Source organism: Pseudomonas jinjuensis (assembly GCF_900103845.1).
GTDB lineage: Bacteria > Pseudomonadota > Gammaproteobacteria > Pseudomonadales > Pseudomonadaceae > Pseudomonas > Pseudomonas jinjuensis.
Genome location: NZ_FNIJ01000010.1, coordinates 1 through 55,690 on the forward strand (window position 1 = coordinate 1; position 55,690 = coordinate 55,690).

The 55,690-nt window shown below is 68.0% G+C and carries 50 protein-coding genes (1 of these 50 cut by a window edge); 24 read left to right on the plus strand and 26 right to left on the minus strand.

The genetic code is table 11. The features are described 5' to 3' along the window. Positions 1–175: 175 nt before the first annotated feature. Complete coding sequence (locus BLR75_RS15090; RefSeq protein WP_084313020.1) at positions 176–844, minus strand: TetR/AcrR family transcriptional regulator; 669 nt, start codon at positions 842–844, stop codon at positions 176–178. A 166-nt stretch (positions 845–1,010) separates the two neighbouring features. Between BLR75_RS15090 and BLR75_RS15095 the strand changes: the two genes are divergently transcribed. The 6 genes from BLR75_RS15095 to ggt all read left to right on the plus strand — a co-directional run bounded on the left by BLR75_RS15095 (position 1,011) and on the right by ggt (position 7,442). Then, complete coding sequence (locus BLR75_RS15095; protein WP_084313019.1) at positions 1,011–2,441, plus strand: coniferyl aldehyde dehydrogenase; 1,431 nt, start codon at positions 1,011–1,013, stop codon at positions 2,439–2,441. Positions 2,442–2,452: 11 nt separating this feature from the next. Next, positions 2,453–2,998 carry a twin-arginine translocation pathway signal protein gene (locus tag BLR75_RS15100; RefSeq protein ID WP_084313018.1) on the plus strand — a complete coding sequence of 182 codons (546 nt, stop codon included), beginning with the start codon at positions 2,453–2,455 and terminating at the stop codon, positions 2,996–2,998. Positions 2,999–3,051: 53 nt separating this feature from the next. Continuing rightward, positions 3,052–4,647 (plus strand): GMC family oxidoreductase, encoded by a 1,596-nt coding sequence (locus BLR75_RS15105; protein WP_084313017.1) that lies wholly within the window; start codon positions 3,052–3,054, stop codon positions 4,645–4,647. 132 nt (positions 4,648–4,779) lie between these two features. After that, positions 4,780–5,259 (plus strand): pantetheine-phosphate adenylyltransferase, encoded by a 480-nt coding sequence (coaD, locus tag BLR75_RS15110; protein ID WP_084313015.1) that lies wholly within the window; start codon positions 4,780–4,782, stop codon positions 5,257–5,259. Between the two features lie 122 nt (positions 5,260–5,381). Then, on the plus strand, positions 5,382–5,633 hold the full coding sequence (locus BLR75_RS15115; RefSeq protein ID WP_084313013.1) for a YfhL family 4Fe-4S dicluster ferredoxin: 252 nt from the start codon (positions 5,382–5,384) through the stop codon (positions 5,631–5,633). Between the two features lie 111 nt (positions 5,634–5,744). Continuing rightward, positions 5,745–7,442: a gamma-glutamyltransferase gene (ggt, locus tag BLR75_RS15120; protein WP_084313011.1), complete on the plus strand. Its 1,698-nt coding sequence runs from the start codon at positions 5,745–5,747 to the stop codon at positions 7,440–7,442. A 1-nt stretch (position 7,443) separates the two neighbouring features. Here the strand turns inward: ggt and BLR75_RS15125 are convergent, their stop codons facing one another. From BLR75_RS15125 to nudE, 5 genes are all read right to left on the minus strand, one after another. Continuing rightward, positions 7,444–9,318 (minus strand): Na/Pi cotransporter family protein, encoded by a 1,875-nt coding sequence (locus BLR75_RS15125; RefSeq protein WP_084313009.1) that lies wholly within the window; start codon positions 9,316–9,318, stop codon positions 7,444–7,446. A gap of 57 nt (positions 9,319–9,375) precedes the next feature. Further along, positions 9,376–9,711, minus strand: a complete 336-nt coding sequence (locus BLR75_RS15130; RefSeq protein ID WP_084313007.1) for a multidrug transporter — start codon at positions 9,709–9,711, stop codon at positions 9,376–9,378. A gap of 97 nt (positions 9,712–9,808) precedes the next feature. Next, positions 9,809–10,621: a bifunctional DNA-formamidopyrimidine glycosylase/DNA-(apurinic or apyrimidinic site) lyase gene (mutM, locus tag BLR75_RS15135; RefSeq protein ID WP_084313005.1), complete on the minus strand. Its 813-nt coding sequence runs from the start codon at positions 10,619–10,621 to the stop codon at positions 9,809–9,811. Between the two features lie 170 nt (positions 10,622–10,791). Further along, entirely contained in the window at positions 10,792–11,613 is an 822-nt protein-coding gene (gene cysQ / locus BLR75_RS15140) for a 3'(2'),5'-bisphosphate nucleotidase CysQ (protein WP_084313003.1), read from the minus strand. Next, a complete protein-coding gene (nudE, locus tag BLR75_RS15145; protein WP_084313001.1) occupies positions 11,610–12,176 on the minus strand; it encodes an ADP compounds hydrolase NudE in 567 nt (188 codons plus the stop codon). The genes cysQ and nudE overlap by 4 nt, the downstream gene beginning before the upstream one ends. 123 nt (positions 12,177–12,299) lie before the next feature. On the opposite strand from nudE, the gene yrfG reads away from it, so the two are divergent. After that, positions 12,300–12,962 carry a GMP/IMP nucleotidase gene (gene yrfG / locus BLR75_RS15150; RefSeq protein ID WP_084312999.1) on the plus strand — a complete coding sequence of 221 codons (663 nt, stop codon included), beginning with the start codon at positions 12,300–12,302 and terminating at the stop codon, positions 12,960–12,962. 107 nt (positions 12,963–13,069) lie between these two features. On the opposite strand, the gene lysM is transcribed toward yrfG, so the two are convergent. Beyond that, complete coding sequence (gene lysM, locus BLR75_RS15155; protein ID WP_084312997.1) at positions 13,070–13,507, minus strand: peptidoglycan-binding protein LysM; 438 nt, start codon at positions 13,505–13,507, stop codon at positions 13,070–13,072. A gap of 142 nt (positions 13,508–13,649) precedes the next feature. Between lysM and BLR75_RS15160 the strand changes: the two genes are divergently transcribed. The 3 genes from BLR75_RS15160 (at position 13,650) to BLR75_RS15170 (ending at position 17,802) form a co-directional block, all read left to right on the plus strand. Then, positions 13,650–14,549 (plus strand): LysR family transcriptional regulator, encoded by a 900-nt coding sequence (locus tag BLR75_RS15160; protein ID WP_084312995.1) that lies wholly within the window; start codon positions 13,650–13,652, stop codon positions 14,547–14,549. A gap of 94 nt (positions 14,550–14,643) precedes the next feature. Further along, positions 14,644–15,480, plus strand: coding sequence for a formate dehydrogenase accessory sulfurtransferase FdhD (fdhD, locus tag BLR75_RS15165; protein ID WP_084312993.1), 837 nt, complete (start codon positions 14,644–14,646; stop codon positions 15,478–15,480). Further along, entirely contained in the window at positions 15,481–17,802 is a 2,322-nt protein-coding gene (locus tag BLR75_RS15170) for an FdhF/YdeP family oxidoreductase (protein ID WP_084312991.1), read from the plus strand. 147 nt (positions 17,803–17,949) lie between these two features. Here the strand turns inward: BLR75_RS15170 and hemW are convergent, their stop codons facing one another. The 10 genes from hemW to BLR75_RS15220 form a co-directional block, all read right to left on the minus strand. Then, the gene (gene hemW / locus BLR75_RS15175) at positions 17,950–19,158 is read right to left on the minus strand and encodes a radical SAM family heme chaperone HemW (RefSeq protein WP_084312989.1); all 1,209 of its coding nucleotides are present in this window, start codon (positions 19,156–19,158) and stop codon (positions 17,950–17,952) included. Continuing rightward, the gene (gene rdgB / locus BLR75_RS15180) at positions 19,155–19,748 is read right to left on the minus strand and encodes an RdgB/HAM1 family non-canonical purine NTP pyrophosphatase (RefSeq protein WP_084312987.1); all 594 of its coding nucleotides are present in this window, start codon (positions 19,746–19,748) and stop codon (positions 19,155–19,157) included. Before rdgB ends, hemW begins: the two co-directional genes overlap by 4 nt. Continuing rightward, positions 19,745–20,167, minus strand: coding sequence for a DUF4426 domain-containing protein (locus tag BLR75_RS15185; protein WP_084312985.1), 423 nt, complete (start codon positions 20,165–20,167; stop codon positions 19,745–19,747). Before BLR75_RS15185 ends, rdgB begins: the two co-directional genes overlap by 4 nt. A 30-nt stretch (positions 20,168–20,197) precedes the next feature. Next, the gene (metW, locus tag BLR75_RS15190; RefSeq protein WP_084312983.1) at positions 20,198–20,818 is read right to left on the minus strand and encodes a methionine biosynthesis protein MetW; all 621 of its coding nucleotides are present in this window, start codon (positions 20,816–20,818) and stop codon (positions 20,198–20,200) included. Between the two features lie 8 nt (positions 20,819–20,826). Then, the gene (metX, locus tag BLR75_RS15195; RefSeq protein WP_084312981.1) at positions 20,827–21,966 is read right to left on the minus strand and encodes a homoserine O-succinyltransferase MetX; all 1,140 of its coding nucleotides are present in this window, start codon (positions 21,964–21,966) and stop codon (positions 20,827–20,829) included. A 114-nt stretch (positions 21,967–22,080) separates the two neighbouring features. Continuing rightward, complete coding sequence (locus tag BLR75_RS15200; RefSeq protein ID WP_084312979.1) at positions 22,081–24,048, minus strand: dynamin-like GTPase family protein; 1,968 nt, start codon at positions 24,046–24,048, stop codon at positions 22,081–22,083. A gap of 124 nt (positions 24,049–24,172) precedes the next feature. Next, complete coding sequence (locus tag BLR75_RS15205) at positions 24,173–24,463, minus strand: DUF167 domain-containing protein (RefSeq protein ID WP_084312977.1); 291 nt, start codon at positions 24,461–24,463, stop codon at positions 24,173–24,175. Positions 24,464–24,526: 63 nt separating this feature from the next. Next, the gene (locus BLR75_RS15210) at positions 24,527–25,120 is read right to left on the minus strand and encodes a YggT family protein (RefSeq protein WP_084312975.1); all 594 of its coding nucleotides are present in this window, start codon (positions 25,118–25,120) and stop codon (positions 24,527–24,529) included. 13 nt (positions 25,121–25,133) lie between these two features. Beyond that, a complete protein-coding gene (gene proC / locus BLR75_RS15215) occupies positions 25,134–25,952 on the minus strand; it encodes a pyrroline-5-carboxylate reductase (RefSeq protein WP_084312973.1) in 819 nt (272 codons plus the stop codon). A gap of 31 nt (positions 25,953–25,983) precedes the next feature. Continuing rightward, positions 25,984–26,676 carry a YggS family pyridoxal phosphate-dependent enzyme gene (locus BLR75_RS15220; RefSeq protein ID WP_084312971.1) on the minus strand — a complete coding sequence of 231 codons (693 nt, stop codon included), beginning with the start codon at positions 26,674–26,676 and terminating at the stop codon, positions 25,984–25,986. Positions 26,677–26,749: 73 nt separating this feature from the next. Here BLR75_RS15220 and BLR75_RS15225 point away from each other — a divergent pair, with 73 nt between their 5' ends. The 5 genes from BLR75_RS15225 (at position 26,750) to BLR75_RS15245 (ending at position 32,204) form a co-directional block, all read left to right on the plus strand. Beyond that, the gene (locus tag BLR75_RS15225) at positions 26,750–27,784 is read left to right on the plus strand and encodes a type IV pilus twitching motility protein PilT (RefSeq protein WP_084312969.1); all 1,035 of its coding nucleotides are present in this window, start codon (positions 26,750–26,752) and stop codon (positions 27,782–27,784) included. A gap of 103 nt (positions 27,785–27,887) precedes the next feature. Then, a complete protein-coding gene (locus BLR75_RS15230) occupies positions 27,888–29,033 on the plus strand; it encodes a PilT/PilU family type 4a pilus ATPase (protein WP_084312967.1) in 1,146 nt (381 codons plus the stop codon). A gap of 103 nt (positions 29,034–29,136) precedes the next feature. Continuing rightward, positions 29,137–29,541 carry an NINE protein gene (locus BLR75_RS15235; protein ID WP_084312965.1) on the plus strand — a complete coding sequence of 135 codons (405 nt, stop codon included), beginning with the start codon at positions 29,137–29,139 and terminating at the stop codon, positions 29,539–29,541. A gap of 114 nt (positions 29,542–29,655) precedes the next feature. Then, on the plus strand, positions 29,656–31,032 hold the full coding sequence (locus BLR75_RS15240) for a pyridoxal-phosphate dependent enzyme (RefSeq protein WP_084312963.1): 1,377 nt from the start codon (positions 29,656–29,658) through the stop codon (positions 31,030–31,032). Beyond that, a complete protein-coding gene (locus BLR75_RS15245) occupies positions 31,029–32,204 on the plus strand; it encodes a trans-sulfuration enzyme family protein (protein WP_084312961.1) in 1,176 nt (391 codons plus the stop codon). The genes BLR75_RS15240 and BLR75_RS15245 overlap by 4 nt, the downstream gene beginning before the upstream one ends. 208 nt (positions 32,205–32,412) lie before the next feature. On the opposite strand, the gene BLR75_RS15250 is transcribed toward BLR75_RS15245, so the two are convergent. From BLR75_RS15250 to gshB, 7 genes are all read right to left on the minus strand, one after another. After that, positions 32,413–33,684 (minus strand): dihydroorotase, encoded by a 1,272-nt coding sequence (locus tag BLR75_RS15250; RefSeq protein ID WP_084312959.1) that lies wholly within the window; start codon positions 33,682–33,684, stop codon positions 32,413–32,415. Next, positions 33,681–34,688, minus strand: a complete 1,008-nt coding sequence (locus BLR75_RS15255; protein ID WP_084312957.1) for an aspartate carbamoyltransferase catalytic subunit — start codon at positions 34,686–34,688, stop codon at positions 33,681–33,683. The genes BLR75_RS15250 and BLR75_RS15255 overlap by 4 nt, the downstream gene beginning before the upstream one ends. A 41-nt stretch (positions 34,689–34,729) precedes the next feature. Then, a complete protein-coding gene (gene pyrR / locus BLR75_RS15260) occupies positions 34,730–35,239 on the minus strand; it encodes a bifunctional pyr operon transcriptional regulator/uracil phosphoribosyltransferase PyrR (RefSeq protein WP_084312955.1) in 510 nt (169 codons plus the stop codon). 98 nt (positions 35,240–35,337) lie between these two features. Further along, positions 35,338–35,763: a Holliday junction resolvase RuvX gene (gene ruvX / locus BLR75_RS15265; protein ID WP_084312953.1), complete on the minus strand. Its 426-nt coding sequence runs from the start codon at positions 35,761–35,763 to the stop codon at positions 35,338–35,340. Beyond that, positions 35,763–36,329 carry a YqgE/AlgH family protein gene (locus BLR75_RS15270; RefSeq protein ID WP_084312951.1) on the minus strand — a complete coding sequence of 189 codons (567 nt, stop codon included), beginning with the start codon at positions 36,327–36,329 and terminating at the stop codon, positions 35,763–35,765. Before BLR75_RS15270 ends, ruvX begins: the two co-directional genes overlap by 1 nt. Positions 36,330–36,439: 110 nt before the next feature. Then, positions 36,440–37,333, minus strand: coding sequence for an energy transducer TonB (locus tag BLR75_RS15275; RefSeq protein WP_084312949.1), 894 nt, complete (start codon positions 37,331–37,333; stop codon positions 36,440–36,442). A 57-nt stretch (positions 37,334–37,390) separates the two neighbouring features. Continuing rightward, positions 37,391–38,353, minus strand: a complete 963-nt coding sequence (gene gshB / locus BLR75_RS15280) for a glutathione synthase (RefSeq protein WP_084312947.1) — start codon at positions 38,351–38,353, stop codon at positions 37,391–37,393. Positions 38,354–38,597: 244 nt separating this feature from the next. Between gshB and pilG the strand changes: the two genes are divergently transcribed. The 8 genes from pilG to BLR75_RS15320 all read left to right on the plus strand — a co-directional run bounded on the left by pilG (position 38,598) and on the right by BLR75_RS15320 (position 51,658). Next, positions 38,598–39,005 (plus strand): twitching motility response regulator PilG, encoded by a 408-nt coding sequence (gene pilG, locus BLR75_RS15285; protein WP_084312945.1) that lies wholly within the window; start codon positions 38,598–38,600, stop codon positions 39,003–39,005. A 43-nt stretch (positions 39,006–39,048) separates the two neighbouring features. After that, positions 39,049–39,414, plus strand: coding sequence for a twitching motility response regulator PilH (gene pilH / locus BLR75_RS15290; RefSeq protein ID WP_084312943.1), 366 nt, complete (start codon positions 39,049–39,051; stop codon positions 39,412–39,414). Positions 39,415–39,458: 44 nt separating this feature from the next. Beyond that, a complete protein-coding gene (locus BLR75_RS15295) occupies positions 39,459–39,995 on the plus strand; it encodes a chemotaxis protein CheW (RefSeq protein WP_084312941.1) in 537 nt (178 codons plus the stop codon). 84 nt (positions 39,996–40,079) lie between these two features. Further along, positions 40,080–42,128 carry a methyl-accepting chemotaxis protein gene (locus BLR75_RS15300; protein ID WP_084312939.1) on the plus strand — a complete coding sequence of 683 codons (2,049 nt, stop codon included), beginning with the start codon at positions 40,080–40,082 and terminating at the stop codon, positions 42,126–42,128. Between the two features lie 62 nt (positions 42,129–42,190). Then, positions 42,191–43,048, plus strand: a complete 858-nt coding sequence (locus tag BLR75_RS15305; protein WP_084312937.1) for a CheR family methyltransferase — start codon at positions 42,191–42,193, stop codon at positions 43,046–43,048. Between the two features lie 24 nt (positions 43,049–43,072). Continuing rightward, entirely contained in the window at positions 43,073–50,140 is a 7,068-nt protein-coding gene (locus tag BLR75_RS15310; protein ID WP_084312935.1) for an Hpt domain-containing protein, read from the plus strand. Continuing rightward, positions 50,133–51,170: a chemotaxis protein CheB gene (locus BLR75_RS15315; RefSeq protein ID WP_084312933.1), complete on the plus strand. Its 1,038-nt coding sequence runs from the start codon at positions 50,133–50,135 to the stop codon at positions 51,168–51,170. Before BLR75_RS15310 ends, BLR75_RS15315 begins: the two co-directional genes overlap by 8 nt. After that, positions 51,167–51,658 (plus strand): chemotaxis protein CheW, encoded by a 492-nt coding sequence (locus BLR75_RS15320; protein ID WP_084312931.1) that lies wholly within the window; start codon positions 51,167–51,169, stop codon positions 51,656–51,658. The genes BLR75_RS15315 and BLR75_RS15320 overlap by 4 nt, the downstream gene beginning before the upstream one ends. Positions 51,659–51,897: 239 nt before the next feature. On the opposite strand, the gene BLR75_RS15325 is transcribed toward BLR75_RS15320, so the two are convergent. Together BLR75_RS15325 and BLR75_RS15330 are read right to left on the minus strand one after the other, a co-directional pair. Further along, entirely contained in the window at positions 51,898–52,617 is a 720-nt protein-coding gene (locus BLR75_RS15325; protein WP_084312929.1) for a 16S rRNA (uracil(1498)-N(3))-methyltransferase, read from the minus strand. Positions 52,618–52,702: 85 nt separating this feature from the next. Then, positions 52,703–54,106 (minus strand): adenosylmethionine--8-amino-7-oxononanoate transaminase, encoded by a 1,404-nt coding sequence (locus BLR75_RS15330; RefSeq protein ID WP_084312927.1) that lies wholly within the window; start codon positions 54,104–54,106, stop codon positions 52,703–52,705. Between the two features lie 173 nt (positions 54,107–54,279). Here BLR75_RS15330 and BLR75_RS15335 point away from each other — a divergent pair, with 173 nt between their 5' ends. Beyond that, positions 54,280–55,690, plus strand: the 5' portion of a protein-coding gene (locus BLR75_RS15335; protein WP_084312925.1) for a flavin monoamine oxidase family protein. 68 nt of this gene lie beyond the right edge of the window; the window shows 1,411 of its 1,479 coding nt (coding positions 1–1,411); it begins with the start codon at positions 54,280–54,282; the stop codon falls past the right edge of the window.

Consider the following 55,690-nt stretch of genomic DNA (forward strand, 5'->3'; position numbering starts at 1 on the left):
CTGGCGATCAATTGGTTTCCCTGTGCACAGCGTTGCCGGCTGGTACCTCGGATCGCCAGCAAGCTGGCTCCTACAGGTTCGGTGTGCTGCGGGGAGGGGAGGGTGGATGGCGCTTTTCATCCACTATTCCTGGGCCGCATGCGCGGCCATGGTGGATCGATGGAGCCGATCCACCCTACGTATTGCCCGCCCACTCTTCCAGCGGCACGTACAGCCGCTCGAACACCTCCGCCACCGCCGTCTCGTACTCAGGCTCGATATGTCCGCCCTCCAGCGCCAGAACCTGGTAGATGCCGCGGCGCAGCAGCGCCTCGCTGAGGTCGCCGGCGACTTCGTGGGTGGTGCAGAGGAAGCGCACCCAGGAGGTGAGGATGATCCAGGCGTTCAGCGTCAGGGCTTCCACCTGCTGCGGGCTCATGCGCAGGATGCCGGCGTCGACGAAGCCCTGGTAGACCGCCTTGGCGCTGGCCAGCGCGCGGGTGGCGAAGCTGCGGTAGGTGGCGGCCAGTTGCGGGTCGCTGTCCAGCAGGTGTTCCAGGTCGCGGTGGAGGAAGCGGTAGCGCCACATCGCGTCGAGCAGCGCTTCCAGGTAGAAGGTCTTGTCCGCCACCGTCAGCCCGCGGCCCTCCGGCGGGCGCAGGAAGCCGTCGACGTGGGCGGCGTACTCGGCGAACAGCTCGGCGATGATCGCCTGCTTGTTGGGGAAGTGGTAGTACAGGTTCCCCGGCGAAATGCCCAGGTGCGCGGCGATGTGGTTGGTGCTGACGTTGCGCTCGCCCTGGGCGTTGAACAGTTCCAGGCTGCTCTGGACGATGCGGTCGCGGGTCTTGATGCGTGGTGCCATGCGCGGGCTCTGAGGAATCGGAAGTGGCAAAGGGTACAGGGTTCCGCGGCATCGCCGCGATGTTCTGTTTGACACTTTAGAGCAATTGCTCTAAAAAATCAGCGACTACAAACAAGGGAGCGCCCATCCGGAAAGCTTCCAATTCTCCGCGCCGAGGAAATTCGCCATGCTCGCCGATGTCGCCCGCCCGCAGGAAACGCTCCCGCAGATCAGCCAGCTCGACGAGCTGTTCCAGCTCCAGCGCCAGGCCTTCCGTGCCAACCCCATGCCCGCCGCCGGGCAGCGCCTGCAATGGCTGAAAAGCCTGGCCGGCCTGCTGCGCGACGAGCGCCAGGCCATCGTCGAGGCGATCAGCGCCGACTTCGGCAACCGTTCCGCCGACGAAACCCTGATCGCCGAGATCATGCCTGCGCTGCACGGCATCCAGTACGCCAGCCGGAACCTGCGCAAGTGGATGAAACCCTCGCGGCGCAAGGTCGGCGTGCAGTTCATGCCGGGCAGCGCGAAGGTGGTCTACCAGCCGCTGGGCGTGGTGGGGATCATCGTGCCGTGGAACTACCCGCTGTTCCTCGCCATCAGCCCGCTGGTCGCCGCGCTGGCCGCCGGCAACCGGGTGATGATCAAGATGAGCGAATCGACCCCGGCCACCGCCCGCGTGCTCAGGGACATCCTCGCCAGGACCTTCCCCGAGGACCTGGTGGCGGTGGTGGAGGGCGAGGTGGAGGTCGGCGTGGCCTTCTCCCGGCTGCCGTTCGACCACCTGCTGTTCACCGGCGCCACCGGCGTCGGCAAGCACGTGATGCGCGCCGCGGCGGACAACCTCACCCCGGTCACCCTGGAGCTGGGCGGCAAGTCGCCGGCGCTGATCTCCGCCGAGGTGCCGATGAAGGACGCCGCCGAGCGCATCGCCTTCGGCAAGTCGCTGAACGCCGGGCAGACCTGCGTCGCGCCGGACTACGTACTGGTGCCGCGGCAGCGCGTCGACGAGTTCGTCAGCGCCTACCGCGAGGTGGTGCAGCGCTTCTATCCACAGGTGGAGAACAACCCGGACTACACCAGCATCATCAACGAACGCCAGCACGCCCGCCTGAATGGCTACCTGAGCGACGCCGAGGCGCGCGGCGCGCGGATCGTCCCGCTGCTGCCGACCGCCGGCGGGCGGCGCATGCCCCAGGCGCTGCTGCTGGACGTGAACGACGAGATGAAGGTGATGCAGGACGAAATCTTCGGCCCGCTGCTGCCGGTGGTTCCCTACGCCACGCTGGACGAGGCGCTCACCTACATCAACGACCGTCCGCGACCGCTGGCGCTGTACTACTTCGGCTATGACCGCGGCGAGCAGGAGCGCGTGCTGGCGCAGACCCACTCCGGCGGCGTGTGCCTGAACGACACGCTGCTGCACGTCGCCCAGGACGACATGCCGTTCGGCGGCATCGGTCCGTCCGGCATGGGCCACTACCACGGCCACGAAGGCTTCCTCACCTTCAGCAAGGCCAAGGGTGTGTTCAGCAAGCCGCGCTTCAACGCCGCGCGGGCGATCTATCCGCCCTACGGCAAGGCGATCCAGAAACTGGTCTACAAGCTGTTCATCCGCTGACGGGCGCCCGCATGAACGACACCACCCTGAATCCGCCGGGATTGTCCCGGCGCGGTCTGCTCAAGGTCGGCCTGCTCGGCGGCGCCTTCCTCGCCACCGCCGGCGTCACCGCCAGCCTGAGCGGCTGCTCGGCGAGCACGCCGGCCAGCGGCATGAGCACCCTGCGCGAATCCGACCTGCCGATGCTGATCGCCGTGATCCCGGTGCTGCTGGCCGGCGCGGTGCCGCCGGAGCGCATGGCCGCGGCGGTGGACGGCACCCTGCAGGGCCTTGACTACAGCCTCGCCCACCTGTCCCCGGAAATGCTCAAGCTCACCCGCCAGCTGTTCGACGTGCTGGCCCTGCCGCTCACCCGCGGGCCGCTGACCGGCATCTGGGGCAGCTGGGAAAAGGCCGGCGCCGATGACATCCGCGCCTTCCTCACGCGCTGGGAGAACAGCTCCCTCGATCTGCTGAAGATGGGCCACAGCTCGCTGCTGCAACTGGTGCTGATGTCCTGGTACGGCCGCCCGGAATCCTGGGCGCACTGCGGCTATCCCGGCCCGCCGAAGATCTGAGCCCCGTCATCCCCGCGAACGCGGGGACCCAATAAGAACGAAGAGAATTCGTGATGCCTGTACCCGATCCCTTTGCCGAAGGCCTGGCCCGCGGCTGGAAAGTCCACGATGGCTCGCGCCTGGAAAACGACCTGACCCTGGAAGCCGACGTGGTGGTGGTCGGCAGCGGCGCCGGTGGCGGCACCACGGCGGAAATCCTCAGCGCCGCCGGTTTCAAGGTGCTGCTGGTGGAAGAAGGCCCGCTGAAGACCAGCTCCGACTTCCGCATGCAGGAGCCGGAGGCCTACGCCAGCCTCTACCAGGAAGGCATCGGCCGGATGAGCAAGGACGGCGCCATCACCATCCTCCAGGGCCGCGCCGTCGGCGGCACCACCCTGGTCAACTGGACCTCCAGCTTCCGCACGCCCGCTGCGACCCTCGAACACTGGGCGAAGGAGCACGGCGTCAAGGGCCACAGCCCGGCGGAGATGGCGCCCTGGTTCGGGAAGATGGAACAGCGCCTGGGCGTCGCGCCCTGGGCTATCCCGCCGAACGCCAACAACGACGTGATCCGCACCGGCTGCGAGAAGCTCGGCTATCACTGGAAAGTCATCCCGCGCAACGTCCGCGGCTGCTGGAACATCGGCTACTGCGGGATGGGCTGCCCGACCAACGCCAAGCAGTCGATGCTGGTCACCACCATCCCGGCGACGCTGGAGAAAGGCGGGGAGCTGCTCTACCTGGCGCGGGCCAACCGCCTGCTGCTGGAGGGCGACAGGGTCGCCGGGCTGGAATGCCTGGGCATGGACGAACGCTGCGTGGCGCCCAACGGCCGCAAGGTCACGGTCCGCGCGCGGCACTACGTGCTGGCCGGCGGCGGCATCAATACCCCGGCGATCCTCATGCGCTCGAAGGCGCCGGACCCGCACCAGAGGGCCGGCAAGCGCACCTTCCTGCACGTGGTGAACTTCAGCGCCGCGCAGTTCGAGGAGGCGGTCAACCCGTTCTACGGCGCGCCGCAGTCGATCTACTGCGACCACTTCCAGTGGGACGACGGGGTCGCCGGGCGCATGTCCTACAAGCTGGAGGTGCCGCCGCTGCAACCCGCGCTGGCCACCACCCTGCTCGGCCGCTTCGGCATCGACAACGCCCTGCGCATGGAACAGCTGCCGCACACCAACATGATCCTCGCCCTGATGCGCGACGGCTTCCACCCGGACAGCGCGGAAGGCACGGTGAGCCTGCGCGGCGACGACACCCCGGTGCTCGACTACCGGATGACCGACTACACCTGGGACGGCATCCGTCGCGCCTTCCACAGCATGGCGGAGATTCAGTTCGCCGCCGGCGCGAAGGCCGTGCTGCCGCTGCATAACGACGCCGGTTACGTAAAGACGCTGCAGGAAGCCCGCGCGCTGATCGACGGCCTGCGCCTGGAGCTATACCGCACCCGCCTGGGCAGCGCCCACGTGATGGGCGGCTGCGCCATGGGCGAGGACCCGCGGCAGGCGGTCTGCGACAGCCTCGGCCGGCATCATCAGCTGCGGAACCTGTCGATCCACGACGGCTCGCTGTTCCCCACCAGCATCGGCGCCAACCCGCAGCTTTCGGTCTACGGCCTTGCCGCGCAGCTTTCCGGCGCCCTGGTCGAGCGCCTGGGCAAAGCCTGACGAACGGCACGGAACCGGCGCGGCGGGCGCCGGCAACCCGGCCATTGGCGGCTTGGCCCCGCCGCCCGCGCTGCGTTACCATCCAGCCCCCTGCTTGTTACAACGCCAATCAAGAGCTGACAGGACACCGCGATGAATCGAGTGCTGTACCCGGGTACATTCGACCCGATCACCAAGGGTCATTCCGACCTGGTCGAGCGCGCCTCGCGCCTTTTCGACCACGTGGTCATTGCCGTTGCCGCCAGCCCGAAGAAGAATCCGCTGTTCCCGCTGGAGCAGCGCGTCGAACTGGCCCGCCAGGTGACTGCGCACCTGCCCAACGTCAGCGTGGTCGGTTTCTCCTCGCTGCTGGCGCATTTCGTCAAGGAACAGAACGCCAACATCCTGCTCCGTGGCCTGCGCGCGGTTTCCGACTTCGAGTACGAATTCCAGCTCGCCAACATGAACCGCCAGCTGGCGCCGGACGTGGAAAGCATGTTCCTCACCCCGTCCGAGAAGTATTCCTTCATCTCCTCGACCCTGGTCCGCGAAATCGCCGCCCTCGGCGGTGACATCAGCAAGTTCGTCCATCCGCTGGTCGCCGAAGCCCTCACCGAGCGTTTCCGCAAGTAATTCCAGTGCCGCCACGGAAGGCGGCAGAACATCCCCGGCTGGTCCTGCAGGCCCCGATGCGGCACAATTCCATAGTTCTGTAAGCGAATCGCCGTGCTGCCGCGCATGGCCGGAGTCCCTCGATGTCCCTGAAAATCACCGACGATTGCATCAACTGCGACGTCTGCGAACCGGAGTGCCCGAACGGCGCCATCTCGCAAGGCGAGGAGATCTACGTGATCGACCCGAACCTGTGCACCGAGTGCGTCGGCCACTACGACGAACCCCAGTGCCAGCAGGTCTGCCCGGTGGACTGCATCCCCCTCGACGACGGCAATGTCGAGAGCAAGGAGCAGCTCATGGAGAAGTACCGGCGCATCACCGGCAAGGCCTGACCCACCGCCGCAATCCGGCCCGCGCCTGCGGGATTGGCTATCCTCCCTGTTCGTCCCAGCGATTTTTCCGTCAGGTCATTCGCCGGTCCGGCCGGCGATTCGTGAGATGCCATGTTCCTGTTGAACCGCGGTACCCGTAATCTTTTCGCCACCTGCTGTCTCCTGCTGCTGGCGGCGGTCCTGCAGGCCGCCGAACAGCCGGCGCGGGCCAGCGTCGCCAGCGCGCATCCGGCCGCCACCGTGGCCGGTCTGGAAACCCTCTATGCCGGCGGCAACGCCTTCGACGCGGCGGTGGCCGTCGCCGCCGCGCTGGCGGTGGCCGAACCCTACGGCTCGGGCCTCGGCGGAGGCGGGTTCTTCCTCCTGCGCCAGGCCGGCGATCCGCCGACCTACCGCTTCATCGACGCCCGCGAACGCGCGCCCCTGGCCGCCAGCGAGCGCATGTACCAGCGCGACGGCCAGGTGCGCCCGGAGCTCTCGCTGACCGGCGCGCTGGCCGCGGGCATTCCCGGCCTGCCGGCGGCGCTGGCGGACATCACCAGCCGCTACGGGCGCAAGCCGCTGCGCGACAACCTGGTGCCGGCGATCCGCCTGGCCACCGACGGCGTGTCCATCGACCGCGTCTACATCGACCGCGCCTACGGCCGCCTGGCCGCCATGCGCGACGACCCGGAAACCGCGCGCATCTTCCTCGACAAGGGCAACCTGCCGGAGGAGTGGGACCTGCTGCGCCAGCCGGAACTGGCGCGCACCCTGGACAAGCTGGCGCGCTACGGGCGGATCGGCTTCTACGAGGGCGAGGTCGCCGAGAAGCTGGTGGCCGGCGTGCAGGCGGCCGGCGGCATCTGGCGCCTGGAGGACCTGCGCGAATACCGCACGGTCGAGCGCGAACCGCTGCGCTACAAGCTGGAGGACGGCCGCGAGCTGGTCAGCGCGCCGCCGCCCTCGGCCGGCGGCGTCGCCCTGGCGCAGAGCCTCGGCATGCTCCGCGAACTGCCGTGGCAGAAGGCCGAGCCGGTGCAGCGCGCGCACTACGTGGTGGAAGCCCTGCGCCGTGCCTATCGCGACCGCGGCCTGCTCGGCGATCCGGATCGCGTCGCCAACCCGCTGCAGCAACTGCTCGCCCCGGACTATCTGAAAGGCCTGGCCAAGGGCATCGACGCGAAGTACGCCACCCCCAGCTCCCGCCTGCCGCCGGCGCCGGCCTGGCGCGAGGGCGACCACACCACGCATTTCGTGGTGATGGACGCCCAGGGCAACGCGGTGGCCGCGACCCTGTCGATCAACCTGCCGTTCGGCGCGGCCTTCACCGTGCCGGGCACCGGCGTGCTGCTCAACGACGAGATGGACGACTTCGCCAGCGATCCGGGCGGCGCCAACGCCTACGGCCTCGCCGGCAGCCGGGCCAACGCCATCGCCCCGGGCAAGCGCCCGCTGTCGAGCATGAGCCCGAGCTTCATCGAAAGCGCCGACGAGCTGGCCGCCTTCGGCACCCCCGGCGGCAGCCGGATTCCCAGCATGGTGCTGCTGGCGATGCTGCAGTACCTGGACGGCCAGCCGATCCAGCGCTGGGCCGCGGCGCCGCGCTACCACCACCAGTACCTGCCCGACGTGCTGGAACACGAGCCGCGCGCCTTCTCTCCCGGAGAGGCGGCGGAGCTGCAGCGCCGCGGCTACACGCTGAAGGATGTCGGCCGCTACTACGGCAACCAGCAGGTGCTGCGCTGGAACAAGAAGACCGGCGAGGTCGATGCGGTCAGCGATCCGCGCGGGGTAGGTTTCTCCGCGGGACTGCCGGACGCACGCTGAATCACTGCAGGACGATGGCGGCGGGGCGTTCCGCTTCCTGCGCCTGCTGCAGGTCGAGGAACAGCGCCTCGCCGACGCCCAGCTGCAGCACGTTGCGCAGGCTCTGGATGATGCGGCTGACGTAGCCGAGGTCGTTCATCAGCGAGCTGGTCTGCAGGCCGTCCAGCTCGTGGCGGCGCACGTCGGCGAACAGGCGGTTGCGGAATTCCGCGTCGAACTGCGAGGCCTGCTGGTCGAACAGCTCCAGGCGCGCCGCCCAGGCGCCTTCCGGCAGGCTGGCGATATCCAGGGTGCCCAGGGCGCGCACCTCGCGCAGGGCGACCAGCAGGTGGCGGCGCAGCTCCACATAGGCATCGCGCATCGCCGAGGGCTCCGCCTGCAGCCAGTATCCGAGGTTCTTCTGCAGGTGCTTGGCGTCCTTCACCGCGTCCACCAGCTGCAGCGCCACCACCTGGCAGGTCATCCAGAAGCGCTGGTGCCTGTCGTCCAGCGCCATGTCGAAGCGCCCCATGAAGCTCAGCAGGTCGCTGTAGACGCCCTTGATATGGCGCTGGTAGAGGGTTTCCGCATCCAGCGAATGGCGCTCCGGCGCCGCGCGCAGCAGGGCTTCGTCGGGCCTCGGCTGGGTCAGCTGGTCGACCGGCAGGTAGAGCGCGTGGCAGATCACCTCGATGCTCAGCCGGCGCAGGTGCTGCAGTTCGCGCAGCACCGCGCAGGCCGCGGCGTCCGCCGAGTCCAGCGCGCGTTCGCTGAGGTAGCGCGCGTGGATGCGTTCGGCCGGCGCCTGCTGCTGCGGCGCCAGCTCCATCTCGGTGATCAGCACCTGCGGTTCCTCGGCTTCCGGCAGCCAGCGGGTCAGCAGCTTCGCCAGGGTGCCCTGCCAGGGCCAGAACAGCAGCACGCCCATGGCGTTGAACAGGGTGTGGAACAGCGCCAGCTGGATCATGCCGTTGTCGCCCAGGCCGACCTGCCCGGTCAGCCACTGCACCAGCCAGGTCAGTGGCTGCAGCAGGACGAAGGCGGTGACCGCGGTGAGCACGTTGAACAGCACGTGCGCCAGGGCCAGCCGCTGGCCGCTGCGGTTGCCGCCCAGCGAGCCGACGAAGGCGGTGGTGACGCTGCTGCCGACGTTGGAGCCGATGGCGATCGCCAGGCTCTGGGCGACTTCCAGCTGGCCGCCGGCGAGGGCCGCGAGGGTCAGCATCAGGGTCGCATGGCTGGATTGCAGGACCACGGTGACCAGGGTACCGATGGCGACGAACAGCAGCGCGCCGAGGATGCCCTCGGCCTGGTGGGCGGTCATGTCCAGGGCGTGGCCGAAGCTCTGGAAGCCGTCCTTGATCTGGTCGATGCCGAGGAAGATGAAGGCGATGCCGAGGATGATCCGCCCGGCCGCCTTGCTCTTCTCGCCGTTGAAGCCGAGCAGCACGCCGAACACCAGCAGCGGCAGGGCCAGCGGGCTGAGGCTGAGGTTCTGCCCGGCCAGGGCGAGCAGCCAGATGCCGCTGGTGGCGCCGAGGTTGGCGCCGAAGAGGATGGCGATGCCGCTGGCCAGGCCGATCAGTCCGGCGCTGATGAAGGCGATGGTGAGCAGCGAGACCAGCGTGCTGGACTGCAGCAGCATGGTGCCGAGCAGGCCGAACAGCAGGCTCTTGCCGCGGGTCGAGGTGCTGCGTTCGAGCACGCTTTCCAGGCGGCTGCCGGCCAGGTCGCGCAGGCCTTCCTCCAGGCACTGCATGCCGAACAGGAACAGCCCGAGGCCGGCGCCGAGCTGCAGCAGGCCGGCGCTGTACCAGAAAGCCGCGGCCATGGAGATGGCGGCCAGCAGAAGCAGCAGTGAGCGCAGTCGATTGCCGCGGGATTCGGCTCGTCCCATGGAGGGTGCTCGCAAGACGAACCGGGCCCGCAGCGCGGGCCCGGTGAGGGGGTCGGGTCAGTCTTTCTTGTAGCCGGACTTGGTGCAGCCCAGGCAGCGGACGAAGGCTTCCTTGCCCGGATCGATAACCAGCGCCTGGCCGGCTTCCTTGACGTTGCCGCCCAGCGCGGAGAAGGGCAGGGTGACGACGAAGGCAGCGGTGCCGACTATGGTGGCAGCGATCAGCAGCGGGCGGGCGAAGATCAGGTCGCCCATCATGGAATAGGCGGGCGGGGCCTCGACGGTGTAGATCGGGTCACCGCTGTTGTACTTGTCCATCTGGGCCGCGGCCGGCATGGATGAAAGCCCGCAGGTCAATGCCAGGACGACGGCGGTCGTGCGAAACAGGTTCATGGCGCAAATCCCTTTTTATATGCGGTTGGGCAGACTGCCAGTAACTATAACAGCGCTTCCCTGGCTGTCAGTGTGACCGCCCTCAATCGCCGCCGATTCAGCGCTGGCAGCGCGGGCAGTAGACGCTGGCGCGCTGGCCCAGCCTGATTTCGCGCAGGGTCGAACCGCAGGCCTTGCAGAATTCGCCGCCGCGGCCGTAGACGAACAGCTCCTGCTGGAAATAGCCCGGCTTGCCGTCGCCGCCGACGAAGTCGCGCAGGGTGGTGCCGCCGCATTCGATGGCGATCGCCAGGATGCGCTTGATCTCCTCGGCCAGGCGCCCGTAGCGCGCCCGCGAGATGCTCCCGGCGGCGCGGCGCGGGTCGATGCCGGCGGCGAACAGCGCCTCGCTGGCGTAGATGTTGCCGACCCCGACCACCACCGCGTTGTCCATGATGAACGGCTTGACCGCCATGCTCCGCCCGCGGGACAGCTGGTACAGGCGCTCGCCCTCGAAGTCGTCGGTCAGCGGCTCCGGGCCGAGATGGCGCAGCAGTTCGTGCTCCAGCGGCGCCTGGCTCCAGAGCAGCGCGCCGAAGCGCCGGGGGTCGGTGTAGCGCAGCGCCAGTCCCGACTCCAGCTCGATATCCACATGCTCGTGCTTGACCGCCGGCAGGCCGCATTCCACCAGGCGCAGGCTGCCGGACATGCCGAGGTGGCTGATCAGCGTGCCGGCCTCGGCGTTCAGCAGCAGGTATTTCGCCCGCCGTTCCACCTGCAGGATGCGCTGCCCGGACAGGCGCACGTCGAGGTCCTCGGGAATCGGCCAGCGCAGGCGCCGGTCACGCACGATCACGCGGCTGACGCGCAGGCCTTCGATGTAGGGCGCGATGCCCCGGCGGGTGGTTTCGACTTCGGGTAGTTCGGGCATGGGCTGGTTCTGATGCTGGGTGATGGGTATCGCTGCGCTCAACGCCATCCTACGTCCACTTCGGGCATGGCGGGGCCAGGTGTGTAGGAGCGAGCTTGCTCGCGAATGGTCGTGTGCCAGCGCCATTCGCGAGCAAGCTCGCTCCTACGGGGTTCCGTGCATGGAGGGCTTCAGTCCAGCGCCCGCGCCAGCTGGATCAGTTCCTCGCGCCATTCCGCCGCCTGCGGCAGGGCGAGGAAGGAGGCGTTGAGGTAGCCTTCGCGGGCCTCGTAGGTGAAGGGCTCGCCGCGCAGGTTCAGCACCTCGCCGCCGGCGCCTTCCAGCACGCCCTGGGCGGCCGCGGTATCCCACTGCGAGGTCGGCGCCAGGCGCGGATAGCAGTCCGCCGAGCCTTCGGCGAGCAGGCAGAACTTCAGCGAGCTGCCGATGTTGGCCAGGGCCAGGTCGCCGAAGCGCTTGGCCAGGCCGTCGAGCAGGCGCTCCTGGGCCGGGCTGGAGTGGCGCTTGCTGGCGACCACGGTGAAGGCCTCGTCCGGCGCCACGCGCACGGCGATTTCCTGGGTCTCGCCGTCACGTTCCTGGCGCCATGCGCCGAGGCCGGCGCCGCCGAAGTAGCAGCGTCCGGAAGCCGGAATGCCGACCACGCCGAACACCACCTTGCCGTGCTCGATCAGGGCGACGTTGACGGTGAATTCCTCGCTGCCGGCGATGAATTCCTTGGTGCCGTCCAGCGGGTCCACCAGCCACCAGCGCGTCCAGCCGGCGCGCTGGGCGAGCGGAATCTCGCAATCTTCCTCGGAGAGCACCGGGATGCTGGCATCGAGGGCGCGCAGCCCTTCGCTGAGCAGGCGATGGGCGGCGAAGTCGGCGACGGTGACCGGCGAGGCGTCGGCCTTCTCGTCGACGGACAGGTCGCTGTGCCAGAACGGCAGGATCAGGTCGCCGGCCTTGCGGACCAGCTCGACGACGGCGGGAACAAGCGGATGGCTCATGCCTTGAATTCTCCACGCTGGGTCAGCAGGTCACGCACCAGGTAGAGTGCGGCCAGCGCCCGGCCTTCGCTGAATTGTGCGTTCTGCGCGAGGCTCGACAGCTCGCGCAGGTTGATCTTGTCGACCCGCATCGGCTCCGGCTCGTCGCCCGGCAGGCTTTCCGGATACAGGTCGCGCGCCAGCACCACCTGGATGCGCTGGCTCATGTAGCCCGGCGACAGCGACAGCTCGGAGATGTGCTCCAGGCGGTGCGCGCCGAAGCCGGCTTCTTCCTTCAGTTCGCGGTTGGCGGCCGCGAGTATGTCCTCGCCCGGTTCTACCAGCCCCTTGGGCAGGGACAGCTGGTATTCGTCAACGCCGGCGCAGTATTCCTCCACCAGCACCGCATGTTCGTCGTCCAGCATCGCCACGATCATCACCGCTCCGTAGCCCTGTGCCTTGCCCACCAGGCGCTCGTAGGTGCGCTCGACGCCATTGGCGAAGCGCAATTGCAGTTCCTCGACGCGGAACAGCCGGCTCTTGGCGACTATCTCGCGGGCGAGCACCGTGGGTTTCTGGCGCATGGACGACTCCTGGGCATGAGCGGGTCGGCTATGATAACCCGCCTTTTCCCATTGTCCCTGCGCGATTGCGTCCACGAGTCACTCCGACCCCGCCAATCGCGACATCCCGCCTGCGAGCCGCCCATGCCACGCCTGCCCTGGTCCGAGATCGATACCGTCCTGCTCGACATGGACGGCACCCTGCTCGACCTGCATTTCGACAACCACTTCTGGCTGGAACACCTGCCGCAGCGCTACGCCGAGCACCATGGCATCAGCCGCGCTCTGGCCGACGCCGAGCTGGAACCGCTGTTCCGCGACCATGCCGGCCAGCTCAGCTGGTACTGCCTGGACTTCTGGAGCCGCGAGCTGAAGCTGTCGGTGCGCGACCTCAAGCGCGAGGTGGCGCACCTGATCGCCCTGCGCCCGGACGCCGACCACTTCCTCGCCGCCCTGCGCCTGGCCGGCAAGCGCACCGTGCTGATCACCAACGCCCACCGCGACTCGCTGTCGCTGAAGCTGGAGCGGGTCGAACTGGCGCCGTTCTTCGAGCGCCTGATCAGCTCCCACGACTACGGCCATCCGAAGGAAGACCAGCAGTTCTGGCACGCCCTGCACGCGGACGTGGGTTTCGACCCGGCGCGCAGCCTGTTCATCGACGACAGCCTGCCGATCCTGCGCAGCGCCCGCCGGTACGGCATCGCCCACCTGCTCGCGGTACGCCAGCCGGACAGCCGGGGCGGGCCGAAGGATACGGCCGAGTTCCCGGCGCTGGAGGATTACCGGGCGTTGATCGATGGGTTGTAGGCCCGCGTAGAGCCGGTGGTCGCCGGGAGCGTAGGAGCGGGCCATGCCCGCGATATCGCGACTGGTCGCGGGCATGGCCCGCTCCTACAGGGGATCTCTGGCGCCGCTTATTCCGGAATCCGCAACACCTGCCCCGGGTAGATCTTGTCCGGATGGCTGAGCATCGGCTTGTTCGCCTCGAAGATCTTCATGTAGGCGTTGGCGTTGCCGTATTCGGCCTTGGCGATGGCGCTCAGGGTGTCGCCCTTCTTCACCGTCACGAAGCGCGCCGCCGGGGCCGGGGTCGCCACCGTGATGTTGTCCTCGACGCCGGATACGCCGGCGACGTTGCCCAGCGCCAGGAGGATCTTTTCCTTTTCCTCCTGGCTGGCCACTTCGCCGCTGGCGATCACCTTGTCGCCTTCGACGGTCACCTGGATGTTCGGATTGCCCAGCCCGACCTTGGCCACATGATCCTTGAGCGATTCGGCGGCCTGCGCCTCCTGTCCGACCAGGGTTTCCCAGAGTTTTTCACCTGCTTCTTTGACGAATGCCAGCAAGCCCATCTCGATCTCTCCTTCTCGCCGATGGCGATGGGCGGCGCCGGGGTGGCGCCGCGGTAACAAGCCAGTCTAGTCCGCAAGGGATGTACGAAGCGGCGGAGGATGAATCTGGACAATTTCCCCGACGACCGGGTTAATAGCGGCCATGGACATCAAGCAGCTCAAATTCCTCTGCGCCCTCGACGAAACCCGCCACTTCGGCCAGGCGGCCGCGCGCTGCCACGTCACCCAGCCGACCCTGTCGATGCGCCTGCGCAACCTGGAGGAGGAGCTCGGCCTCGAACTGGTGCGCCGCGGCCAGCGCTTCGAAGGCTTCACCGAGGCCGGCGAGCGCGTGCTGGCCTGGGCGCGCAGCCTGCTGGCGGCGCACGACGGCCTGTACGCCGAGGCCGCTGCCTGCCGCGGGCAACTGGTCGGCACCCTGCGCCTGGGCGTGGTGCCGCTGGCCGGCTTCGATCCGCTGCGCCTGGTCGAGCTGTTCGCCCAGCGCCATCCGGAACTGCGCTTCCAACTGCACTCGCTGAGCTCCGAGCAGATCCTCGAAGGGCTCGGCCGCAACCAGCTCGACCTCGGCCTGTCCTATCTCGATCGTCTCGACCGCGAGCACTTCGACAGCATCGAACTGGCCGAGACGCACATGGGCCTGCTCCACGACCGCCGGCATTTCCCCCTGGAGGTCGAGCGGCTGGGCTGGGAGCGGCTGGCCGACCTGCCGCTGGGCCTGCTCTCGGCCGGCATGCATTTCCGCCAGTCCATCGACCATGCCTTCCGCAGCCGCGGCCTGACGCCCACCCCGCGCCTGGAAACCGATGCCGTGCACCAGTTGCTGCAGGCGGTGGAACGCGGCATCTGCTGCGCCATCATGCCCCTCGGCAGCGGGCTGGACGGGCATGGCGGGCACATCGCGCTGACCCCCATCGAGGACGCCCAGACCCTCTCCCCGCTGGGCCTGATCCTGCGCCGCAGCGCGCCGCGATCGCCGCTGGCGGAGGCCTGTTTCGAGGAAATACGCGACGGCCTGGGCGATGCCCTGTTCAACCGATAGATGGGCTCGATCACGGTATCGGGAATAACGATTAGACTCCCCCTTCGCACAGGCCTAGGCTGAATAAAACACCCGAAAAAATAGGGCCCAGCCCATGTCTTGCCTGCATCCCCGCCCGGCGGCCGTCGCTGCCCGGACCATCGCCGCACCGCCCGGCGACTACAGCTACGCCGAACTGCAGCCGCAGCTGCACACCGGTCACGCCGCGCTGGCCGAGGAGGTCGCCCTGGCGATCGCCTACAACGGCCTGAACCAGGCGGTGATGATGGTTTCGCCGCGCGACCTGGAAGACTTCGTGCGTGGCTTCAGCCTGGGGGCGGGGCTGGTCGAGTCCATCGACGATATCTATGACGTCCGCCTGACCCAGCATGGCGAAGCCATCAGCGCCGAGGTGGAAATCAGCAGCCGCGCCTTCTGGGCGCTGAAGAAATATCGCCGCCAGTTGGCCGGCACCAGCGGCTGCGGCCTGTGCGGCGTGGAAGCGCTGGAGCAGGCCCTGCCACAGCTTCCGGCATTGGAACCCGCGCCGCTGCCGCCGGCGGAGCACCTGCACCACCTGCGCGAACGTATCCAGCGCTACCAGGACCTGGCGCGCCAGAGCGGCGCGCTGCACGCCGCGCTGTATGTCGACGGCAGCGGCGAGATCCGCCTGTGCCGCGAGGACATCGGCCGCCACAACGCCCTCGACAAGCTGGTCGGCGCCTTCAGACAGCGCGGGCTGGACGGCCGCAGCGGCTTCGCCGTGGTCACCAGCCGCTGCGGCCTGGAACTTGTCCACAAGGCCGTGCGCGCCGGCATCGCCAATCTGGTCAGCCTCTCCGCGCCGACCGCGCTCACTGTGCAGTGGGCGCGCGAGCACAACCTCAACCTGATCCATCTGCCCCATCGCAGCGCCCCCCGGGTCTACAGCCCGGCGCCGCACGCCGAGTGAATGTCCTTGCAACAACCGAATCCCCAATACCGCCCCTACAACGGCGCCGCCGCCGGCTGGGGCGCGCTGAAGAGCGTCACGCGCTTCTGGCTGGACAGCAGGCAGCCGTTCAAGAACCTGCGCGCACTGCTGAAGACCAACCAGAACGGCGGCTTCGACTGCCCCGGCTGTGCCTGGGGCGATTCGCCCGAGGACGGGCGCATCAAGTTCTGCGAGAACGGCGCCAAGGCGGTGAACTGGGAAGCCACCAAGCGCCGGGTGGACGCCCGGTTCTTCGCCCGCCACAGCGTCAGCGCCCTGCGCGAGCAGAGCGACTACTGGCTGGAGTACCAGGGCCGGCTGACCGAGCCGATGCGCTATGACGCGGAGACCGACCACTACCTGCCGGTCAGCTGGGATGACGCCTTCGCCCTGATCGCCGAACACCTGCACAAGCTGCAGAGCCCCGACCAGGCCGAGTTCTACACCTCCGGCCGGGCCAGCAACGAGGCGGCCTTCCTCTACCAGCTGTTCGTCCGCGCCTACGGCACCAACAACTTCCCGGACTGCTCGAACATGTGCCACGAGGCCAGCGGCGTGGCGCTCGGGAAGAGCGTCGGGGTCGGCAAGGGCACCGTCACCTTCGCCGATTTCGAGCACGCCGACGCCATCTTCGTGTTCGGCCAGAACCCCGGCACCAACCACCCGCGCATGCTCGAACCGCTGCGCGAGGCGGTGAAGCGCGGCGCCCAGGTGGTCTGCTTCAACCCGCTGAAGGAGCGCGGCCTGGAACGCTTCCAGCATCCGCAGCACGCGCTGGAAATGCTCACCAACGGCTCGGCGCCGCTGAACACCGCGTTCTTCCGCCCGGCGCTGGGCGGCGACCTGGCGGCCGTCCGCGGCATCGCCAAGTTCCTCCTGTTCTGGGAGCGCGAGGCCAGGGCCAGGGGCGAGCTGGCGGTGTTCGACCATGCCTTCATCGCCGCGCACACCGAGGGCGTCGATGCCTACCTCGCCGAGCTGGACGCCACGCCGTGGGAACTGATCGAGCGCCAGTCCGGCCTGCCGCGCCACGAGATCGCCCAGGCCGCGCGCATGTACCGCGACGCCGGGCGGGTGATCGTCTGCTGGGGAATGGGCGTCACCCAGCACCACCACTCGGTGGCGACCATCCAGGAAATCGTCAACCTGCAGCTGCTGCGCGGCAACGTCGGCCGTCCGGGTGCGGGACTCAGCCCGGTGCGCGGCCACAGCAACGTGCAGGGCGACCGCACCATGGGCATCAACGAGCGGCCGCCGGCGGCCTTCCTCGATGCCATGGAGACGCGCTTCCGGTTCAAGGTTCCGCGCCACGACGGCCACAACGTGGTCGAGGCGATCGGCGCCATGCTCGAAGGCCGGGCGAAAGTCTTCATCGGCCTCGGCGGCAACTTCGCCCAGGCCACCCCGGACAGTGCGCGCACTCACCAGGCGCTGGGCAACTGCGCGCTGACCGTGCAGATCAGCACCAAGCTCAACCGCAGCCACCTCACCCCCGGCCGCGACGCGCTGATCCTGCCGTGCCTCGGCCGCACCGACATCGACCGCCAGGCCGAAGGCCCGCAGGCGGTGACGGTGGAAGACTCGTTCAGCATGGTCCATGCCTCCTACGGGCAGCTGGAACCGCTTTCGCAGCAGATGCGCTCGGAACCGGCGATCATCGCCGGCATCGCCAAGGCCACGCTGGGCAGTCACCCGCTGGACTGGGACGCGCTGATCGCCAGCTACGACCGCATCCGCGACCTGATCGCCGACACCATCCCCGGTTTCGCCGACTTCAACGTGCGGGTGAAGAATCCGGGCGGCTTCTACCTCGGCAATGCCGCCGGCGAGCGACGCTGGAACACCGCCAATGGCAAGGCCGGCTTCACGGCCAACCCGTTGAAGGAAGACCTGCTGCCGCAGCAGGTGCGCGAGAGCGGCCAGCAGCCGGACCTGATCCTGCAGACCATGCGTTCCCACGACCAGTACAACACCACCATCTACGGCCTCGACGACCGCTACCGCGGGGTTCGCGGGCAGCGCGAGGTGGTCTTCGCCAGCGCGGAAGACATCCTCCGCCTGGGCTTCCAGCCGGGACAGAAGGTGGACATGGTTTCGCTGTGGAGCGATGGCATCGAGCGGCGGGTCAGCGGCTTCACCCTGCTGGCCTACGATATTCCCGCCGGCCAGGCGGCCGCCTACTACCCGGAAACCAACCCGCTGGTACCGCTGGACAGCCACGGCGCCGGCAGCCACACGCCGACCTCGAAGTTCATCGCCGTGCGCCTCGAAGCGGCGCAGGAGATCGGGCGGATTCTGTAGGGCGAATGACGCGCCAGCGTCATCCGCCGATGGAGCGTGCCGGGGTTGCGGTGGATAACGCCTGGGAATCCCCGCGCCATACCATCCAACTGCTCGTGATGGATTCGCCAGCAAGCTGGCTCCTACAAGGCCGGTGCAGAGTGGGGGTCAGGGCAGAAAATGCTGCAACAGGTCGTTGAGGAACAGCTGGCCACGCTCGGTGGGACGCAGGCGTTGTTCATCTTCGGCCAACAGCCCTTCACGGCGCGCCAGCTCGCAGGCGGCCCGGATGCTTTCCAGCGGCAACCCGGTGCGTTCGGTGAACATCGCAGTCGGCACGCCATCGGTCAGGCGCAGGGCGTTCATCATGAATTCGAAGGGCAGGTCGGCTGCTTCCAGCAGGCGTTCGCCGGCCTGGAAGTTCTTCGCCGGGTTCAGGTAGTCCTTCGGCAGGCGGGTCTTCCAGGTGCGGACGATGCGGCCGTCCGGGGCGCTCAGCTTGGCGTGGGCGCCGGCGCCGATGCCGAGGAAGTCGCCGAAGCTCCAGTAGTTCAGGTTGTGCCGCGCGCGGCGGCCGTCGCGGGCGTAGGCGGAGGTCTCGTACTGCAGGTATCCCGCTTCCGCCAGCCGCGCCTGGCCGGCTTCCTGGATTTCCCATAGCGCGTCGTCTTCCGGCAGCTCCGGTGGCTGGCTCCAGAACACCGTGTTCGGCTCCATGGTCAGCTGGTACCAGGAAATATGCGTCGGTGCCAGGGCGATGGCCTGGTCGAGGTCGGCGAGGGCGTCGGCGACGCTCTGCTCCGGCAGGCCGTGCATCAGGTCGAGATTGAAGTTGTCGAAGCCGGCCCTGCGCGCCATGTCCGCCGCGCGCACCGCCTCGTCGCCGTCATGGATGCGGCCGAGGGCCTTGAGCTTGTCGGCCTGGAAGCTCTGCACGCCGATGGACAGGCGGTTGATGCCGAGCCTGCGGTAGTCGGCGAACTTGGCCTGCTCGAAGGTGCCGGGGTTGGCTTCCAGGGTGATCTCGATGTCCGGCTCGAAGCCGACTTCCCGCTCCAGGCCTTCCAGAATGCGACCCAGCGCGGACGCGGAGAACAGGCTGGGGGTGCCGCCGCCGAAGAAGATCGAGGTCAGCCGGCGCCCGTGCACATGCGCCAGGTCTGCATGCAGGTCGGCGATCAGCGCGGCGACGTATTCGTCCTCCGGCAGCTCAGGCCCGGCGGCGTGGGAGTTGAAGTCGCAGTACGGGCATTTGCGCACGCACCACGGGATATGCACGTAGGCCGCCAGAGGCGGCAGTCGCAGGCTGCAGGCTGCAGGCTGCAGGTCGTGGCTTTTGCCTGTGGCCTGAAGCCTGCCGCCTGTCGCCCCGGTCATAACCCCAACCGCTGCTTCAGCAGCGCCATCGCCCGGGCGCGGTGGCTGATGCGGTTCTTGTCCGCCGGTTCCAGCTCGGCGCTGGAGCATTCGCGCTCCGGGACCCAGAACAGCGGGTCGTAGCCGAAGCCATTGGCGCCGCGTGCCGCGTGGAGGATGCGGCCTTCCCAGATGCCTTCGCAGAGGATCGGCAGCGGGTCTTCGGCGTGCCGCACCAGCGCCAGCACGCTGACGAACTGCGCGCCGCGCTCGGCGTCCGGCACGTCCTTCAGCACGTCGAGCAGCTTGGCGTTGTTCGCCGCGTCGCCCCTGCCGTCGGCGTAGCGCGCGGAATAGATGCCCGGCGCGCCGCCGAGGAAGTCGACAGCGAGGCCGGAGTCATCGGCCAGCGCCGGCAGGCCGGAGACCCGCGCGGCGTTGCGTGCCTTGAGGATGGCGTTCTCGACGAAGGACAGGCCGGTTTCCTCCGGCTCCACGTCGCTGAATTCGCCGATGGAGCGCACGCGCACATGCTCGCCGAGCATGGCCTGCAGTTCCTTGAGTTTGCCGGCGTTGTGACTGGCCAGCACCAGTTGGTCGAGCTTGATCATTCGTCTGGGAAGATTTCCTGGGAGAACTGGAAGCTTTGCGGCGCGTCCTGGCCGGATTGGACCTGGATGCTGAAGGTCAGCGTCTCGCGGCCCTCGATGGGGAACTGCGCGAGGTGGTAGACGGCGCCTTCCTCGACCACGCGCTTGAAGCTCAGCGGGGTTTCCTGGCCCATCAGGTTCTTCACGGCGCCGGAGACGCGGACTTCCGCCGGCTTGCCGCTGGCGTCCTGCGGCACGATGTTGACCACGCCCTGGGCCTTGCTGCGCACCACGCCAACGGCGGAGGCGACGTTCGGCTGCAGGAAGCTGGAGTTGAACACGCTGTAGTGGACCTTCAGGTCGCCGAGGCGCTGGACCTGTTCGGCGAAGGCCGGTACGGCGAGGAAGAGGCAGAGCAGCAGGGATGTCAGGCGGCGCATTGTGGTTCTCCTGGGCGCAAACGTTGCCGGTCAGACGGCGATACGGTGGTCCTGCATGCCGGGGCCGCTGACCCGATAAATGCCGATCTCACCCAACAGATTAGGCCAAACTCGGCACTGCCAGCGGTGCCGATGCTCGCGGTCCACCGCCATGTGGTCGAGTACGCGCAGCTGCTTCTCGCGGCACAGCGCCTCGAAGTCCTTGAAGGTGCAGAAGTGGATGTTCGGCGTGTTGTACCAGGTGTACGGCAGGAACTCGGATACCGGCATCCGGCCGTTGCGCAGCAGGTACCAGCGGCAGCGCCAGTGGCCGAAGTTGGGGAAGGTGATGACGCAGGTGCGGCCGACGCGGAGCATTTCTTCCAGGATTCGGTCCGGGTAGTGCACGGCCTGCAGCGCCTGGGTCATCACGACCACGTCGAAGCTGTTGCTGGCGAAGTTGCCGAGGCCCTTGTCGAGGTCCTGTTCGATGACGTTAACGCCCTTTTCGATGCATTTGGCGATGTTGTCCGCATCGATCTCCAGGCCGTAGCCGGTGACCTGCTTGTGCTCGCGCAGCCAGGCGAGCAGTTCGCCGTCGCCGCAGCCGAGGTCGAGTACCCGGCTGCCGGCGGGTATCCAGTCTTGGATGATGTCCAGATCGGCGCGCATGGTGGTCCTTATACGCTGATGCGCTTCATGTAAGCGCTGAATGCTTGCAGGTAGCGGGGAATCGGCATCAGGAAGGCGTCGTGGCCTTGCGGTGCATCGATGTCCAGGTAACAGACGTTCTTCTTCGCCGCCAGCAGGGCGTCGACCATCTCCCGCGAGCGCGCCGGGGAAAAGCGCCAGTCGGTGGTGAAGGACATCAGGCAGAAATCCGCCTTGACGTGGGCCAGCGCCCTCGCCAGGTCGCCGTCGCAGGTGGCGGCCGGGTCGAAGTAGTCCAGCGCCTTGGTCATCAGCAGGTAGGTGTTGGCGTCGAAGCGGGTGGAGAACTCCTCGCCCTGGTAGCGCAGGTAGCTCTCGACCTGGAATTCCACGTTGTGCATGTCGTAGTTGAGCTTGTCGGACTTCAGCTCGCGGCCGAACTTGGCGCCCATGGCGTCATCCGACAGGTAGGTGATGTGTCCGACCATGCGCGCCAGGATCAGCCCGCGCCGGGGGATCACGCCCAGTTCCTGGAAGTGTCCGCCGTGGAATTCCGGGTCGGAGAGGATCGACTGCCGCGCCACCTCGTTGAAGGCGATGTTCTGCGCCGACAGCTTGGGCGCGCTGGCGATGTTGATGCAGTGGCGCACGCGGTCCGGGTAGCTGATGGTCCACTGCAGCGCCTGCATGCCGCCGAGGCTGCCGCCGACCACCGCGGCCCACTGCTGGATGCCCAGGCGGTCGGCCAGGCGCGCCTGGCTGTTGACCCAGTCTTCCACCGTCACCACCGGGAAATCGGCGCCGTAGATCTTGCCGGTGGCCGGATTGACGCTGCTCGGGCCGGTCGAGCCGTTGCAGCCGCCCAGGTTGTTCAGCGCGACGACGAAGAACTTGCGGGTGTCGATGGGCTTGCCCGGGCCGATGGCGCTGTCCCACCAGCCCGGCTTGCGGTCGCTCTCGCTGTGGTAGCCGGCGGCATGATGGTGCCCGGAGAGGGCGTGGCAGATCAGCACGGCGTTGCTGCGCGCCGCGTTGAGTTCGCCGTAGGTCTCGATCACCAGCTGGTATTCGGGGAGCGTCTTGCCGCAGGTCAGGAGCAGCGGTTCGCTGAAATGCAAGGTCTGGGGGGAGACCAGACCGACGGAATCTTCGGGGAAGACTGTAGGCATCGACCCAGCTCTGGAATTTAAGGAGGGCGCCAGTCTAAAGAGCGCCGCACCCTGCGGCAAGCGCCCTGCAGGCGGCGCGAGGCCCGTGGCGCCGGCCTTGCGGATGCCTTTCGCTCAGGCGCGCTGCGAGCCGGGCAGCGGCACCACCTTGGCCTGGCGCTGCAGGGGCGAAGGCCGGCGCAGCAGGCGGTGGATGTCGGAGGCTTCCTCCAGCTGTTTCTCCAGCTCTTCCTGGTAGCGCTCCAGCTGCAGGCTGCGCTGGCGCGCCTGCTGGGTTTCCTGGGCCAGGGCCTTGAGGCGCAGCATGTGGGTTTCCAGCATCTGCTTGTGTTCGAGGCTGTATTGCATCAGCGGGATCAGCGCGTCGGCGGCCCATTGCGTGGCGTCCTCGCGCAGCTGCTGGTAGAGGCCGACGACTTCCTGGGCCAGGGTGGAAATGAAGCGCCGGGTCAGCAGGCGCTGCTCGGTGAGCAGGGTCTTCAGCTCCAGGCGGAAGCGGTCGGCCTTGTCCTGCAGCGCCGCCAGTTCGCGCGCGTAGCGGTCGATGCTGAAGCTGGGCGCGTCGAGGCCGTATTGCGGGTTTTCCTCGTTGTGCCGCTGGTAGATCGCCGCGACCATGCGGTTGGACAGGTCGGCCTCGTGCTGCAGGGCCATCAGGTCGCTTTCCACGGCGCGGAAGAATTCCGAGATGGCCTGGCCCATGCCCACCGTGGTCCAGCTGCCGCCGAGCTTTTCCCGCACTTCCGCCAGGTGATGGTCGAGGCGCTCGCTCTTCACCGTGTCGCGCAGCACGTCGCTCTGGTGGCGGAGCAGGCGCTGGTTGGTCTTCAGGTTGAGCAGGCTCTTGTGGTGGCGGCTGTGGTCGTCGCGGGTGCGGGCGGTCAGTTCGAGCAGCAGCTGGCCGCTGTCCTGCTGCCGGCCGTCGAGCTGGGTACGCTGTTCGCGGACCTTCTCCAGGCGCACGCGCAGGCTGTGCCGGCTGTTGTCGACCAGCCCCAGCACCTGGTTGAGCACGGAATCCTCCAGCAGCCGTTCCTTCTGCACGACGATGCGCTCGCAGAGCAGGTCCTCCAGGCTGCCCAACTGGCTGCGGACGAGCAGTTCCTGGTCGCCACGGATCTTCGCCAGCAGCCCCTGCTTGGCGGAAATCGGCAGCACGTCCTCGCGCGCCAGGCCGAGCTGGCGGGCGGCGGTTTCGCGCACGCGCTCGATCTCCCGCTGGACGAAATGCTCGCCGGCGAGGTCGTCCCAGAGCACGTCGATCTTGTTCAGCACGGCATACAGGCTGGTCTGGCCGTCGTCGGCGAGATTGCGCACGTGGTTGCGCCACATGTCCATGTCGGAGGCGGTGACGCCGGTGTCGGCGGCCAGCAGGAACAGCACCGACTGGGCGTTGGGCAGCATCGACAGGGTCAGCTCCGGCTCGCTGCCGAGGGCGTTCAGGCCGGGCGTGTCGAGGATGCGCAGGCCCTGGCGCAGCAGCGGGTGGTCGAAGTTGAGCAGGGCGTGGCGCCAGGCCGGGACCAGCACGCTGCCGGGCCGGCCGGCGCTTTCCAGCAGGTCCGGATGGAAGCCGAGCTGGATCGCCTGTTCCACCGGCAGGACCTTGGTGGTGGCCACCTGGCTGAACGCCTGGGCCATGTGGGTCGGGTCGGAGGAGTCCAGCGGGATGTTCACCCAGTGCCGCGGCGCGCGCTTGTACTGCGCGACGCTGGCGTCGGTCATGCGCGTCTCGATGGGCAGCAGGCGGATGTAGGGGTGTTCGGAGGCGGGGTCGTAGAACAGCTCGGTCGGGCACATGGTGGTGCGCCCGGCCTGGGATGGCAGCATGCGCTGGCCGAAGCTGGAGAAGAACAGGCTGTTGATCAGTTCGGTCTTGCCGCGCGAGAACTCGCCGACGAAGGCCAGGGTGATGTTGTCGAGGCGCAGCAGGCGCAGGGTGCGCTCCAGCCGGTCGTCGATGTCGGGGGTGTTCAGGCGGCAGCGTTCGAGCCAGCTGCGGTAGCGGGTGATCTCCCGGACGAGTTCCCGCTTCCAGCTGACGTAGGCGTCGATCTGCTGACTGAGTCGTTCCATGCCCATCCAGGCGTTCCTTTGGGGTGGCGCATCCTGTGCAGATATCTAGCGGGAATACCTGCAGTATGTTGGGACTGGCGATGGTGTCAATTCGCTGGCAGCCACTTCCGCTCCCTGCGGTCGGCCGGGGCTACCGAGCGGTGATCTCCAGTTCGGGCGGAAGGCGGGTGGGGCGGGGGATGCGCACGCGCTTCTGCCGGTTCAGCTCGCCGCTTTCGAGTACTACCGAACTTTTCGGCACGCCGAAGGCCTTGCCGAGGAAGGCCAGCAGGTGGGCATTGGCCTTGCCTTCCACCGGCGGCGCGGTGAGACGGATCTTCAGGCGCTCGCCGTGCAGGCCGGCGAACTCGTCGCGGCTGGCCTTGGGTTGCAGGTGGCAGTCGAGGATCAGGTCCTCGCCGTCCCAGCGGTGGAAGCTCATGGTCGGGAGTCCTGTGCAGGAGGCGCGCCGGCAGCGCGGAGCCGGCCGGCGCGGAATGGCTGGTTACATGAAGGGGCTGAGGATCTGCGGCATCCCTGTCATGGCCGCCAGATTGCCGATCACCAGCATGTCGATCAGCTTGATCGCGATGAACGCGAAGATCGGCGAGATGTCCAGCCCGCCGAGGTTCGGCAGCAGGCGGCGGAACGGCATCAGCATGGGTTCGCAGATCTGGTTGATCAGCTGTGCGCCGGGGTTGTAGCTGCCCGGGGCGACCCAGGAGAGGATCACGCTGATGATCAGGGCGAAGAAGAACACCTTGAGGAACAGCGAGGTGACGGCGATCACCGACCACACCAGCAGTTGCAGGATGTAGCCGCCGACGCCGTAGCCCATCAGGGTCAGGGTGACGATCATCAGTACCAGCTGCACCAGGATCGCCAGCACCAGCGAGGCCAGGTCGATGCCGCCGAAGCCGGGGATGATCTTGCGCAGCGGGTTGAGCAGCGGCCTGGTGGCGCGGACGATGAACTGGCTGAGCGGGTTGTAGAAGTCGGCGCGCACCAGTTGCAGGATGAAGCGCAGCAGGACGATCAGCAGGTAGAGGCTGCCGAGGGTCTGGATGACGTAGATCGCTGCGGTGGAAAGACCGGTCATTGAGGGCTCCTTGTCATTGACCCAGTTGTTCGGCCAGTTCGGCGGAACGATGGTCGGCGGCGCTCAGCGCCTGTTCCACCAGTCCTTCGAATCCATTGGCCTGGAACGACTTGATGGCGGCTTCGGTGGTGCCGTTGGGCGAGGTCACGCGGCGGCGCAGTTCGGCCGGGCCGACGTCGCTGTCCAGCGCCATCCTGGCCGCGCCGAGGGCGGTCTGCAGGGTCAGGCGGGCGGCCGCTTCCGGGCTCAGGCCGAGCTTCTCGCCGGCGGCGGTCATGGCTTCCATCAGCAGGAAGAAGTAGGCCGGGCCGCTGCCGGAAACCGCAGTCACCGCGTCGATCTGCTTCTCCTCGTCCAGCCACAGGGCGATGCCGACCGCGCTCAGCAGCTGTTCGGCCTGGCCGCGCTGCCCGGCGCTGACCCGGGCGTTGGCGTACAGGCCGCTGGCGCCGAGGCCGACCAGCGCCGGGGTGTTGGGCATGCAGCGGACGATGGGGCGGGCGCCGAGCCAGCGTTCCAGGCTGGCGCAGGGGATGCCGGCGGCGATGGAGACGATCAGCTGGTGGGCCGACAGGTGCGCGGCCAGCGGCTCGCAGACCTGCTTCATGACCTGCGGCTTGACCGCCAGGACCACCACATCGGCGTCCTTCACCGCGCTGGCGTTGTCCTCGAAGACTTCGATGCCGTGCTCGGCGGCGATCTTCGCGCGCTGCTCGGCGCCCGGGTCGCTGGCGCGCAGGCTGGTGGCCGGAACGCCCTGGGCGCGCAGGCCGCCGATCAGGCTGGCGGCCATGTTGCCGGCGCCGACGAATGCTATGCGGATGTTGCTCATGGGGATTCTGCTTCCTTATATGGAGGGGCCGTCAGGCCTGGCCAGCGCCGTAGTCGCGGGCGCCGAACAGGGCCGTGCCGATGCGCACCCAGGTGGCGCCTTCGGCGATGGCGGCTTCGAGATCATGGCTCATGCCCATGGACAGGGTGTCCAGGCCGAGGTCGAGGGAATCCATCAGTTCGCGCAGGCGGGCGAAGGCGGCGTGCTGCGCGGCGATGTCGTCGGTGGGTTCGGGGATCGCCATCAACCCGCGCAGCTTCAGGTTCGGCAGCTGCGCCACGGCCCGCGCCAGCTCCGGCAGTTCCGCCGGAGCGCAGCCGGACTTGCTGTCCTCGCCGCTGACGTTGACCTGCAGGCAGACCTGCAGCGGCGGCAGGCCGGCGGGGCGCTGCTCGGACAGGCGCTGGGCGATCTTCAGCCGGTCCACCGAGTGCACCCAGTGGAAATGCTCGGCGATGGGGCGGGTCTTGTTCGACTGGATCGGCCCGATGAAATGCCAGGTCAGCGCCAGGTCGGCCAGTTCGACCTGCTTGCCGAGGGCTTCCTGCAGGTAGTTCTCGCCGAAATCGGCGATGCCCGTGGCGAACGCCTCGCGGATGTCGGAAGCGGGCTTGGTCTTGCTCACCGCCAGCAGGCCGACGCCCGCCGCATCGCGCCCGCAGGCTTGCGCTGCCTCACGGATGCGCTCGCGAACCTTTGCAATATTCTTTGCTATCGTGGACATTACCTGCGCTCTACCGCCCGGCTGCTGCGAGTTCAGCGGCATTCTACCTGCTTGAATTGGATTGGGGAGTCCCATGGATATTACCGAGTTGCTCGCCTTCAGCGCCAAGCAAGGCGCCTCGGACCTGCATCTCTCGGCCGGCTTGCCGCCGATGATCCGCATCGACGGCGATGTGCGCCGGATCAACCTGCCCGCACTCGATCACAAGCAGGTCCATGCGCTGATCTACGACATCATGAACGACAAGCAGCGCAAGGATTTCGAGGAATTCCTCGAGACCGACTTCTCCTTCGAAGTGCCCGGCGTGGCGCGTTTCCGGGTCAACGCCTTCAACCAGAACCGTGGCGCCGGCGCGGTGTTCCGGACCATTCCGTCCAAGGTGCTGACCATGGAGGACCTCGGTCTCGGCGAGACCTTCAAGCGTATCGCCGACGTGCCGCGCGGGCTGGTGCTGGTCACCGGGCCGACCGGCTCGGGCAAGTCCACCTCGCTGGCGGCGCTGCTCGACTACCTGAACAACACCAAGTACAGCCACATCCTCACCGTGGAGGACCCGATCGAATTCGTCCACGAGTCGAAGAAGTGCCTAGTCAACCAGCGCGAGGTGCACCGCGACACCCTCGGCTTCAACGAGGCGCTGCGCTCGGCCCTGCGCGAGGACCCGGACATCATCCTGGTCGGCGAGATGCGCGACCTGGAGACCATCCGCCTGGCGCTGACCGCGGCGGAAACCGGGCACCTGGTGTTCGGCACCCTGCACACCACCTCGGCGGCCAAGACCATCGACCGGATCGTCGACGTGTTCCCCGCGGAGGAGAAGTCCATGGTCCGCTCCATGCTCTCCGAATCGCTGCAGGCGGTGATCTCGCAGACCCTGCTGAAGAAGATCGGCGGCGGCCGGGTGGCGGCCCACGAGATCATGATCGGCACCCCGGCGATCCGTAACCTGATCCGCGAGGACAAGGTCGCGCAGATGTACTCGGCGATCCAGACCGGCGGCGCGATCGGCATGCAGACCCTCGACATGAGCCTGAAGAGCCTGGTGGCGAAGGGGCTGGTGAGCCGCGATGCGGCAAGGGAAAAGGCCAAGATCCCGGAGAACTTCTGACTGACCGTCACAGGTCATTGAAGCGCTGCCCCGGCAGCGCCACACTCGCGCCGCATGGGCCTCGGGCCCGACCGCAGACCACGTGATCCGGCCAGGAGGGACCATGGAATTCGACAAACTGCTGCGACTCATGGTGGAAAAGGGCGCCTCCGACCTCTTCATCACCGCTGGCGTCGCCCCCTCGATGAAGATCAACGGCAAGATCCTGCCGGTCACCAAGAACGCCCTCTCGCCGGAACAGACCCGCGAGACCGTGCTCTCGGTGATGAGCGAGCAGCAACGCCGCGAGTTCGCCGAGAACCACGAGTGCAACTTCGCCATCAGCGCCCGCGGCGTCGGCCGCTTCCGGGTCAGCGCCTTCTACCAGCGCAACCTGGTGGGCATGGTGCTGCGCCGCATCGAGACCAACATCCCGACCATCGAAGAGCTGAAGCTGCCGGAAGTCCTCAAGAAGCTGGCGATGACCAAGCGCGGGCTGGTGATCTTCGTCGGCGCCACCGGCACCGGCAAGTCGACCTCGCTGGCGGCGATGATCGGCTACCGCAACAAGCACTCCACCGGCCACATCATCTCCATCGAGGACCCGATCGAGTTCATCCACCAGCACCAGGGCTGCATCGTCACCCAGCGCGAGGTGGGGCTGGACACCGACTCCTTCGAGACTGCCCTGAAGAACACCCTGCGCCAGGCGCCGGATGTCATCATGATCGGCGAAGTTCGCTCCCGCGAGACCATGGATCACGCCGTGGCCTTCGCCGAAACCGGCCACCTGTGCCTGGCCACCCTGCACGCCAACAACGCCAACCAGGCGCTGGAGCGGATCATCCACTTCTTCCCGGCCGACCGGCACGGCCAGGTGTGGATGGACCTGTCGCTGAACCTCAAGGCCATCGTCGCCCAGCAACTGGTGCCGACCCCGGACGGCAAGGGCCGCCGCGCGGTGATCGAGGTGCTGCTGAACACCCCGCTGGCCGCCGACCTGATCCGCAAGGGCGAGGTCCACGAACTCAAGCCGCTGATGAAGCGCTCCACCGAACAGGGCATGCAGACCTTCGACCAGGCGCTGTACCAGCTCTACGTCCAGGGCGAGATCACCTACGAGGACGCCCTGGCCTACGCCGACTCGGCCAACGACCTGCGCCTGATGATCAAGCTCGGCTCGGAAACCGACGCCGACCACCTGACCAGCATGACCCAGGGCCTGACCCTGGAGCTCAACGAGGACGACCAGAACCGACGGCGGCGCTGAGTCATCCCCGGAGCCCGCCAACCGGCGGGCTTTTTCTTCCATCCTGTGGAAAACCCTGGCGCGCTTGTGGTCGAATCCCCGGGTTCCGGCAAAGGAGACATGCATGAACGGCAATCACGACACCCACAGCAAGGCCATCGGCTACCTGCTCTGGCTCTTCGGCTTCACCGGCTCGCACCGCTTCTACTACGGCCGGCCTGTCACCGGCACCATCTGGTTCTTCACCCTTGGCCTGTTCTTCATCGGCTGGATCATCGACCTGTTCCTCATCCCCTCGATGGACGACGCGGCCGACCTGCGCTATCGCAGCGGCGGCGTGGACTACAACGTCGCCTGGATCCTGCTGACCTTCCTCGGCGTGTTCGGCGTGCACCGCATGTACATGGGCAAGTGGCTCACCGGGATCATCTATCTGTTCACCGGCGGGCTGTTCCTGGTCGGCGTGCTCTACGACTTCTGGACCCTCAACAGCCAGATATCCGAGCGCAACGTGCCGCAGCGGATCTGAGGGCGCCGGCCCGCTCCTGCGGGTTCGGCATACCTCGTTTCGTCGCGCCTTCCTGGCGGCATCGGCGGGGCCGGCCTATGGTGCAGACAGGCCTGCCTGCGCCGAGGTGACGAGATGACCAACGATTCCCGCCCCGCTGTACTCGACCTGATCGGCAACACTCCGCTGGTCCGGGTCACCCGCTTCGATACCGGTCCCTGCACCCTGTTCCTCAAGCTCGAATCGCAGAACCCCGGCGGCTCCATCAAGGACCGCATCGGCGTGGCGATGATCGAGGCCGCCGAGCGCGACGGCCGACTGAAGCCCGGCGGCACCATAGTCGAGGCCACCGCCGGCAACACCGGCCTCGGCCTGGCGCTGGTCGGCCGCGCCAAGGGCTACCGGGTGGTGCTGGTGGTGCCGGACAAGATGTCCACCGAGAAGGTCCTGCACCTGAAGGCAATGGGCGCCGAGGTGCATATCACCCGCTCCGACGTCGGCAAGGGCCACCCGGAGTACTACCAGGACGTCGCCGCGCGGCTGGCGCGGGACATTCCCGATGCGTTCTTCTCCGACCAGTTCAACAACCCGGCCAACCCGCTGGCCCACGAGTGCAGCACCGCGCCGGAAATCTGGGCGCAGACCGCTCACGACCTGGACGCCATCGTCTGCGGCGTCGGCTCCGGCGGTACCCTCACCGGGCTGACCCGCTTCTTCCAGCGCGTGCAGCCGGAGCTGGAGTTCGTCCTGGCCGACCCGGTCGGCTCGGTGGTCGCCGAATATTCCCGTTCCGGCACCCTGGGCACGCCGGGTTCCTGGGCGGTGGAGGGCATCGGCGAGGATTTCATCCCGACCATCACCGACCTCTCCAGCGTGCGCCACGCCTATTCCATCAGCGACGAGGAAAGCTTCGCCCATTCCCGCGCCCTGCTGCAGGCCGAGGGGATTCCCGGCGGCTCGTCCACCGGCACCCTGCTGGCCGCCGCGCTGCGCTTCTGCCGCGAGCAGACCGAGCCGAAGCGGGTGGTCAGCTTCGTCTGCGATACCGGCACGCGCTACCTGTCGAAGATCTACAACGACCAGTGGATGACCGACCAGGGCCTGCTGCAGCGCAAGACCTACGGCGACCTGCGCGACCTGATCGCGCGGCGCTTCGAGGACGGCCGGGTGGTCAGCGTCGGCCCCGACGACACCCTGCTCACCGCCTTCCAGCGCATGCGCCTGGCCGACGTCTCGCAGCTGCCGGTGCTGGAGGACGGCAAGCGGCTGGTCGGGGTGATCGACGAGTCCGACATCCTGCTCGGCGTGCACAAGGGCGAATCGCATTTCCGCATGCCGGTCGCCAGCGCCATGAGCAGCGACCTGGAAACCCTGCCGCCGGGCGCCAGCCTGGCCGAGCTGGAGTCGGAGCTGGATCGCGGACTGGTGGCGATCATCGCCGATCAGACGGGCTTCCACGGGCTGATCACCCGCTTCGACCTGCTCAACCATCTGCGGAGAACCCTTGCATGAGCCAGCACGATTCAACCGCCGGACGGGGCTTCGCCACCCGCGTGATCCATGCCGGGCAGTCGCCCGACCCGTCCACCGGCGCGCTGATGCCGCCGATCTACGCCAACTCCACCTACGCCCAGGAAAGCCCCGGCGTGCACAAGGGACTGGACTACGGCCGCTCGCACAACCCCACGCGCTGGGCGCTGGAGCGCTGCGTGGCGGACCTGGAAGGCGGCACCCAGGCGTTCGCCTTCGCCTCCGGGCTGGCGAGCATCGCCGCGGTGCTGGAGCTGCTCGACGCCGGCTCGCACATCGTCTCCGGCAACGACCTCTACGGCGGCACCTTCCGCCTGTTCGAGCGGGTGCGCCGGCGCAGCGCCGGGCACCGCTTCAGCTTCGTCGACCTGGCCGACCCCGCCGCGCTGGAGGCGGCGCTGCAGCCGGACACGCGGATGGTCTGGGTGGAAACGCCGAGCAACCCGCTGCTGCGCCTGACCGACCTGGAAGCCGTGGCGCGCACCTGCCGCCAGCGCGGGATCATCTGCGTGGCCGACAACACCTTCGCCAGCCCGTGGATCCAGCGCCCGCTGGAGCTGGGCTTCGACATCGTGGTGCACTCCACTACCAAGTACATCAACGGCCACTCCGACGTGATCGGCGGCATCGCCGTGGTCGGCCAGAATGCCGAGCTGCGCGAACGCCTGGGCTTCCTGCAGAACTCGGTAGGTTCCATCTCCGGCCCGTTCGATGCCTTCCTCACCCTGCGCGGGGTGAAGACCCTGGCGCTGCGCATGGAACGCCACTGCAGCAACGCCCTCGACCTGGCGCGCTGGCTGGAAGCCCAGCCGCAGGTGGCGCGGGTCCACTATCCGGGACTGGAGTCGCACCCGCAGCACGAGCTGGCCCGACGGCAGATGCATGGCTTCGGCGGGATGATCTCCCTGGAACTGCGCGGCGACCTGGACGGCACCCGGCGCTTCCTGGAAAGCGTGCGCATCTTCGCCCTGGCGGAAAGCCTGGGCGGGGTGGAAAGCCTGATCGAACACCCGGCGATCATGACCCACGCCAGCATCCCGGCCGAAACCCGCGCCGAGCTGGGCATCGGCGATACGCTGGTGCGACTGTCGGTGGGGGTGGAGGACGTCGAGGACCTGCGTGCCGATCTGGCGCAGGCGTTGGGGAATGTCTGAACAGGGCGCGAGAGGAAAACTGATGTAGGGCGAATGAAGCGGAACGCTTCATCCGCCGCTGGCGCCGCGCCGATGTGTCGGTGGATAACGCTGGCGCGTTATGCACCCTACGAAACTGTTCGCGAGCAAGCTCTTGTGTAGGGCCATGCCCGCGACCCCGATAATGAAGAAGCCCGCCAACCGGCGGGCTTCTTCATGGGGGCCGCGCTCAGCCCTCGTAGGTCACATGCCCATCCATCAGCGTGTAACGCACGCTGCCCGGCAGGCAGTGGCCGAGGAACGGGCAGTTCTGCCCGCGCGACAGCCAGCTTTCGCCGGCCAGGGTGGAGCCTTCGGGGTCGAACAGCACGATGTCCGCCGCCTGGCCGGCCGCCAGCTGGCCCGCGGGCAGGCGCAGGGCGCTGGCCGGGCCGTGGCTGAGCCGGGCGATCAGGGTCGGCAGGTCGAGCAGGCCGTCCTGCACCAGGGTCATGGCCAGCGGCAGCAGCAGTTCGACGCTGCTGATGCCTGGCTCGGTGGCGGCGAAGGGCGCGTTCTTGGCGTCCGCCTCGTGCGGCTGGTGGTGGCTGGCGATGGCCTGGATCACGCCGCTCTTCACCGCTTCGCGCAGCGCCTCGCGGTCGGCCAGGGTGCGCAGCGGCGGCTGCACGTGGTACAGGCTGGAGAAGTCGCGCAGCGCCTCGTCGGTGAGGATCAGCTGGTACAGCGCGACGTCGGCGGTCACCGGCAGGCCGCGTTGCTGGGCGCGGGCGATCAGCTCGACGCCACGGGCGCTGGTCAGCTGGCTGAAATGCGCGCGCACGCCGGCCTGTTCCACCAGCAGCAGGTTGCGCGTCAGGGCCACGGTCTCGGCGGTTTCCGGGATGCCGGCCAGGCCGCGGAAACTGGCGGTCGGGCCGTCGTGGGCGAGGCCGCCTTCGGCGAGTTCGGGGTCCTGGGAGGTGAACACCACGGTCAGGTCGAAGGTCGCCGCGTACTCCAGCGAGCGCAGCAGGACGCGGTTGCTGGCCATCGGCGCCAGGCCGTTGGTGAAGGCCACGCAGCCGGTGTCGCGCAGGGCGGCCAGCTCGGAGAGCTGCTCGCCGGCGAGGTTGCGGGTCAGCGCGCCGACCGGGAAGACCTTGGTGTTGCCGGCCTCGCGGGCGCGGTCGAGGATCAGCTCGGCCACCGCCGGGGTGTCCAGCACCGGTTTGGTCTGCGGCGGGCAGCACAGGCTGGTGACACCGCCGGCCGCGGCGGCCAGGGTTTCGCTGTCGATGTTGCCCTTGCGGCTGTAGCCCGGCTCGCGCAGGGCGACGTTCAGGTCGACCAGCCCGGGAGCGGCGACCAGCCCGGCGGCGTCGATCGTCCGTGCCGCAGTGAAGCCCGCGGGCGCGGCGCCGATGGCGGCGACCTTGCCGGCCTCGACATGGATGTCGGCGATCCGGTCCAGGCCGCTGGCCGGATCGATGATGCGGGCGCCTCGGATGCTGATGGTCATTCGGCGTCCTCCTGTTGTTCGATCTGGCGTTGCGCGTTCTGGCCGCTCATGGCCATGGACAGCACCGCCATGCGCACGGCGATGCCATAGGTCACCTGGTTGAGGATCACCGACTGGCTGCCGTCGGCGACCGCCGATTCGATTTCCACGCCGCGGTTGATCGGCCCCGGATGCATGACGATGGCGTCCGGTTTGGCCAGTTTCAGGCGTTTTTCGGTGAGGCCGTAGAGCTTGAAGAACTCCCCTTCGCTGGGCAGCAGGCCGCCCTGCATGCGCTCGCGCTGCAGGCGCAGCATGATCACCACGTCGACGTCCTTCAGGCCTTCGTCGGCGTTGGTGAACACGCGCACGCCGTATTCCTGCTCCAGCCCTGTGGGCAGCAGGGTGCGCGGCGCGACCACGCGGATGTCCGGGCAGCCGAGGGTCTTCAGGGCGATCATGTTCGAGCGCGCCACGCGCGAGTGCAGGATGTCGCCGACGATGGCCACCGAGAGTTTGGTGAAGTCGCCCTTGTGCCGGCGGATGGTGAGCATGTCGAGCATGCCCTGGGTCGGGTGGCCGTGGCGGCCATCGCCGCCGTTGATCACCGCCACGTTGGGGCTGACGTGCTCGGCGATGAAGTGCGCGGCACCGGAGTCGCTGTGGCGCACCACGAACATGTCGGCGGCCATCGCTTCCAGGTTGCGCAGGGTGTCGGTCAGCGTCTCGCCCTTGCTGGTGGAGGAGGTGGAGACGTTGAGGGTGATGACGTCGGCGGACAGGCGCTTGGCCGCCAGTTCGAAGGTGGTGCGGGTGCGCGTGGAGTTCTCGAAGAACACGTTGCACACCGTCTTGCCGCGCAGCAGCGGGACTTTCTTCACCGCGCGGGCGCCGACTTCGAGGAAGGAGTCGGCGGTGTCGAGGATTTCCGTGAGCAGCTCGCGGGGCAGACCGTCGAGCGAGAGGAAGTGGCACAGCTGGCCCTGGTCGTTGAGCTGCAGCGGGCGCTTGGCGTCGTTCGGCATGGGGCAGGCCCTGAAGTTTTGGGAAGTGAGGGTGCGCGCGATCAGAGCGCGCCGATTACGGTGCGCTCCAGGGTCAATGGTGCGGGACCGCGCAATTTTACCCGTTCGTTGCGGGCGAGCGACAGGGTCTGGCCGACCACGTCGGGGCGGATCGGCAGTTCGCGGGCGTTCAGGTCGACCAGGCAGACCAGGGTCACGCTGGCCGGGCGGCCGTAGTCGAACAGCTCGTTGAGCGCCGCGCGTATGGTGCGCCCGCTCATCAGCACGTCGTCCACCAGCACCAGGTGCTGGCCGTCGATCTCGAACGGCAGCTCGGACGGGCGCACCTGCGGGTGCAGGCCGCTCTGGGTGAAGTCGTCGCGGTAGAAGGAGACGTCGAGGATGCCGAGGACTTCCTCGCTGTGCAGTTCCTTGAGCAGGGCCTGGGCAACCCAGATGCCGCCGGTGTGGATGCCGACGAAGCGCGGCGAGTCGATGTCGCGTTCGGCGAGATGGTTGCGCAGGTCGGTGGCCATGCGCGGCAGGAGTTCGGCGGGGCTGGGCAGGGTCATGACATCTCCTGAAGATCATCGGGGGCCGGCTGGACCGGCCAGAAAAGTCTAGGGTCCGGCAAGCTTAGCGGCTTTCCCGTGACGGACGCTGCCACGGATCAGCCGCCGCAGTGTTCGGCCAGCCAGCCTTCCAGCAGCAGGGCGGCGGCCAGGGCATCGACCGGGCGCTCGCGGTAGCCGTCGCGCTGGCCCTGGGCGAGCCGTTCGCCCTTGGCCGCGTAGGTGGTCAGGCGCTCGTCGTGGGTATGCACCGGCAGGTTGAAGCGGCCGTGCAGGCGGCGGGCGAACTTCTCGGCGCGCTCGCTCATCTCGCTGGGCGTGCCGTCCATGTTCAGCGGCAGGCCGACGACGATGGCGTCCGGCTGCCATTCGCGGATCAGCGCTTCCACGCGGTTCCAGTCCGGCGTGCCGTTCTGCGCCTTGAGCACGCACAGTTCGCGGGCCTGGCCGGTGACCGCCTGGCCCACGGCGACGCCGATCTGCTTCGTGCCGTAGTCGAAGCCGAGGAGCAGGCGCGGCGCCATCAGGCGTGTCCGGCCTGGGCGGTGAGCAGGGCGAGGTTGATGCCGAGGCGTTCGGCGGCGGCGGCGAGGCGCCCTTCGGCGGGGATGTCGAAGAGCACCGTGGGGTCGGCGGGGCAGGTCAGCCAGGCGTTGTCGGTGAGCTCCGCTTCCAGCTGCCCGGCATCCCAGCCGGCATAGCCGAGGGTGATCAGGCTCTTTTCCGGGCCGCTGCCGTCGGCGATGGCGAACAGCACGTCCTGGGAGGTGGAGAGGGCCAGGTCGCCCAGTTCCAGGGTGGCCTGGAAACGCTGGCCGGCCGGATGCAGGACGAAACCGCGGTCGGTCTGCACCGGGCCGCCGGTGTAGATGGCCATCGACTGGCAGCGCGCCGGCGGCAGTTCGTCCGGGCGCAGCTGTTCGAGCACGTCGCTGAGGGTGAGGCCGCTGGGACGGTTGATCACCAGGCCCATGGCGCCCTGTTCGTTGTGCTCGACCAGGTAGGTCACCGTCTGGGCGAAGTTCGGGTCCGCCATGTGCGGCATGGCGATCAGGAAATGATTCTTCAGGTAGGTGGGGGCGCTGTTCATGACCGTTAGTTTCAAGCTTCGGGTGGCGGCCTGCAAGCACCGGCCTGCTGGCCTCGGATTCATGGGACGGGCCGCACAGCTACAGCTTGGCGGCTATGCGGGGTGCCGCTTCATCGACTCGACAGGCGGTCGCCGGGCTCGAAGCGCCAGGTGCGGACGATCTCCAGGCGGTCGATGTCGGACAGGTCGCCGCTGAACGGGGCGAAGGGCGCGGCCAGGCGCACGATGCGCTGGGCGGCCTGGTCGAGCAGCGGCTGGCCGGAGGATTCCAGCACCTGCACTTCATAGAGGGAACCGTCGCGGTTGATCGACACCAGCAGCCGCAGGCTGCCGTAGATGCGCTGGCGGCGGGCCTCGTCGGGGTAGTTGAGGTTGCCGATGCGCTCGATCTTCTTGCGCCACTCCTCCTTGTACCAGGCGCCCTTGTCGCGCATGGTCGAGGCGGCGCTGAGGCGGTGGATGCGCGGGCGCTTGGCGTAGGCCTGGCGCTCGCGGGCGAGGTCCGCCTCGAGGCTGGAGATTTCCGCCGACAGCTGGCTGGCGTCGAACTGCGGCGCCGGTTTGGCGACCGGCTCGGCCTTCGGCTTCTGCGGCTTGGCCTGGACCTTCTGCTGCTTCGGCGTGCGGGTCGCCACCGCGGTCTTCGGCGCTTCCGGCGCGCTGGCCTGCTTCGGCGTCTGCGGCGGCGCGACCTTCTTCACCTCGGTGTCCTGGAACGGCGCCTTCTCGGTGGTCTTGGGGATCGCCTTGTGTTCCAGCGTGCCGCTGCCCTGCTGGTTCATCTGCGCGGCGAAGTCGGCCTTTTCCGGCGCCTTTTCGCTCTTGAAGGTGGCGAGGGTGACTTCCAGGCTCTTGCTGATCTGGTTCGGGTGGGGCATGGAAAAGCCCACGCCGAGGAGCAGGGCAACGTGCAGGATGGCCGCGACGAACAGCGTGAAACCCAGCCGGTCCGCCGGCCGGACGCCGGAGGACACGGGGAAGTCGGTGAAGGTCGCAGCACTCATTGCAGATCGAATCGGCCGGGCAGGGCGGGGAAGTCTGCCGACGGGGCCGAAAAATGTCTATGACGCACTGCGCGCCGCCAGTTTTTCCTCGATCGCCGCCATCAGGCGCTCGCCGATGCGGGTGTCGAAGGCCTTGTCGATCTCGCGGATGCAGGTCGGGCTGGTGACGTTGATCTCGGTGAGGTAGTCGCCGATCACGTCGAGGCCGACGAACAGCAGGCCGCGCTCGCGCAGCTGCGGGCCGACCTGGGCGGCGATCCAGCGGTCGCGCTCGCTCAGCGGCTGGGCCACGCCACGGCCGCCGGCGGCCAGGTTGCCGCGTGTCTCGCCCTGCGCCGGAATCCGCGCCAGGCAGTATTCCACCGGCTCGCCGTCGATCATCAGGATGCGCTTGTCGCCGGCCGCGATTTCCGGGAGATAGCGCTGCGCCATGATCTGCAGGGTGCCGTGCTGGGTCAGGGTCTCGAGGATCACCGAGAGGTTCGGGTCGCCCTCGCGATGGCGGAAGATCATGCTGCCGCCCATGCCTTCGAGGGGTTTGAGAATGATGTCACGGTGCTCCACGGCGAACTCCCGCAGAATGTCCGACCGCCGGCTGACCACGGTCGGCGGCGTGCACTGCGGGAACAGCGTGGAGAAGAACTTCTCGTTGCAGTCGCGCAGGCTCTGCGGGCGGTTCACCACCAGCACCCCGGCGCGCTCGGCCTGTTCCAGCAGGTAGGTGGAATAGATGTACTCGTTGTTGAACGGCGGGTCCTTGCGCATCAGGATCACGTCCAGCTCGGCGAGCGGCAGGTCGACTTCCTCTCCCAGTTCGTACCAGCGTCCGGCGTCCGCGAACACCTTCAGCGGGCACATGCGGCCGCGGGCCTCGCTGGCCTTCTGGTAGAGGTCCTGCTGCTCCATGTAGTACAGCGTCCAGCCGCGGGCCTGGGCGGCCAGCAGCATCGCCAGCGAGCTGTCCTTCTTGAAGTTGATGCGTGCGATGGGGTCCATGACGATCCCGAGGCGTACGCTCATGAGAGGTCCTCCAGATGGGCTGAAAGGCGCGGCAGACGCCGCCGCGCGGAAGAAAATGGGATGCTCAGGGTGGCGCCGGATGTGCACCCGGTCAAGGAAAAGTCGGCGTGTTTCGGGCTTTATGGAATGTGTTGGGGGGAGTGTGCTAAAAGGTTCCGACGACCGGGTTGCAGCCCACGGTGGCAGGGCGTTAGCGCACTGACATAAGGCAGATACAACGATTCACCGAGGTGTAAGGGCGAACATGGAACAGCATTCCGATGGCTTGAAGGTTATGGTGATCGACGATTCGAAAACGATTCGCCGCACCGCGGAAACACTGCTGAAAAAGGTCGGCTGCGACGTCATCACGGCGATCGACGGCTTCGACGCTCTGGCGAAGATCGCCGACACCCATCCGAACATCATCTTCGTCGACATCATGATGCCGCGTCTGGACGGCTACCAGACCTGCGCCCTGATCAAGAACAACAGCGCTTTCAAATCCACGCCGGTGATCATGCTGTCCTCCAAGGACGGCCTGTTCGACAAGGCCAAGGGGCGCATCGTCGGTTCCGACCAGTACCTCACCAAGCCCTTCAGCAAGGAAGAACTGCTCGGCGCGATCAAGACCCACGTGCCCGACTTCACTCCGCTGGAGCACGCTTCCTGAAGTCCGGCGCCTTGCCGCGACGCTTTTTCGTATGGGGAAACCAATGGCTCGTATCCTGATTGTTGATGACTCGCCGACCGAGATGTACAAGCTGACCGCGATGCTCGAGAAGCACTCGCACCAGGTGCTCAAGGCCGAGAACGGCGCCGACGGCGTCGCCCTGGCGCGCCAGGAGAAGCCGGACGTGGTCCTGATGGACATCGTCATGCCCGGCCTGAACGGCTTCCAGGCGACCCGCCAGCTGTCCAAGGACCCGGAGACCAGCACCATCCCGGTGATCATCGTCACCACCAAGGACCAGGAAACCGACAAGGTCTGGGGCAAGCGCCAGGGCGCCAAGGACTACCTGACCAAGCCGGTCGACGAAGATACCCTTCTGAAGACCATCAACACGGTACTGGCCGGCTGAGCCAGCGGTACCCGACGCATAACCAGAAGAAGGCCAGGGCCGGCATGTCGGAAGTTCGCAGTCCATTCCAGCTTCTCGTCGAGATCGATCAGCGCTGCCGCCAGCTGGCAGCAGGCCTGCCCGCGCAACGCGAGGTGGTGCAAAGCTGGAACGGCATCGGCTTCCGCATGGCCGGGCGTCTTTTCGTGGCGCCCATGGGGGAGGTCGGCGAAGTGCTTCACGAGCCGCGCTACACCCTGCTGCCCGGCGTGCGCGACTGGGTCAAGGGGGTCGCCAACGTGCGCGGCCGCCTGCTGCCCATCATGGATCTGTGTGGCTTCCTCGGCGCGGAACTGTCGCCCCTGCGCAAGCAGCGGCGGGTGCTGGTGGTTGAGCACCGCGAGGTGTTCGCCGGGCTGATCGTCGACGAGGTGCTGGGCATGCAGCACTTCCCGGTCGACACCTTCAGCGAACGGCTGCCGCCGCTCGAGGCCGCACTGCAACCCTTTATTCATGGCGTATTCCATCGAGAACAGCCCTGGCTGGTGTTCAGCCCGCATGCGCTGGCGCAGCATCCCGGCTTTCTCGACGTCGCCAGCTAGTTCGTTTGACCGGTTGGGCCGGCTCGCCGGCCCGTGTCGTGACATGGAAATCGCAAGCGTGGCAGGTCCAGGCGGGGGCCGAATATGAAGAAAACAAACTCAGGCAGTCTTTTCTCGGGGGCGCGCAGCAGTTCGCTGATCGCCGGGCTCTTCGTGGTCCTGATCGTGGCGATCGTCCTGTTGTTCGCCAACTTCGCCTACCTCAACACCCAGGCGAACCACGACAAGCAGTACATCGGCCACGCCGGCGAGCTGCGCGTGCTGTCGCAGCGGATCGCCAAGAACGCCACCGAGGCGGCGGCGGGCAAGGCCGAGGCCTTCAAGTTGCTGAAGGAGGCGCGCGTCGACTTCGAGAAGCGCTGGAACATCCTGGCCAAGGGTGACGAGAGCACCGCCCTGCCGCCGAGCCCGGTCGCGGTGCAGGCGCAGATGGACGAGGTGCAGAAGGACTGGGACCTGCTGCGCAAGAACGCCGACTCCATCCTCTCCAGCGAGCAGACCGTGCTGTCCCTGCACCAGGTGGCCTCGACCCTCGCCGAAACCGTCCCGCAGCTGCAGGTGGAATACGAGCAGGTGGTCGACATCCTGCTGCAGAACGGCGCTCCGGCCGACCAGGTCGCGGTGGCCCAGCGCCAGTCGCTGCTCGCCGAACGTATCCTCGGCTCGGTGAACAAGGTGCTGGCCGGCGACGACAGCTCGGTGCAGGCCGCCGACAGCTTCGGCCGCGACGCCAGCCTGTTCGGCCGCGTGCTCAAGGCCATGCAGGAAGGCAACGCCTCGATGCATATCTCCCGGGTGACCAACCCCGAGGCGATGGACCGCCTGAACGAGATCGGCAAGCTGTTCGAATTCGTCTCCGGCTCGGTGGACGAGATCCTCGAGACCTCGCCGGAACTGTTCCAGGTGCGGGAAGCGGCGAACACCATCTTCGGCGGCTCGCAGACCCTGCTGGACAAGGCCTCGCAACTGGCCGACGGCTTCGAGAACCTGGCCAATGGCCGTCAGTTCAACCAGGTCGCCAGCGTCGTGCTGGGCATCCTGGCGCTCGGTTCGATCATCCTCATCGGCCTGGTGATGGTGCGCGAAACCAACCGCCGTCTCGCCGAAACCGCCGAGAAGAACGAACGCAACCAGGCCGCAATCCTGCGTCTGCTCGACGAGATCGCCGACCTCGCCGACGGCGACCTGACCGTGGCGGCGACCGTGACCGAGGACTTCACCGGCGCCATCGCCGACTCGATCAACTACTCCATCGACCAGCTGCGCGAACTGGTGGAAACCATCAACCAGACCGCCGTGCAGGTGTCCGGCGCGGCCCAGGACACGCAGTCTACCGCCATCCACCTGGCCGAGGCGTCGGAACACCAGGCCCAGGAAATCGCCGGCGCTTCCGCGGCGATCAACGAAATGGCGGTGTCGATCGACCAGGTATCGGCGAACGCCTCGGAATCCTCGGCGGTGGCGGAACGTTCCGTGGCCATCGCCAACAAGGGCAACGAGGTGGTGCACAACACCATCACCGGCATGGACAACATCCGCGAGCAGATCCAGGACACTTCCAAGCGGATCAAGCGCCTCGGCGAATCGTCCCAGGAGATCGGCGACATCGTCAGCCTGATCAACGACATCGCCGACCAGACCAACATCCTCGCCCTGAACGCCGCGATCCAGGCATCCATGGCCGGCGACGCGGGCCGTGGCTTCGCCGTGGTGGCGGACGAGGTGCAGCGCCTGGCGGAACGTTCCTCCGCGGCGACCAAGCAGATCGAGGCGCTGGTGAAGACCATCCAGACCGACACCAACGAAGCGGTGATCTCCATGGAGCAGACCACCAGCGAAGTGGTGCGCGGCGCGCGCCTGGCGCAGGACGCCGGTGTCGCCCTGGAGGAGATCGAGAAGGTGTCGCGGACCCTGGCGGCGCTGATCCAGAACATCTCCAACGCCGCCCGTCAGCAGGCGTCCTCCGCCGGTCATATTTCCAACACCATGAACGTGATTCAGGAAATCACCTCGCAGACCTCCTCCGGTACCACCGCCACCGCGCGCAACATCGGTACCCTGGCGAAGATGGCGAGCGAGATGCGTCAGTCCGTGTCCGGCTTCAAGCTGCCGAATACCACGGAGCAGGCCTGAGCATTGGAGGTGCGCCGTCCTGATCCGGGCGGCGCGCGGCAGTCTTGAGCGAGGGGCGCGACATGCAGGCAGATGGCGTGTGGTCGTTGCAGCCGTTGGCCGACATGTCGGCCGCGGAGTTCCGCGCATGGCAGGCGCTGCTGGAGGATCGCACCGGCATCGTGGTCAACGAGCGGCGCCAGGCCTTCCTGCAGACCAGCCTCGGCGCGCGCATGCGCGAGCTGGGCGTGGGGGATTACGCCAGTTACTACCGGCAGGTCACCGACGGACCCCGCGGCGCGCTGGAGTGGTCGAGCCTGCTGGATCGCCTGACCGTCCAGGAAACCCGCTTCTTCCGCCATCGCCCTTCCTTCGAGTTGCTGGCCGGCTACCTGCAGCGGCTTCCGCTGTCTGCGGAGCGGCCGTTGCGGTTGTGGAGCGTGGGCTGCTCCAGCGGCGAGGAAGCCTACTCCCTGGCGATGGTCGCCGCGGAGGCCATGGCGGAGAGGGGACTGCCGCCGTTGTTCGGCGTGACCGGCAGCGACATCAGCCTGAGCGCGCTGGGCAAGGCGCGTCAGGCGATCTACCCGGCGCACAGGCTGGAAGAGTTCGGCGCGACCCTGGCGGAACGTTATTTCCGGAAGCTCGCAGACGGCCGTTACCAGGTGCTCGCCGGCCTGGCGGAGCGGGTCTGCTGTACCCGGCTGAATGTGCTGGAACTGGCGCAGGCGCCGATGTCCGGCATGGACGTGATCTTTTGTCAGAACCTGTTGATCTATTTCCGTCGCTGGCGGCGGCGCGAGATCCTCAATCGCCTGGTCGAGCGGCTGGCTCCGGGCGGATTGCTGGTGCTCGGAGTCGGCGAGATGGCGGACTGGAACCATCCGCAGCTCGAAGCGGTCGCCGATGAACAGGTCCTGGCCTTTACCCGGAAGGGATGACACAGACACATGAGCGGAGTGGCTATGGGTGATCGGCACGATTATGTCGCCCTGGAATGGGTGAAAGGCGAGATCGCCGAAACCCTGAAACAGGCGCGCCAGGCCCTGGAGGCGTTCGTCGAGAATCCACGCGATCCGACGCGCATGGGCTTCTGCCAGGCCTACATCCACCAGGTGCGCGGCACCCTGCAGATGGTGGAGTTCGACGGCGCCGCGCTGCTCGCCGAGGAAATGGAGCAGCTGGTCCAGGCGCTGATCGACGAGCGCACCACCAGCCGCACCGAGGCGCTGGAAGTGCTGATGCAGGCGATCCTGCAGCTGCCGGTCTATCTCGAACGCGTGCAGAGCGCGCGCCGCGACCTGCCGATGATCGTGCTGCCGCTGCTCAACGACCTGCGTGCCGCGCGCGGCGAAAAGCTGCTCTCGGAAACCAGCCTGTTCTCCCCCGACCTGTCGCACTGCCGCCCGGCGCTGCCGCAGGACGCCATCGCACAGATGAGTGCCGGCGAACTGCCGGCGCTGCTGCGCAAGCTGCGGCAGACGCTGCAGGTGGCGCTGGTCGGGGTGATCCGCAACCAGGAAATGCCGACCAACCTCGGCTACATGGCCAAGGTCTTCGCCCGCCTGGAAACCCTCTGCGCCGAGGCGCCGGTTGGGCGGCTCTGGCCCATCGCCGCGGCGGTGGTGGAGAGCCTGGCCAATGGCAGCCTGAGCAACGGCACCTCCATGCGCACCCTGCTGCGCCAGGTCGATCACGAGCTGAAGCGCCTGATCGAGCAGGGCGTCGACGGCATGAACCAGCCGGCGCCGGAAGAGCTGATCAAGAACCTGCTGTTCTATGTCGCCGAGGCTTCCGACCAGTCGAGCAGGGTGCGCGCGCTGAAGGAGGAGTACCGTCTCGCCGAGGCGCTGCCCGGCGCCTCGGTGGTCGCCGAGGAACGCGCCCGCCTGTCCGGGCCCGACCGCGACGCCATGCGCTCGGTGGTCGGCGCGCTGTGCGAGGAACTGGTGCGGGTGAAGGACAGCCTGGACCTCTTCGTGCGCAGCGAACGCCGCCTGGCCAGCGAGCTGGAGGCGCTGACGCCGCCGCTCAAGCAGATCGCCGATACCCTGGCGGTGCTCGGCTTCGGCCAGCCGCGGCGGATCATCCTCGACCAGATCGACGCGGTGAGCGCCCTGGCGCACGGCCAGGCGGAACCCGGCGATGCGGCGCTGATGGATATCGCCGGAGCGCTGCTCTACGTCGAGGCCACGCTGACCGGCATGGTCGGGCCGGCCGAGGAGCAGGGCGGCGCGGAAGGCCAGCAGCCGACCACCGACGTCGAGCAGATCCACCAGCTGGTGATCAAGGAGGCGCGCAACGGCCTGGAGCAGGCGAAGGACGCGATCATCGAGTTCATCGCCTCGCAGTGGAACCATGACTATCTGGCCCGGGTGCCGGAGCTGCTGACCCAGGTGCGCGGCGGGCTGTCGATGATCGCCCAGGAGCGCGCGGCGACCCTGCTCGAAGCGTGCAACCGCTATATCCAGGAACAGCTGCTGGCGCGCCGGGCGGTTCCCGACTGGAGCAGCCTGGATACCCTGGCCGACGCCATCACCGGCGTCGAGTACTACCTGGAGCGCCTCGCCGAGGACCAGGGCACCCAGGGCGACCTGATCCTCGACGTCGCCGAGGAAAGCCTGGTCAGCCTCGGCTATTCGCTCAGGCCGCAGCCGGAAGTCGCCGCGCCCGTCGCCGAGGAGGCGCCGGCGCCGCTGGCAGATCCGCTGGATGAAATCGACGTGCTGTCCGCCAGTTGGCCGGAACAGGTCGCCGACTCCCTGCTGATGGGCGAACCGGCGCAAGCCGATTCCGCTGCGGCAGCACCGGATAGCGAACTGCTGGTATCGGACGACAACTGGACGCTGGCCGAGGCCGATCTGCCGGAGCCGCGGGAGGCCGGCGTCGATTTCAGCCTCGATCTGCCGCTGGAACTGGAAGCAGCTACCGCCATCGACGAGGACGCATCGATCCAGTCCAGCGAACCGGCGCCGGCGGAAGAGCCGCTGCTGGTCTCCGACGACAACTGGACGCTGGGGGAAACCGAGCTTCCGGAGCCTCTGGAAGAAGGCATCGATTTCAGCCTGGGTGGCCCGCTGGAAGCCGTGGAGCCGGAGGCGCAGGCCGCGCCCGGCGAAATGGCGCTGGCCGTGGAACCCTGGCCGGAAATGCAGCCGGCCCCTGCCGAAACGGAAGCGCCGGCTTCCATTCCGGTCATCGATCCGCCTGCCGGCGACGCCCCGCCCCGCCTGCTGCCGCCGCCGGCGGACGAGGAGCCGGTGGACGAGGAGCTGTGCGAAGTGTTCATCGAGGAAGCCGGCGAGGTGCTGGAAACCATCGGTGAGCAGCTACCGCTGTGGCTGGCCGACGGCGAGGCGCGCGAGGCGCTCACCGAGGTGCGCCGCGCCTTCCATACCCTCAAGGGCAGCGGGCGGATGGTCCGCGCCCTGGTCATCGGCGAACTGGCCTGGTCCATCGAGAACCTGCTCAACCGCGTGCTCGACCGCAGCATCGCGGCGCGTCCGGCAGTCCACCAGGCGGTGGAAGGCGCCGTGGCGCTGATGCCGGAACTGGTGGCGGAATTCGCCGCCGGCGCCCAGCGCCAGCGCGACGACGTGGACGCCCTGGCCGCCAGCGCCCACGCCCTGGCCAGCGGGCAGCTGCCGCAGGCACCGGCGCCGGTGGAGACGCCGGCCCTCGCGGAGCCCGCGCCGGAGCTGGTTCTCGACGAAGGGCTCGACCCGCAGTTGCTGGAGATCTTCCGCAACGAGGCGGAAGCCCATCTGGAGACCCTCGACGCCTTCCTCGCCGACTGCGAGCGCGAATTGCCGCAGCCGGTGACCGACGACCTGCAGCGCGCCCTGCACACCCTCAAGGGCAGTGCGCACATGGCGGGGATATTGCCGATCGCCGAAGTGGCCACGCCGCTGGAGCGGCTGGTCAAGTACTTCAAGACCAACCTGCTGCAGGTCGACCTGCGCGAGGCCGAGCTGCTGCGCGATGCCGCGCGGCTGTTCCGCAGCGGTCTCGAACAATTGCTCGGCGGCCGGCCGCTGGCGCCGATCGAGGGCAGCGAAACGCTGCTGGAGCAGATCGCCCTTCTGCAGCTGGAACGCCAGGAAGCGGCTGAGGAGCAACGCCGCGACGAACGGAGCGAAGGCAGCGATCCGCAGATGATCGGCGTGTTCCTCGCCGAAGGCATGGACATCCTGCTCGATGCCGAAGACCTGCTCGGCCGCTGGCGCGAACATCCGGGGGAACTCACGGAGCTGGGCGCGTTGCTCGACGAACTGGCGACCCTCGGCCGCGGCGCGCGGATGGCCGAGCTGCCGCAGATGGCCGAGTTGGGCGAGGCCCTGCAGGCAGTCTACGAGGCCGTGCGCGACGGGCAGCTGGCGGTGGACGAGACCTTCTTCGGCGTTGCCGAGCAGGCCCACGAAGCCCTGATCGGCATGATGGACCAGGTGGCCGCGGCGCTGCAGGTCACGCCGCGGCCGGAGCAGGTACAGGCGCTGCGCCAGTTGCTGGAGAGCGGCGGGCTGCACGCGCTGGAGGAAGAGGACTTCCTCGACCTGGACAGCTTCACCGCGGAGGATTTCCCGGCCGAGGACGAGGAACTGCTCCTGCTGCCGCGGAACACCGCCCGCGAGGACCTGCCGGACGGCCTGGCCTGGCCGTTGGGTCCGGATTCCGCCCTGGCCGCCGAGGACGACGTGCTGGTCAGGGCCTTCGCGCGGCGCCAGCAGCTGGCTCCGCTGCAGCAACCGCCGGCGATCGACGACGAAATGGTGTCGATCTTCCTCGACGAGGCGGTGGATCTGCTGGAAAGCGCCGGCCAGGCCCTGGAGCAGTGGCTGCGCGCGCCAGAAGCCGCCGCCGCCCTGCATTCCCTGCAGCGCGACCTGCACACCCTCAAGGGCGGTGCGCGGATGGCCGACATCCGCGAGATCGGCGACCTGGCCCATGAGCTCGAATCGCTCTACGAAGGCTTCGCCGAGCAGCGCCATCGCGTATCGCCGTCCCTCGCCGGACTGCTGCAGGGTTGTCATGACCGCCTGGCGACGCAGGTCGAACAGCTTCGCAGCGGCGCGCCGCTGGCCGACCCGGGTGAATTGATCGAGGCGATCCGCGCCTTCCGCGAAACGCCTGTGGTCGATGCCGATCTGCAGCCGAAAGCTGTTCCGGAGGAGGCTCCGGTGCCGGAAGAACTGCCGGTGGCGGAAGCCACGGCGGCGGAGCCGGTCGCCGGCGTCGACGACCTGCCGCCTGAGCACGACCAGGAACTGGTGGACATTTTCCTCGAGGAAGGCTTCGACATCCTCGAAAGCGCGGCGGGTGCCCTGCAGCGCTGGATGCTCGACATCGACAACAGCCTCGAACTGGAAGCCCTGCAGCGCGACCTGCACACCCTCAAGGGCGGCGCGCGGATGGCCGAGATTCGCCCGGTCGGCGATCTCGCCCACGAACTGGAATTCCTCTACGAGGGGCTCAGCGCCGGCCGCCTGCGCGCCAGCCCGACGCTGTTCGAACTGCTGCAGCGTTGCCACGACTGCCTGGCGGACATGCTCGAAGCGGTCTACCAGCGGCGTTCGATGCCGGAAGGTAAGCCGCTGGTCGAGGCGATCCGGCAGTTCCGCGCCAGCCCCGACGAGCAGCTCGGCGTTCCGCCCAGCGTCGCCCTGACGCCGGCCGCCGCGCCCGCGCCGCAGGCCGAGGGCGGGGATATCGAGGAGATATTCCTGGAAGAGGCGGACGACCTGCTGGAGCTCATGGAGCGCGTGCTCGGCCGCTGGGACGGCGAGCGCGACGGCGCTGCGCTGGACGAGCTGCTGCGCATCCTCCACACCCTCAAGGGCGGTGCGCGGCTGGCCGGGCAGGGCGGCCTCGGTGATCTCGCCCACGATCTCGAACAGCATCTGGTGGAAGCCCAGCAGCGTGGCGCGCCCTGGCCGGAAAGCCTACTGCTGGACGCGCAGTCCGGCTTCGAGGGACTGCAGGCCGCGGTGGACGAACTGCGCCGCCGCATCGAGGCCGATGAATCGGCAATCCAGGCGGCCGAGGAGGCGCCGAGCCTGCCCGAGGCGATCATGGCCCCCAGCGAGGTGCAGGTCAGCGAGGCGCCGCCGGTCCTGCCGTTCGTTCGCCGCGCCCAGGAGGCGGCCCAGGAAGCCGCCGCCCGCCGCGCGCCGCAGGAACTGGTGAAGGTGCCCGCACCGCTGCTGGAAAACCTGGTCAACCTGGCCGGTGAGACCTCCATCTTCCGCGGCCGCGTCGAGCAGCAGGTGAGCGACGTCGGCGCCACCCTGGTGGAAATGGAAGCGACCATCGAGCGGGTGCGCGACCAGTTGCGCCGCCTGGACATCGAGACCCAGGCGCAGATCCTCTCGCGCCACCAGGCGGACGCCGAGCGCGCCGGCTACGAGGATTTCGACCCGCTGGAAATGGACCGCTACTCGCAGCTGCAGCAGCTGTCCCGCGCACTGTTCGAGTCGGCCTCCGACCTGTTCGACCTGAAGGAAACTCTGGCGGCGAAGAACCGCGACGCCGAGACCCTGCTGCTGCAACAGGCGCGGGTCAACACCGAGCTGCAGGAAGGCCTGATGCGCACCCGCATGGTGCCGTTCGACCGCCTGGTGCCGCGGCTGCGGCGGATCGTCCGGCAGGTGGCCAGCGAACTGGGCAAGCAGGTCGAGTTCGTGGTCAGCAACGCCGAGGGGGAAATGGACCGCAGCGTGCTGGAGCGCATCGTCGCGCCGCTGGAGCACATGCTGCGCAACGCCGTCGACCACGGCATCGAATCGTCCGAGGCGCGCCGCCTGGCCGGCAAGCCGGAACTAGGCAGCATCCGCCTGAATCTTGCCCGGGAAGGCGGCGACATCCTCCTCACCCTGGCCGACGACGGCGCCGGCATCCGCCTCGACGCGGTGCGCCGCAAGGCCATCGAGCGCGGCCTGATGAGCGCCGACAGCGATCTCACCGACCATGAGGTGCTGCAGTTCATCCTCGAGGCAGGCTTCAGCACCGCCGAGAAGGTCACGCAGATTTCCGGGCGCGGCGTCGGCCTCGACGTGGCCAACGCCGAGGTCAAGCAGCTCGGCGGTTCGGTGAGCATCCACTCGAACGCCGGCGACGGCACCCGCTTCAACATCCGCCTGCCGTTCACCGTGTCGGTCAACCGCGCGCTGATGGTGCTTTCCGGCGAGGACCTGTACGCCCTGCCGCTGAACACCATCGAAGGCATAGTGCGGGTTTCGCCCTACGAGCTGGAGGCGCTCTACGAGCAGCAGGGCGAGGAGGGCGGCGCACCGCCGCGCTTCGAGTACGCCGGGCAGAGCTACGAGCTGAAGTACCTCGGCGACCTGCTGAACAACGGCCAGCATCCCAAGCTGGTCGGCCAGTCGCTGCCGCTGCCGGTGATCCTGGTGCGCTCCGCCGAGCATGCGGTGGCGGTGCAGGTGGATGCGCTGGCCGGCTCGCGGGAAATCGTGGTGAAGAGCCTCGGTCCGCAGTTCGCCGGGGTGAACGGGATTTCCGGGGCGACCATCCTCGGCGACGGCCGCGTGGTGGTGATCCTCGACCTGCTGGCGACCATCCGCGCCCGCCATGCGCACGCGGCGCTGCAGGCCCGGCCGCGGCGCGTGCTGGCCAGCGACATCCCGCTGGAAGGCGAATACCGGCGGCCGACCCTGGTCATGGTGGTGGACGACTCGGTCACCGTGCGCAAGGTCACCAGCCGCCTGCTGGAGCGCAACGGCATGAACGTGGTCACCGCCAAGGACGGGGTGGACGCCATCGCCCAACTGCAGGAACACAAGCCGGACATCATGCTGCTGGACATCGAGATGCCGCGCATGGACGGCTTCGAGGTGGCGACCCTGGTGCGCCACGACGAACAGCTGAAGGACCTGCCGATCGTCATGATCACCTCGCGGACCGGCGAGAAGCACCGCGAGCGCGCCCTGGCCATCGGCGTCAACCAGTACCTCGGCAAGCCCTACCAGGAATCCGAGCTGCTGGATGCCATTCAGCGCCTGGTCAAGACCCATGGATGAGCGCAGCGCGCCGCGGATCGCGGTCATCGCCGACACCTCGCTGCAGCGCCACGTCCTGCAGCAGGCCCTGTCCGCGCACGGCTACCAGGTGGTGCTGAATGCCGACCCGGGGCGCCTGGAGCAGGCGCAGCTGGAAGCCTGCGCGCCGGATCTGTGGCTGGTGGACCTGATGCAGCAGGAGGATTCGCCGGTGCTCGACCATCTGCTGGAGCAGGACCGCGCGCCGGTGCTGTTCGGCGAGGGCAACGCGCCGGAGCGGCATTCCGAGCACTATCCGCGCTGGGAGCGGCGGCTGGTGGGCAAGCTGCGGCGGCTGGTCGGCGACCCCAGCGCCGGCGTCGGGCAGAGCCTGGACGCCCTGCTCGGCGAGGCGCAGCGGCCGGCGCGGATCGAGCTGCCGGCGAACCTGGCCGCGGCCCCGCTGCAGGCCGGCGAACCGGCGCGGGAAGTCTGGCTGCTCGCCGCTTCGATGGGCGGGCCGGCGGCGGTCAAGGCGTTCCTCGACGCGCTGCCGGGCGGACTGCCGATCGGATTGCTGTATGCCCAGCACATCGACCCGGCCTTCGAGCCGCGCCTGCCCCAGGCCGTCGGCCGCCACAGCCAGTGGCACGTCAACCAGGCGCGGTCCGGCGACGCGGTGCGCTGCGGCGAGGTAGTGGTGGTGCCGGTCGCCCGGGAACTCGGTTTCGACGAGGAAGGGCGCATGCAGATCGGCGAACGGCCGTGGCCGGAGCCGTACAGCCCGTCGATCGACCAGATGATGCTCAACCTGGCGCAGCGCTACGGTGAGCGCTGCGGGGTGATCGTCTTCAGCGGCATGTGCAGCGACGGCAGCGCGGCGGCCGCCTACGTGCGCCGCCAGGGCGGGGAAATCTGGACGCAGCGCGCCGACAGCTGCGCCTGTTCGAGCATGCCGGACAGCCTGCGCGAGGCCGGCTACAGCAGCTTCACCGCCGATCCGCGCGGACTCGCGGCGGCCCTGGTCAACCATCTGGCGGCACACTGCGTGCCTAGCGGAGTGATTTCATGAACGAGCTTCCCGTGCGCGGCGGCGATGCCCAGGATGCGGCCGCCGGCCCGGCCAGCCTGACCGGCCTGCTGGTGCCGCTGGCCGACCGTTCCCTGCTGCTGCCCAACGTGGCGGTGGCCGAGCTGATCGCCTATCGCGCGCCGCAGGCCGTGGCCGGCTTGCCGGACTGGTACCTCGGGCAGATCAGCTGGCGCGACCTGCGCCTGCCGCTGCTGTCCTTCGAGAGCGCCGCCGGCGGCCAGACGCGGATCGCCGCCGGTGCGCGGGTGATCGTGATCAACGCCCTCGGCGGCCGGCCGCGGGTCAAGTTCCTCGCCCTGCTGGTGCAGGGCATTCCGCGCTCGGTGAAGCTCGGTCCAGAGCTGGCGCGCGCCGACGTGCCGCTGGCGCCGCTGGAACTGGATGCGGTGCGCGTGGGCGATGATGTGGCGCGGATTCCGGACCTGATGGCGTTGGAGCAGATGCTGGCGGATGGTGGGTTCATCTAGCCCTTTGGTCGCGGGCATGGCCCGTTCCTACAGGTCCGCTGCAGGAGCAACTGTCTTCGCGCCATGGCCAGCCTCTGGTGTAGGGGGAATGAAGCGGAACGCTTCATCCGCCGACAAGGCCACGCCAATGGGATGGCGGATAACGCTGGCGCGTTATGCGCCCTACCCGGAAATTCCATCGAACCGCGCAGGAGCGGGCCATGCCCGCGACCCGGGGTAAGGCGGACGCAGGAGCGCTCTCAGAAATCCCCCCACAACTGCTGCGCCACGCTGAGCGCCACCACCGGTGCGGTCTCGGTGCGCAGCACCCGCGGGCCGAGGCGGGCGGCGTGGTAGCCGGCGGCTTTCGCCTGATCCACTTCGGCGTCGCTCAGGCCACCCTCCGGGCCGATCAGGAAGGCCAGGGTGTCCGGCCGCGGATGGCTGGCCAGCGGCTCGGCCACCGGATGCAGGACCAGCTTCAGCTGCGCTTCGGTCGACGCCAGCCAGTCGGCCAGGCTCAGCGGCGCATTGATCACCGGCAGCACCGAACGGCCGCACTGTTCGCAGGCGCTGATCGCGATCTGCCGCCAGTGCGCCAGGCGCTTGTCGGCGCGCTCGTCCTTCAGGCGGACTTCGCAGCGTTCGCTGACGATGGGGGTGATTTCCGCCGCACCCAGTTCGGTGGCCTTCTGGATCGCCCAGTCCATCCGCTCGCCGCGGGACAGGCCCTGGCCGAGGTGGATGCGCAGCGGCGATTCGGCCAGGCCGGCGAGTTCCTCGCGCAGTTCGACGCGCACGTTCTTCTTGCCGACCTCGATCAGCTCGCCGAGATATTCCCGGCCCGACCCGTCGAACAGTTGCACGGCGTCGCCCACGGCATGCCGCAGCACCCGGCCGATGTAGTGGGCCTGGGCTTCGGGCAGTTCGTGCTGGCCGAGGGAGAGGGGGGCGTCGATGAAGAAGCGGGAGAGGCGCATGTTTTTGGGCTTCAGGCTATGGGCTGCAGGCTACAGGCGCGGAGTGTATCGCCTGCAGCCTGTGGCCTGAAGCCTGCCGCCGCTGTCAGCCCGGATCGCGATGATCCGGATGGAAATCGCTGACCGCCACGCTCACCGCGTCACGGGTGGCGATATCGATGCCCTCGCTGGCGACTTCGGCGAGGAAGTCGATCTGTTCCGGGGTGATCACGTAGGGCGGCAGGAAGTACACCACGCTGCCCAGCGGGCGCAGCAGCGCGCCGCGTTCCAGGGCGTGCTGGAAGACGCGCAGGCCGCGGCGTTCCTGCCAGGGATAGGCGACCTTGCCGGCCTTGTCCTGGACCATCTCGACGGCCAGGATCATCCCGGTCTGGCGCACCTCGGCCACGTGCGGGTGATCGGCGAGGTGGGCGGTGGCCTTCGCCATGTGCGCGGCAAGGCCGCGGTTGGCCTCGATCACCCTGTCCTGCTCGAAGATGTCCAGGGTCGCCAGGGCAGCGGCGCAGGCCAGCGGGTTGCCGGTGTAGGTGTGCGAGTGGAGGAAGGCGCGCAGGGTCGCGTAGTCGTCGTAGAACGCCTGGTACACGTTATCGGTGGTCAGCACCGCGGCCATCGGCAGGTAGCCGCCGGTGAGGGCCTTGGACAGCACCAGGAAGTCCGGGGTGATGCCGGCCTGCTCGCAGGCGAACATGCTCCCGGTGCGGCCGAAGCCGACGGCGATCTCGTCGTGGATCAGGTGCACGCCGTAGCGGTCGCAGGCCTCGCGCAGCAACTTGAGGTAGACCGGGTGGTACATGCGCATGCCGCCCGCGCCCTGCACCAGCGGCTCGACGATCACCGCGGCGATCTCCCCGTGCTTCGCTTCGAGGGTGCGCTCCATGTGCTCGAACATCGCCCGCGAGTGCTCTTCCCAGCTCACGCCCTCGGCGCGCAGGTAGCAGTCCGGGCTCGGCACCTTGATGGTGTCCAGCAGCAGCGACTTGTAGGTTTCGGTGAACAGCGCCACGTCGCCCACCGACATCGCCGCCACCGTCTCGCCGTGGTAGCTGTTGCTCAGGGTGACGAAGCGCTTCTTCGCCGGCTGGCCGCTGTTGAGCCAGTAGTGGTAGCTCATCTTCAGCGCCACCTCGATGCCGGAGGAGCCGTTGTCGGCGTAGAACACCCGCGACAGGCCGGGCGGGGTGATCTTCACCAGGCGCTCGGACAGCTCGATCACCGGCTGATGGCTGAAGCCGGCGAGGATCACGTGCTCCAGCTGGTCGACCTGGTCCTTGATGCGCTGGTTGATGCGCGGGTTGGCGTGGCCGAAGACGTTGACCCACCAGGAGCTGACCGCATCCAGGTAGCGCCTGCCCTCGAAGTCTTCCAGCCAGACGCCTTCGCCGCGGCGGATCGGAACGACCGGCAGGCGTTCGTGGTCTTTCATCTGGGTGCAGGGGTGCCAGAGCACGTTCAGGTCGCGCTGCATCCACTCGGCGTTCAGGCTCATCGGCAATCTCCTACATCGGAACGGGCGTCTTCGACGGTCGCGCAAGCCTATGCAATGACCGCCGAAGGAACAAGTTCGTACAACCGGCAGGGGGCGCCGACGGAGCGCATCTGGCCGGCATTTCGGCGCTGGCGTATGCTGCGCGGCTTTGCAGTATTCGGGGGATTCCGGTGATGAAGAGGGGATGGCTGCGCGCCGCGGCGCTGGTCGTTTTGGGGGCCTTCAGCGTGATCGCGCTGGGCAAGGACAAACAGCCGACGGCGATCGTTGTCGGCGGCGGCCTGGCGGGCCTGAGCGCGGCCTACGAGCTGCAGCAGTCGGGCTGGCAGGTCACCCTGCTGGAAGCCAAGGCGCAAGCCGGTGGGCGTTCGGGCCTGGCCACCAGCGAGTGGATCGGCAACAGCAGGACACAGCCGACGCTGAACGCCTATCTCGACGCGCTGAAGGTGAAGTCGGTGCCGGCGCCGGACTTCGTGCGCAACCCCGGCTATCTGATCGACGGCCTCTACTATTCCACCGGCGACCTGCAGAAGAAGCTGCCGACCGTGGCCGCCGACCTCAAGCGCGCCGAGCAGAAGCTCGATGAGCTGTCCGCTTCCATCGACGACCCGCTCAATCCGCTGGCCACCAGGACCCTGTTCGCCCTCGACCAGATGAACGCGGCGCGCTGGCTCGACCAGCTCAACCTGTCGCCCACCGCGCGCCTGCTGATCAACCAGCGCATCCGTTCGCGCTACGACGAGCCGTCGCGCCTGTCGCTGCTGTACCTCGCCCAGCAGGGCCGGGTCTACCGCGGCGTCGATGACCGCGACCTGCGCGCTGCGCGCCTGCCGGGCGGCAGCCAGGTGCTGGCGCAGGCATTCGTCAAGCAGCTGAAGACCATCAGGACCGACGCCCGGGTGACCTCGATCAGCCAGGACAAGGACGGCGTGACGGTCAAGGTCGGCGCCACCGGCTACAAGGCAGACTACCTGGTGCTGGCGGTGCCGCTGCGCGCCCTCGCCCAGATCCAGATGACCCCGAGCCTCAGCGAAGCCCAGCAGGCCGCGCTGAAGAGCACCAACTACGGCTGGCGCGACCAGATCCTGATGAAGTTCAAGCGCCCGGTGTGGGACGACAAGACCCGTCTCTCCGGCGAGATCTACAGCGACCAGGGCCTGGGCATGATCTGGGTCGAGCCGGCGCTGAAGGGCGCGGCCAACGTGCTGGTCAACCTGTCCGGCGACAACGCCCGCGTGCTGCAGGCGTTCGGCGACCGGCAGATGGTCGACCAGGTGCTGATCCGCATGAACAAGTACTACCCGAAGATGCGCGGCGCCTTCGCCGGCTACGAACTGCGCCGCTACAGCGCCGACGTCGGTACCGGCGGTTCCTACCTGGCCTACGGTCCGGGGCAGATCAGCCGCTTCTGGCGCGTGTGGGAGAAGCCGGTGGCGCGCGTCGCCTTCGCCGGCGAGCACACCGATGCGCTGTATCCGGGCACCCTGGAAGGCGCCCTGCGCAGCGGCAAGCGCGCCGCCAGCCAGGTGCGCGACCTGCAGGCCGGCAGGTCGCCGGAGCTGGAAGGCGGCGCGGTGGCTGCCA

What these genes read in the sequence shown, in the direction of transcription:
- BLR75_RS15090 (WP_084313020.1), bottom strand. Translation starts at nt 844, where the DNA reads ATGGCACCACGCATCAAGACCCGCGACCGCATCGTCCAGAGCAGCCTG.
- BLR75_RS15095 (WP_084313019.1), top strand. Translation starts at nt 1,011, where the DNA reads ATGCTCGCCGATGTCGCCCGCCCGCAGGAAACGCTCCCGCAGATCAGC.
- BLR75_RS15100 (WP_084313018.1), top strand. Translation starts at nt 2,453, where the DNA reads ATGAACGACACCACCCTGAATCCGCCGGGATTGTCCCGGCGCGGTCTG.
- BLR75_RS15105 (WP_084313017.1), top strand. Translation starts at nt 3,052, where the DNA reads ATGCCTGTACCCGATCCCTTTGCCGAAGGCCTGGCCCGCGGCTGGAAA.
- coaD (WP_084313015.1), top strand. Translation starts at nt 4,780, where the DNA reads ATGAATCGAGTGCTGTACCCGGGTACATTCGACCCGATCACCAAGGGT.
- BLR75_RS15115 (WP_084313013.1), top strand. Translation starts at nt 5,382, where the DNA reads ATGTCCCTGAAAATCACCGACGATTGCATCAACTGCGACGTCTGCGAA.
- ggt (WP_084313011.1), top strand. Translation starts at nt 5,745, where the DNA reads ATGTTCCTGTTGAACCGCGGTACCCGTAATCTTTTCGCCACCTGCTGT.
- BLR75_RS15125 (WP_084313009.1), bottom strand. Translation starts at nt 9,318, where the DNA reads ATGGGACGAGCCGAATCCCGCGGCAATCGACTGCGCTCACTGCTGCTT.
- BLR75_RS15130 (WP_084313007.1), bottom strand. Translation starts at nt 9,711, where the DNA reads ATGAACCTGTTTCGCACGACCGCCGTCGTCCTGGCATTGACCTGCGGG.
- mutM (WP_084313005.1), bottom strand. Translation starts at nt 10,621, where the DNA reads ATGCCCGAACTACCCGAAGTCGAAACCACCCGCCGGGGCATCGCGCCC.
- cysQ (WP_084313003.1), bottom strand. Translation starts at nt 11,613, where the DNA reads ATGAGCCATCCGCTTGTTCCCGCCGTCGTCGAGCTGGTCCGCAAGGCC.
- nudE (WP_084313001.1), bottom strand. Translation starts at nt 12,176, where the DNA reads ATGCGCCAGAAACCCACGGTGCTCGCCCGCGAGATAGTCGCCAAGAGC.
- yrfG (WP_084312999.1), top strand. Translation starts at nt 12,300, where the DNA reads ATGCCACGCCTGCCCTGGTCCGAGATCGATACCGTCCTGCTCGACATG.
- lysM (WP_084312997.1), bottom strand. Translation starts at nt 13,507, where the DNA reads ATGGGCTTGCTGGCATTCGTCAAAGAAGCAGGTGAAAAACTCTGGGAA.
- BLR75_RS15160 (WP_084312995.1), top strand. Translation starts at nt 13,650, where the DNA reads ATGGACATCAAGCAGCTCAAATTCCTCTGCGCCCTCGACGAAACCCGC.
- fdhD (WP_084312993.1), top strand. Translation starts at nt 14,644, where the DNA reads ATGTCTTGCCTGCATCCCCGCCCGGCGGCCGTCGCTGCCCGGACCATC.
- BLR75_RS15170 (WP_084312991.1), top strand. Translation starts at nt 15,481, where the DNA reads ATGTCCTTGCAACAACCGAATCCCCAATACCGCCCCTACAACGGCGCC.
- hemW (WP_084312989.1), bottom strand. Translation starts at nt 19,158, where the DNA reads ATGACCGGGGCGACAGGCGGCAGGCTTCAGGCCACAGGCAAAAGCCAC.
- rdgB (WP_084312987.1), bottom strand. Translation starts at nt 19,748, where the DNA reads ATGATCAAGCTCGACCAACTGGTGCTGGCCAGTCACAACGCCGGCAAA.
- BLR75_RS15185 (WP_084312985.1), bottom strand. Translation starts at nt 20,167, where the DNA reads ATGCGCCGCCTGACATCCCTGCTGCTCTGCCTCTTCCTCGCCGTACCG.
- metW (WP_084312983.1), bottom strand. Translation starts at nt 20,818, where the DNA reads ATGCGCGCCGATCTGGACATCATCCAAGACTGGATACCCGCCGGCAGC.
- metX (WP_084312981.1), bottom strand. Translation starts at nt 21,966, where the DNA reads ATGCCTACAGTCTTCCCCGAAGATTCCGTCGGTCTGGTCTCCCCCCAG.
- BLR75_RS15200 (WP_084312979.1), bottom strand. Translation starts at nt 24,048, where the DNA reads ATGGGCATGGAACGACTCAGTCAGCAGATCGACGCCTACGTCAGCTGG.
- BLR75_RS15205 (WP_084312977.1), bottom strand. Translation starts at nt 24,463, where the DNA reads ATGAGCTTCCACCGCTGGGACGGCGAGGACCTGATCCTCGACTGCCAC.
- BLR75_RS15210 (WP_084312975.1), bottom strand. Translation starts at nt 25,120, where the DNA reads ATGACCGGTCTTTCCACCGCAGCGATCTACGTCATCCAGACCCTCGGC.
- proC (WP_084312973.1), bottom strand. Translation starts at nt 25,952, where the DNA reads ATGAGCAACATCCGCATAGCATTCGTCGGCGCCGGCAACATGGCCGCC.
- BLR75_RS15220 (WP_084312971.1), bottom strand. Translation starts at nt 26,676, where the DNA reads ATGTCCACGATAGCAAAGAATATTGCAAAGGTTCGCGAGCGCATCCGT.
- BLR75_RS15225 (WP_084312969.1), top strand. Translation starts at nt 26,750, where the DNA reads ATGGATATTACCGAGTTGCTCGCCTTCAGCGCCAAGCAAGGCGCCTCG.
- BLR75_RS15230 (WP_084312967.1), top strand. Translation starts at nt 27,888, where the DNA reads ATGGAATTCGACAAACTGCTGCGACTCATGGTGGAAAAGGGCGCCTCC.
- BLR75_RS15235 (WP_084312965.1), top strand. Translation starts at nt 29,137, where the DNA reads ATGAACGGCAATCACGACACCCACAGCAAGGCCATCGGCTACCTGCTC.
- BLR75_RS15240 (WP_084312963.1), top strand. Translation starts at nt 29,656, where the DNA reads ATGACCAACGATTCCCGCCCCGCTGTACTCGACCTGATCGGCAACACT.
- BLR75_RS15245 (WP_084312961.1), top strand. Translation starts at nt 31,029, where the DNA reads ATGAGCCAGCACGATTCAACCGCCGGACGGGGCTTCGCCACCCGCGTG.
- BLR75_RS15250 (WP_084312959.1), bottom strand. Translation starts at nt 33,684, where the DNA reads ATGACCATCAGCATCCGAGGCGCCCGCATCATCGATCCGGCCAGCGGC.
- BLR75_RS15255 (WP_084312957.1), bottom strand. Translation starts at nt 34,688, where the DNA reads ATGCCGAACGACGCCAAGCGCCCGCTGCAGCTCAACGACCAGGGCCAG.
- pyrR (WP_084312955.1), bottom strand. Translation starts at nt 35,239, where the DNA reads ATGACCCTGCCCAGCCCCGCCGAACTCCTGCCGCGCATGGCCACCGAC.
- ruvX (WP_084312953.1), bottom strand. Translation starts at nt 35,763, where the DNA reads ATGGCGCCGCGCCTGCTCCTCGGCTTCGACTACGGCACGAAGCAGATC.
- BLR75_RS15270 (WP_084312951.1), bottom strand. Translation starts at nt 36,329, where the DNA reads ATGAACAGCGCCCCCACCTACCTGAAGAATCATTTCCTGATCGCCATG.
- BLR75_RS15275 (WP_084312949.1), bottom strand. Translation starts at nt 37,333, where the DNA reads ATGAGTGCTGCGACCTTCACCGACTTCCCCGTGTCCTCCGGCGTCCGG.
- gshB (WP_084312947.1), bottom strand. Translation starts at nt 38,353, where the DNA reads ATGAGCGTACGCCTCGGGATCGTCATGGACCCCATCGCACGCATCAAC.
- pilG (WP_084312945.1), top strand. Translation starts at nt 38,598, where the DNA reads ATGGAACAGCATTCCGATGGCTTGAAGGTTATGGTGATCGACGATTCG.
- pilH (WP_084312943.1), top strand. Translation starts at nt 39,049, where the DNA reads ATGGCTCGTATCCTGATTGTTGATGACTCGCCGACCGAGATGTACAAG.
- BLR75_RS15295 (WP_084312941.1), top strand. Translation starts at nt 39,459, where the DNA reads ATGTCGGAAGTTCGCAGTCCATTCCAGCTTCTCGTCGAGATCGATCAG.
- BLR75_RS15300 (WP_084312939.1), top strand. Translation starts at nt 40,080, where the DNA reads ATGAAGAAAACAAACTCAGGCAGTCTTTTCTCGGGGGCGCGCAGCAGT.
- BLR75_RS15305 (WP_084312937.1), top strand. Translation starts at nt 42,191, where the DNA reads ATGCAGGCAGATGGCGTGTGGTCGTTGCAGCCGTTGGCCGACATGTCG.
- BLR75_RS15310 (WP_084312935.1), top strand. Translation starts at nt 43,073, where the DNA reads ATGGGTGATCGGCACGATTATGTCGCCCTGGAATGGGTGAAAGGCGAG.
- BLR75_RS15315 (WP_084312933.1), top strand. Translation starts at nt 50,133, where the DNA reads ATGGATGAGCGCAGCGCGCCGCGGATCGCGGTCATCGCCGACACCTCG.
- BLR75_RS15320 (WP_084312931.1), top strand. Translation starts at nt 51,167, where the DNA reads ATGAACGAGCTTCCCGTGCGCGGCGGCGATGCCCAGGATGCGGCCGCC.
- BLR75_RS15325 (WP_084312929.1), bottom strand. Translation starts at nt 52,617, where the DNA reads ATGCGCCTCTCCCGCTTCTTCATCGACGCCCCCCTCTCCCTCGGCCAG.
- BLR75_RS15330 (WP_084312927.1), bottom strand. Translation starts at nt 54,106, where the DNA reads ATGAGCCTGAACGCCGAGTGGATGCAGCGCGACCTGAACGTGCTCTGG.